Source organism: Sporosarcina sp. QA0331, from assembly GCF_055808055.1.
In genome coordinates this window covers 1-57,671 of record NZ_CM147850.1, presented here as the reverse complement: position 1 = coordinate 57,671, position 57,671 = coordinate 1, and the positions used below count along the sequence as shown (strand labels likewise).

Annotated in this window: 55 protein-coding genes, 4 pseudogenes, 1 riboswitch and 1 other annotated feature (1 of these 61 running past the window's edge); of the genes and pseudogenes, 18 read left to right on the top strand and 41 right to left on the bottom strand. The window is 41.6% G+C overall.

The window, feature by feature from the left end; translation table 11 throughout:
- From AC0L13_RS00295 to allW (AC0L13_RS00225), 15 genes and pseudogenes are all read right to left on the bottom strand, one after another.
- Positions 1-192, bottom strand: partial view of a superoxide dismutase gene (locus AC0L13_RS00295; RefSeq protein ID WP_473642800.1) — the start only. 432 nt of this gene lie to the left of the window's left edge; the window shows 192 of its 624 coding nt (coding positions 1-192); it begins with the start codon at positions 190-192; the stop codon falls past the left edge of the window.
- A gap of 177 nt (positions 193-369) precedes the next feature.
- A complete protein-coding gene (locus tag AC0L13_RS00290; RefSeq protein WP_473642798.1) occupies positions 370-1,017 on the bottom strand; it encodes a helix-turn-helix transcriptional regulator in 648 nt (215 codons plus the stop codon).
- 97 nt (positions 1,018-1,114) lie between these two features.
- Positions 1,115-1,957, bottom strand: a complete 843-nt coding sequence (locus tag AC0L13_RS00285; RefSeq protein ID WP_473642796.1) for a pirin family protein — start codon at positions 1,955-1,957, stop codon at positions 1,115-1,117.
- 114 nt (positions 1,958-2,071) lie between these two features.
- Positions 2,072-2,716, bottom strand: coding sequence for an FMN-dependent NADH-azoreductase (locus tag AC0L13_RS00280; RefSeq protein ID WP_473642794.1), 645 nt, complete (start codon positions 2,714-2,716; stop codon positions 2,072-2,074).
- Positions 2,717-2,865: 149 nt separating this feature from the next.
- Complete coding sequence (locus AC0L13_RS00275; protein ID WP_473642792.1) at positions 2,866-3,432, bottom strand: NADPH-dependent FMN reductase; 567 nt, start codon at positions 3,430-3,432, stop codon at positions 2,866-2,868.
- A gap of 14 nt (positions 3,433-3,446) precedes the next feature.
- Complete coding sequence (locus AC0L13_RS00270; protein WP_473642790.1) at positions 3,447-4,505, bottom strand: LLM class flavin-dependent oxidoreductase; 1,059 nt, start codon at positions 4,503-4,505, stop codon at positions 3,447-3,449.
- 2 nt (positions 4,506-4,507) lie between these two features.
- Positions 4,508-5,452, bottom strand: coding sequence for a ring-cleaving dioxygenase (locus AC0L13_RS00265; RefSeq protein WP_473642788.1), 945 nt, complete (start codon positions 5,450-5,452; stop codon positions 4,508-4,510).
- 53 nt (positions 5,453-5,505) lie between these two features.
- On the bottom strand, positions 5,506-5,949 hold the full coding sequence (locus AC0L13_RS00260; protein ID WP_473642786.1) for a MarR family winged helix-turn-helix transcriptional regulator: 444 nt from the start codon (positions 5,947-5,949) through the stop codon (positions 5,506-5,508).
- 172 nt (positions 5,950-6,121) lie between these two features.
- A complete protein-coding gene (gene wrbA, locus AC0L13_RS00255; protein ID WP_473642783.1) occupies positions 6,122-6,733 on the bottom strand; it encodes an NAD(P)H:quinone oxidoreductase in 612 nt (203 codons plus the stop codon).
- Between the two features lie 135 nt (positions 6,734-6,868).
- Positions 6,869-6,982 (bottom strand): annotated as a pseudogene (locus tag AC0L13_RS00250) ((S)-ureidoglycine aminohydrolase); the annotation flags it as partial.
- A gap of 56 nt (positions 6,983-7,038) precedes the next feature.
- The gene (allD, locus tag AC0L13_RS00245) at positions 7,039-8,088 is read right to left on the bottom strand and encodes an ureidoglycolate dehydrogenase (RefSeq protein ID WP_473642781.1); all 1,050 of its coding nucleotides are present in this window, start codon (positions 8,086-8,088) and stop codon (positions 7,039-7,041) included.
- A gap of 66 nt (positions 8,089-8,154) precedes the next feature.
- Positions 8,155-9,387: an allantoate deiminase gene (allC, locus tag AC0L13_RS00240; RefSeq protein ID WP_473642779.1), complete on the bottom strand. Its 1,233-nt coding sequence runs from the start codon at positions 9,385-9,387 to the stop codon at positions 8,155-8,157.
- A 31-nt stretch (positions 9,388-9,418) separates the two neighbouring features.
- Positions 9,419-10,675: an MFS transporter gene (locus AC0L13_RS00235; protein WP_473642777.1), complete on the bottom strand. Its 1,257-nt coding sequence runs from the start codon at positions 10,673-10,675 to the stop codon at positions 9,419-9,421.
- A gap of 125 nt (positions 10,676-10,800) precedes the next feature.
- Complete coding sequence (locus AC0L13_RS00230) at positions 10,801-12,132, bottom strand: allantoinase (RefSeq protein ID WP_473642775.1); 1,332 nt, start codon at positions 12,130-12,132, stop codon at positions 10,801-10,803.
- Between the two features lie 80 nt (positions 12,133-12,212).
- Entirely contained in the window at positions 12,213-13,667 is a 1,455-nt protein-coding gene (gene allW / locus AC0L13_RS00225; protein WP_473642773.1) for an allantoin permease, read from the bottom strand.
- A 357-nt stretch (positions 13,668-14,024) separates the two neighbouring features.
- On the opposite strand from allW (AC0L13_RS00225), the gene AC0L13_RS00220 reads away from it, so the two are divergent.
- Positions 14,025-14,345 carry a winged helix-turn-helix transcriptional regulator gene (locus AC0L13_RS00220; protein ID WP_473642771.1) on the top strand — a complete coding sequence of 107 codons (321 nt, stop codon included), beginning with the start codon at positions 14,025-14,027 and terminating at the stop codon, positions 14,343-14,345.
- 86 nt (positions 14,346-14,431) lie between these two features.
- On the opposite strand, the gene cdaS is transcribed toward AC0L13_RS00220, so the two are convergent.
- The 5 genes from cdaS to allW (AC0L13_RS00195) form a co-directional block, all read right to left on the bottom strand.
- The gene (cdaS, locus tag AC0L13_RS00215; protein ID WP_473642768.1) at positions 14,432-15,064 is read right to left on the bottom strand and encodes a sporulation-specific diadenylate cyclase CdaS; all 633 of its coding nucleotides are present in this window, start codon (positions 15,062-15,064) and stop codon (positions 14,432-14,434) included.
- A 162-nt stretch (positions 15,065-15,226) separates the two neighbouring features.
- Positions 15,227-16,465 carry an allantoate deiminase gene (gene allC, locus AC0L13_RS00210; protein ID WP_473642767.1) on the bottom strand — a complete coding sequence of 413 codons (1,239 nt, stop codon included), beginning with the start codon at positions 16,463-16,465 and terminating at the stop codon, positions 15,227-15,229.
- Between the two features lie 36 nt (positions 16,466-16,501).
- Complete coding sequence (locus tag AC0L13_RS00205) at positions 16,502-17,770, bottom strand: MFS transporter (protein ID WP_473642765.1); 1,269 nt, start codon at positions 17,768-17,770, stop codon at positions 16,502-16,504.
- Between the two features lie 63 nt (positions 17,771-17,833).
- Entirely contained in the window at positions 17,834-19,165 is a 1,332-nt protein-coding gene (locus AC0L13_RS00200; protein ID WP_473642763.1) for an allantoinase, read from the bottom strand.
- Positions 19,166-19,195: 30 nt separating this feature from the next.
- Entirely contained in the window at positions 19,196-20,572 is a 1,377-nt protein-coding gene (gene allW / locus AC0L13_RS00195; protein WP_473646777.1) for an allantoin permease, read from the bottom strand.
- Positions 20,573-20,929: 357 nt separating this feature from the next.
- Here allW (AC0L13_RS00195) and AC0L13_RS00190 point away from each other — a divergent pair, with 357 nt between their 5' ends.
- On the top strand, positions 20,930-21,313 hold the full coding sequence (locus tag AC0L13_RS00190; RefSeq protein WP_473642761.1) for a RidA family protein: 384 nt from the start codon (positions 20,930-20,932) through the stop codon (positions 21,311-21,313).
- Between the two features lie 82 nt (positions 21,314-21,395).
- Here the strand turns inward: AC0L13_RS00190 and AC0L13_RS00185 are convergent, their stop codons facing one another.
- On the bottom strand, positions 21,396-22,679 hold the full coding sequence (locus AC0L13_RS00185; RefSeq protein ID WP_473642759.1) for a diguanylate cyclase domain-containing protein: 1,284 nt from the start codon (positions 22,677-22,679) through the stop codon (positions 21,396-21,398).
- Between the two features lie 283 nt (positions 22,680-22,962).
- On the opposite strand from AC0L13_RS00185, the gene AC0L13_RS00180 reads away from it, so the two are divergent.
- Both AC0L13_RS00180 and AC0L13_RS00175 read left to right on the top strand, forming a co-directional pair.
- Positions 22,963-23,946 (top strand): ring-cleaving dioxygenase, encoded by a 984-nt coding sequence (locus tag AC0L13_RS00180; protein ID WP_473642757.1) that lies wholly within the window; start codon positions 22,963-22,965, stop codon positions 23,944-23,946.
- 19 nt (positions 23,947-23,965) lie between these two features.
- A complete protein-coding gene (locus AC0L13_RS00175) occupies positions 23,966-24,559 on the top strand; it encodes an NADPH-dependent FMN reductase (protein ID WP_473642755.1) in 594 nt (197 codons plus the stop codon).
- Between the two features lie 67 nt (positions 24,560-24,626).
- Here the strand turns inward: AC0L13_RS00175 and AC0L13_RS00170 are convergent, their stop codons facing one another.
- The 4 genes from AC0L13_RS00170 to AC0L13_RS00155 all read right to left on the bottom strand — a co-directional run bounded on the left by AC0L13_RS00170 (position 24,627) and on the right by AC0L13_RS00155 (position 28,288).
- Positions 24,627-25,433 (bottom strand): YitT family protein, encoded by an 807-nt coding sequence (locus AC0L13_RS00170; protein WP_473642753.1) that lies wholly within the window; start codon positions 25,431-25,433, stop codon positions 24,627-24,629.
- 71 nt (positions 25,434-25,504) lie between these two features.
- Positions 25,505-25,758, bottom strand: a binding site (T-box leader).
- Between the two features lie 138 nt (positions 25,759-25,896).
- Positions 25,897-26,046, bottom strand: coding sequence for a 50S ribosomal protein L33 (gene rpmG, locus AC0L13_RS00165; protein WP_473642751.1), 150 nt, complete (start codon positions 26,044-26,046; stop codon positions 25,897-25,899).
- 15 nt (positions 26,047-26,061) lie between these two features.
- Entirely contained in the window at positions 26,062-27,165 is a 1,104-nt protein-coding gene (locus AC0L13_RS00160) for a GTP-binding protein (protein WP_473642749.1), read from the bottom strand.
- A 25-nt stretch (positions 27,166-27,190) separates the two neighbouring features.
- The gene (locus AC0L13_RS00155) at positions 27,191-28,288 is read right to left on the bottom strand and encodes a metal ABC transporter solute-binding protein, Zn/Mn family (RefSeq protein WP_473642747.1); all 1,098 of its coding nucleotides are present in this window, start codon (positions 28,286-28,288) and stop codon (positions 27,191-27,193) included.
- A 420-nt stretch (positions 28,289-28,708) separates the two neighbouring features.
- On the opposite strand from AC0L13_RS00155, the gene helD reads away from it, so the two are divergent.
- From helD to AC0L13_RS00140, 3 genes are all read left to right on the top strand, one after another.
- Positions 28,709-31,045, top strand: a complete 2,337-nt coding sequence (gene helD, locus AC0L13_RS00150) for an RNA polymerase recycling motor HelD (RefSeq protein WP_473642745.1) — start codon at positions 28,709-28,711, stop codon at positions 31,043-31,045.
- Positions 31,046-31,201: 156 nt separating this feature from the next.
- Positions 31,202-31,933, top strand: a complete 732-nt coding sequence (locus AC0L13_RS00145; protein ID WP_473642743.1) for an ABC transporter ATP-binding protein — start codon at positions 31,202-31,204, stop codon at positions 31,931-31,933.
- On the top strand, positions 31,930-32,676 hold the full coding sequence (locus AC0L13_RS00140) for an ABC transporter permease (RefSeq protein ID WP_473642741.1): 747 nt from the start codon (positions 31,930-31,932) through the stop codon (positions 32,674-32,676). Before AC0L13_RS00145 ends, AC0L13_RS00140 begins: the two co-directional genes overlap by 4 nt.
- An 82-nt stretch (positions 32,677-32,758) precedes the next feature.
- On the opposite strand, the gene AC0L13_RS00135 is transcribed toward AC0L13_RS00140, so the two are convergent.
- Together AC0L13_RS00135 and AC0L13_RS00130 are read right to left on the bottom strand one after the other, a co-directional pair.
- A complete protein-coding gene (locus AC0L13_RS00135; protein WP_473642739.1) occupies positions 32,759-33,607 on the bottom strand; it encodes a hypothetical protein in 849 nt (282 codons plus the stop codon).
- A 223-nt stretch (positions 33,608-33,830) separates the two neighbouring features.
- The gene (locus AC0L13_RS00130; protein ID WP_473642737.1) at positions 33,831-34,709 is read right to left on the bottom strand and encodes an AraC family transcriptional regulator; all 879 of its coding nucleotides are present in this window, start codon (positions 34,707-34,709) and stop codon (positions 33,831-33,833) included.
- 108 nt (positions 34,710-34,817) lie between these two features.
- Here AC0L13_RS00130 and AC0L13_RS00125 point away from each other — a divergent pair, with 108 nt between their 5' ends.
- Entirely contained in the window at positions 34,818-35,723 is a 906-nt protein-coding gene (locus tag AC0L13_RS00125) for an EamA family transporter (protein WP_473642735.1), read from the top strand.
- Positions 35,724-35,779: 56 nt separating this feature from the next.
- On the opposite strand, the gene AC0L13_RS00120 is transcribed toward AC0L13_RS00125, so the two are convergent.
- Positions 35,780-36,757 (bottom strand): DMT family transporter, encoded by a 978-nt coding sequence (locus AC0L13_RS00120; protein ID WP_473642733.1) that lies wholly within the window; start codon positions 36,755-36,757, stop codon positions 35,780-35,782.
- A gap of 138 nt (positions 36,758-36,895) precedes the next feature.
- Between AC0L13_RS00120 and AC0L13_RS00115 the strand changes: the two genes are divergently transcribed.
- Positions 36,896-37,774 (top strand): LysR family transcriptional regulator, encoded by an 879-nt coding sequence (locus AC0L13_RS00115; RefSeq protein WP_473642731.1) that lies wholly within the window; start codon positions 36,896-36,898, stop codon positions 37,772-37,774.
- A 55-nt stretch (positions 37,775-37,829) separates the two neighbouring features.
- Here AC0L13_RS00115 and AC0L13_RS00110 read toward each other — a convergent pair whose 3' ends face one another.
- From AC0L13_RS00110 to AC0L13_RS00100, 3 genes are all read right to left on the bottom strand, one after another.
- Positions 37,830-38,246 (bottom strand): DoxX family protein, encoded by a 417-nt coding sequence (locus tag AC0L13_RS00110; RefSeq protein ID WP_473642730.1) that lies wholly within the window; start codon positions 38,244-38,246, stop codon positions 37,830-37,832.
- A gap of 67 nt (positions 38,247-38,313) precedes the next feature.
- On the bottom strand, positions 38,314-38,913 hold the full coding sequence (locus AC0L13_RS00105) for an NADPH-dependent FMN reductase (protein WP_473646775.1): 600 nt from the start codon (positions 38,911-38,913) through the stop codon (positions 38,314-38,316).
- Between the two features lie 43 nt (positions 38,914-38,956).
- Positions 38,957-40,003, bottom strand: a complete 1,047-nt coding sequence (locus AC0L13_RS00100) for an LLM class flavin-dependent oxidoreductase (protein WP_473642728.1) — start codon at positions 40,001-40,003, stop codon at positions 38,957-38,959.
- 167 nt (positions 40,004-40,170) lie between these two features.
- On the opposite strand from AC0L13_RS00100, the gene AC0L13_RS00095 reads away from it, so the two are divergent.
- The 3 genes and pseudogenes from AC0L13_RS00095 to AC0L13_RS00085 all read left to right on the top strand — a co-directional run.
- Entirely contained in the window at positions 40,171-40,479 is a 309-nt protein-coding gene (locus tag AC0L13_RS00095; RefSeq protein ID WP_473642727.1) for a winged helix-turn-helix transcriptional regulator, read from the top strand.
- 256 nt (positions 40,480-40,735) lie between these two features.
- Positions 40,736-41,206, top strand: coding sequence for an inner membrane protein YiaA (yiaA, locus tag AC0L13_RS00090; RefSeq protein WP_473642725.1), 471 nt, complete (start codon positions 40,736-40,738; stop codon positions 41,204-41,206).
- A gap of 174 nt (positions 41,207-41,380) precedes the next feature.
- Positions 41,381-41,527: pseudogene (locus AC0L13_RS00085) on the top strand (NAD(P)-binding protein); the annotation flags it as partial.
- A gap of 128 nt (positions 41,528-41,655) precedes the next feature.
- On the opposite strand, the gene AC0L13_RS00080 reads toward AC0L13_RS00085, so the two are convergent.
- Positions 41,656-41,949: an RNA polymerase alpha subunit C-terminal domain-containing protein gene (locus AC0L13_RS00080; protein WP_473642723.1), complete on the bottom strand. Its 294-nt coding sequence runs from the start codon at positions 41,947-41,949 to the stop codon at positions 41,656-41,658.
- Positions 41,950-42,164: 215 nt separating this feature from the next.
- On the opposite strand from AC0L13_RS00080, the pseudogene AC0L13_RS00075 reads away from it, so the two are divergent.
- Positions 42,165-42,683: pseudogene (locus AC0L13_RS00075) on the top strand (MBL fold metallo-hydrolase); the annotation flags it as partial.
- 218 nt (positions 42,684-42,901) lie between these two features.
- Entirely contained in the window at positions 42,902-43,624 is a 723-nt protein-coding gene (locus AC0L13_RS00070; RefSeq protein WP_473642721.1) for a hypothetical protein, read from the top strand.
- A gap of 341 nt (positions 43,625-43,965) precedes the next feature.
- On the opposite strand, the gene AC0L13_RS00065 is transcribed toward AC0L13_RS00070, so the two are convergent.
- The 3 genes from AC0L13_RS00065 to pnuC form a co-directional block, all read right to left on the bottom strand.
- Positions 43,966-44,883: an NUDIX hydrolase gene (locus AC0L13_RS00065; RefSeq protein WP_473642719.1), complete on the bottom strand. Its 918-nt coding sequence runs from the start codon at positions 44,881-44,883 to the stop codon at positions 43,966-43,968.
- 97 nt (positions 44,884-44,980) lie between these two features.
- Positions 44,981-46,042 carry a multifunctional transcriptional regulator/nicotinamide-nucleotide adenylyltransferase/ribosylnicotinamide kinase NadR gene (gene nadR / locus AC0L13_RS00060; protein WP_473642717.1) on the bottom strand — a complete coding sequence of 354 codons (1,062 nt, stop codon included), beginning with the start codon at positions 46,040-46,042 and terminating at the stop codon, positions 44,981-44,983.
- 28 nt (positions 46,043-46,070) lie between these two features.
- Positions 46,071-46,778: a nicotinamide riboside transporter PnuC gene (pnuC, locus tag AC0L13_RS00055; RefSeq protein ID WP_473642715.1), complete on the bottom strand. Its 708-nt coding sequence runs from the start codon at positions 46,776-46,778 to the stop codon at positions 46,071-46,073.
- A 386-nt stretch (positions 46,779-47,164) separates the two neighbouring features.
- Here pnuC and AC0L13_RS00050 point away from each other — a divergent pair.
- Positions 47,165-47,575, top strand: a pseudogene (locus AC0L13_RS00050) (PAS domain-containing protein); the annotation flags it as partial.
- 33 nt (positions 47,576-47,608) lie between these two features.
- Positions 47,609-48,004 (top strand): methyl-accepting chemotaxis protein, encoded by a 396-nt coding sequence (locus AC0L13_RS00045; protein WP_473646771.1) that lies wholly within the window; start codon positions 47,609-47,611, stop codon positions 48,002-48,004.
- Positions 48,005-48,148: 144 nt separating this feature from the next.
- Here AC0L13_RS00045 and AC0L13_RS00040 read toward each other — a convergent pair whose 3' ends face one another.
- From AC0L13_RS00040 to AC0L13_RS00015, 6 genes are all read right to left on the bottom strand, one after another.
- Positions 48,149-48,829: an SGNH/GDSL hydrolase family protein gene (locus AC0L13_RS00040; RefSeq protein ID WP_473642712.1), complete on the bottom strand. Its 681-nt coding sequence runs from the start codon at positions 48,827-48,829 to the stop codon at positions 48,149-48,151.
- Between the two features lie 66 nt (positions 48,830-48,895).
- Positions 48,896-50,293: a DUF1565 domain-containing protein gene (locus tag AC0L13_RS00035; protein WP_473642710.1), complete on the bottom strand. Its 1,398-nt coding sequence runs from the start codon at positions 50,291-50,293 to the stop codon at positions 48,896-48,898.
- A 166-nt stretch (positions 50,294-50,459) separates the two neighbouring features.
- Positions 50,460-51,641, bottom strand: coding sequence for a spr1629 family repressor/antitoxin (locus tag AC0L13_RS00030; protein ID WP_473642708.1), 1,182 nt, complete (start codon positions 51,639-51,641; stop codon positions 50,460-50,462).
- Between the two features lie 22 nt (positions 51,642-51,663).
- Positions 51,664-52,428 (bottom strand): spr1630 family ClpXP-sensitive toxin, encoded by a 765-nt coding sequence (locus tag AC0L13_RS00025; RefSeq protein WP_473642706.1) that lies wholly within the window; start codon positions 52,426-52,428, stop codon positions 51,664-51,666.
- A 301-nt stretch (positions 52,429-52,729) separates the two neighbouring features.
- Complete coding sequence (locus tag AC0L13_RS00020) at positions 52,730-53,839, bottom strand: 5-methyltetrahydropteroyltriglutamate--homocysteine S-methyltransferase (protein ID WP_473642704.1); 1,110 nt, start codon at positions 53,837-53,839, stop codon at positions 52,730-52,732.
- A gap of 89 nt (positions 53,840-53,928) precedes the next feature.
- A riboswitch (SAM riboswitch) is annotated at positions 53,929-54,028 on the bottom strand.
- An 86-nt stretch (positions 54,029-54,114) separates the two neighbouring features.
- Positions 54,115-56,796, bottom strand: coding sequence for a DEAD/DEAH box helicase family protein (locus AC0L13_RS00015; protein WP_473642702.1), 2,682 nt, complete (start codon positions 56,794-56,796; stop codon positions 54,115-54,117).
- Positions 56,797-57,027: 231 nt separating this feature from the next.
- Here AC0L13_RS00015 and AC0L13_RS00010 point away from each other — a divergent pair, with 231 nt between their 5' ends.
- On the top strand, positions 57,028-57,186 hold the full coding sequence (locus tag AC0L13_RS00010) for a hypothetical protein (RefSeq protein WP_473642700.1): 159 nt from the start codon (positions 57,028-57,030) through the stop codon (positions 57,184-57,186).
- Between the two features lie 59 nt (positions 57,187-57,245).
- Positions 57,246-57,368 carry a hypothetical protein gene (locus AC0L13_RS00005; protein ID WP_473642698.1) on the top strand — a complete coding sequence of 41 codons (123 nt, stop codon included), beginning with the start codon at positions 57,246-57,248 and terminating at the stop codon, positions 57,366-57,368.
- The last annotated feature ends 303 nt before the right edge of the window (positions 57,369-57,671 follow it).

Here is a 57,671-nt window from a genome sequence, read left to right as displayed (position 1 = left end):
CGTATCCAAATTTGTCAGCAGGTCTTCCAATGTCTTGTTGCGTAACGCTTCATGTCCTTCAAGTGCAGCATTGAGATTATTTACATAGGTTTGATGATGTTTACCATGATGAATCTCCATCGTGCGTTGATCAATAACCGGTTCCAATGCATCAAAAGCATAAGGTAGTGCTGGTAGAGTAAAACTAGTCATTACTATTCCCCCGTTTCTTCATTTTCTTTTTATACTTTATAAACCATTTAGTATAAAAAGTTTCCAAAGTAATGATAGACCAAGTAATCAGCCGAAGTCAAAGGAGTTGTCTCCAACACACTTCCCTTTTATGCGGAAAGTTTTTATGGCCAAAATTGTTTGCAACTCGGTCCTATTTTAATCAGTCTTTCGATCTTCATTGAAATTGATGAGAAAATGACAATGGTTATCGCCATCAGCTTTGCAACTTGTTCGTTTTACACTTTTCGTATTTAATATTTCTTTGAACATATTTGTCTCGCAATTACAAGCTTGCTTAAAGTTTTTAGACACCTCAAAGATTGGGCAATTATGTTCGATTAACTCAAACTCATTGTCGCCTATTTTAATGACATCAGCCATATACCCTTTTTCAATTTGAATATCCTTCAACATCTCAACCATCTCTTCATTTGAAAAGTTGGATTGCATGTACGATGAGTATTTACTCGCCAGCCGTTCACTTCTCTTTTCAAAAAGGTGATTAATGATTTCATCCCCTTGAATCTCCTGCAGGTCATTCAGGAAATCAACAGTAAGGTTGTCGTAATTTTTAGGAAATAACACATCTGCCTGGGGTGTCAATGAAAAAACTTGAACTGGTCTACCAACAGGTTGCCTCATTTCAGATACATGAATGAAAGAGTCTCTTTCAAGAGCATTAAGATGTTTTCTGACTGCCATCTCTGTAATTTGTAATCCTTCAGCCAATTGATTGACAGTCATTTCCGTTTCTTTTTTTAATAAATTCAATAATTTTTCTTTTGTTGTTAAACGAGTATTCATCGTTTTTTCCACCTCCGTTGCCAGTAGCTTATCATAGCATGAATACTTCACAAATTACAAGATATCCTTGATATGACTGGGTGGAGGTTGGTTCACATCACTCAAATTTGCCCTCTCTATAATCTTTGTAAGCCTGTATAATCTCCTCATCCGTGTTCATCACAAACGGACCACGAGCGACGACTTTTTCCCCGATTGGTTGTCCCGCGTATAAAAGGACACGCATTTTTTCTGTTGCATGAATGGCCACTTCAGTTTGTTGTTCATCCCCCGTGCGCTCAAGCCAAAGTACTTGCCCTTGTTTCCCTTCCGTCCTGTCCTTACCAAACGTTCCTTTTCCATCAACAATATAGAGGAATCCATTATAACTTCCTGGCAGATCTTGAGTAACCGACACACCTGCATCCACACTAAATTCAACCATCGTTACAGGGACATGATTTTTCGTATTCGCCGATACGCCCATCGAAGATCCAGAAAACACCCGTATTGTTGCCCCTTCCTCAAGTCGAACAGGCATACCCTGTGCACGCATATTTTGATAACGAGGTTCCGTCATCTTTTTGTCGCTCGGAAGATTAACCCACAGCTGCAGAGAGTGAACCGTTTCACCGGCAACTGGATCCTCAGTATGAATAATGCCTTTACCAGCTGTCATCCACTGAACGTCGCCTGGCACTAATACACCTTCACCTGCTTTATTGTCCACATGTTCTAGCTTCCCATCAATCACATACGTAACTGTTTCAATGCCACGGTGCGGGTGCATGCCAAAAGTGCCACGGACAAAATAATCTTCAGCCATCAACAAAAATGGGTCTACATCCTCCCAATTATTCGGTTCAATAACCAATCCCGCTTTGTGTCCTGGCGATCTCTCCTCGACAAGTACATCCCTAACACTTCTAATTCCTCTCGACACGATATGATCGTTACTCATTTTTTAGTTCCTCCCTATAATGATATTGTTCTTTGAAAGTAGAGCCAATCGATGATTTACGATTAGCTCTTTCTGAAGCCCGGCATAGGCTATATTCATATAGAACGTTTTACATTACGCGTAAACAGTCATTTCTAGTAAACGTTGAGCAGAAGCTTTTACTTCCTCCATGCCTGTTTCAATAATTTCTTGTGCTTTATGAGGAATCGCATTGTGACCTTCGATAATTACTTCATCAAGGATTTGCATTCCGAATACCCCACCGAATACATTTCGCATATAGCTGACAGCCATTTCCAAAGGTGCTGCTTCCGGGGTTGAGTAAACGCCGCCCCGGGCACTTAAAAAGATTGCCTTTTTGTTCGTCATTAAACTGATCAAGTTACCTTCAGCATCATATTTAAATGTAAAACCAGCAGCATATACATAGTCGATGAATGTTTGTAATTTAGCTGGGATTGTTAAGTTCCATAACGGAAATGCAATTACAACTACATCTGCAGCTGAGATGGCATCCATTGCTTTTTGTTTTGCCGCTAATAGGCGTGATTCAACGTCTGTTAAATCTTCACCGTTTTGAACCTTACCAAAAGCGTTAAAGAGCTCTTGACCAAAATAAGGTGTATCTTCTTCAAAAAGATCATAAGTAATTACGTTTACATCCTTACCTTCTAATTCAGCCATAAACGTTTCATACATTTTACTTGACACCGCTTCTGTCGCGGGGCGATTATTCGCTTTCACTACTAAAATATTCATGCTTGAAAAAACTCTCCTCTTATATCTATTTACTGTACTGCATCTTCTATAATAAATTACTAATGATCTTTTTGTAGGTACGTACTTACATGTGGCATAGTAACCAAAAGTACACTGACAACTATGGTTATTTGTTTTTGTTATTATCCTTAAAAATCATATTCTTCATCTTTTTTCTTACGAATTGTTTCGAATGCTTCCACTGTCAATACGGTATCTTCAACCAGTCGGTCTAAACGGAAATGGATATCATCATTCACAATTTCTTTACGCAAGAAATCTTTTTCCTCAATAAAAACATACGTCGGAACGATATGGGCTTTCATATAAGCTAAGATTGGCTTTAATTGTTGCTCTATCATTAAATAATGCTTTGCTGTTCCGGCTGTCACAACACTACTTACGACTTTATCCCGGAAAGCGTTGACCGGAAGCAAGTCGAAGATGTTTTTCAGCGTTGCCGGAATGGATGCTTGGAATGTTGGTGTTCCAAGAATTATTGCATCTGCAGCCATGATTGTCTCAGTTACGTATTTTGTATCTCCATCATATTCAAAGTAATTGCGACCATCGCTAAATTCCAATGAATAATCGGCTAAGTCGAGCAGTGTCACTTCATGTTGCGGATATTTATGTTCAAGTATGTCGATCACTTTTGTCATTGCTGTTTTTGTTTTCGAGCCAACGATCGATCCTGCTAATGCTACAATTTTCATGCTGTTCTCTCCCCTCATGATTTGGCAGTATATTTTTTAATTGCCGGGATGATGTCATTCCCGATAATGTCGATGTTTTTCATGATCTTTTCGAACGGCACTCCGCCAAAATCGATCTGAGCCATGAACCGTTGCATTCCGTAGAGTTCATATTGGTAAAGCATTTTTTCAATAATTTCCTGGGTGCTGCCGACCATTAACGCATCGCGTGTATCAGGTGCTTGTGCGAATTGCTGTTTTGGATAGCCGCCCCCACGAATTGCTTGGAACCCCCCATTGATATGTGGGTACATGCCTTGCAATGCCTCTTTTGTTGTATCTGCTACATAGAACAGACTTGTTGTTGCAATGGGTAATGTTGTTGGATCAAAGCCACTTCGTTCAGCCGCTTCACGATATGCATCGACTGACGGCTTGAAATTGACTGCCGGCCCGCCTAACGTAGTGAGCATCATCGGAATCCCCATATAGCCTGCTTTAATGGCACTTGCAGGTGGTCCTCCGACAGCTCTCCAAATAGGAAGTGAGCCATTTTTAGGTTGCGGCAGGATTTGGGCATTTTGCAACGGGGCACGGAATTCACCTTGCCAAGTCACGTTTTCTTCCTCATTTATTTTCATAAGAAGCTCTAATTTCTCTTCGAATATTTCTTCATAATCCTGTAGATCGACTCCAAGCAATTGATAGGCCCCCACCCGTGAGCCTCGACCGGCAACGATTTCTGCACGACCGCCCGAAATCAAATCGATTGTCGCGAAGTCCTCATACACGCGTACAGGGTCCGAAACGCTTAACACTGTAGCGGAGCTTGTAATTTTTATCTTGCTTGTCGCCTGTGCGATAGCCCCAAGTACGACAGTGTGGGCTTGAGTTGTAAAGTATGTTTGATGACTTTCCCCGACACCGAAAACATCAATTCCCGCTTGTTCGGCCAATTTGCTTGCTTCAATCAATTCATTGATGCGCTGTTCGGCGGAAACACGCTCTCCTGTCAGCGGATTGGGAATGTGGTCGCCTAGTGAATAAAGCCCAAATTCCATGCCTTTCGAAGGTTCAATGCGATATTTTTCCATAATTACTCCTCCTCAATTGGTTGTAGTTTTTCTTCAATTTCCTTACGACGTTCTTCTAAAAATGGTGGCAAATCTAATTTTTCACCAAGCGTTTCAATATCACCATCGATTGTAAACCCTGGTCCATCTGTCGCGATTTCAAATAGAATTCCGTTTGACTCACGGAAATATAAGCTTTTAAAGTAGAAGCGGTCCACAATGCCGGATGACTGGAAGCCACGCTCACGCACTTTTTCATCCCAGTACACCAACTCTTTTTCATTTTTCACACGTATTGCCAAATGATGAATACTGCCACGTCCCGGCTTTTCGGATGGACCGTCTAAATATTTCACAACAATTTCCCCGAATACTTCTCCTTTAACCGATTGGAAAATTGCCTCTTCTTCCGTGCGTGACACCTCCGTGTAACCGAACATTTCTGTAAGTGTATTTGCAAGTTTATCGATTCTGCGGACGGTTATTTCCACTGAACCCATGCCTTGAATTTGATGTTCTTCCGGCACAGGTGATTTCCGCCAAGTTTCCCAGTGGCCAATTTTTTCGCCGTTAGATACAAGAAGCACCATGCGCAAGCCTTCTGCATCTTCAAAGTGCAAAGCGGGTCGGTTTGCGTAAGTTGTAATGTCTCCGTGCTGTACACCCAATTGCTCAAAACGTGCCTTCCAATACGTTAAGCTTGCTTCTGAAGGGACGAGCAGTCCGATTCGTGTGATAGCATTTGTCCCTCGGTGGGTCCTGCCTACAACCGGAATTTCAAAAAATGATAGTTCCGTACCCGCGCTCCCTGTTCTGTCGCCATAAAATAAGTGATACATGGATGGAGAGTCCTGATTGACTGTCATTTTTACGCGACGTAAACCAAGTACTACTTTATAAAAATGATTGTTTTGACTTGCATTCTTCGTGATCATCGAAATATGGTGATGTCCCGGGATTGTATACATAAATTGTTCCTCCTCTTTTTTCATTTGATTAGTCAAGTGATTAGGCAAAAAAATTACCTATTCGGCAACTTCTTTTTTTCACTGTTTTTTTGCACACGCGACATGAGTGTATATAATATTTTCATTTCTTCTTCCGATAAACATTCCTCAAAGAACGAAGACTGGAACGCAAGCTGGGCTTCAAATGCATTGTCCAGTTTTTGACGACCTTTATCCGTTAACGAAATTGTTTTCGTCTTCCATTCCTGCTTACGTACAATGAGTCTTTCTTTTTCCAGGCGAGCGAGCATGCGTGAAATACCGCCTTGTGTCACGGTCACTTTTTCTGCTAATTCACTTTGTGTTAACGGTTCATATGTCGAAACTTGCATTAACACATCAAATTGCGCAGTCGTCAAATCATATTGTTTTAAAAACTCATTTGAAAGTAGATTGCTTTGATGAGTGAATCGAGTGAGCCGCAGCCAAATTAATGATCCACGAGTATTCTTTTGCATATTGTTCATCACTCCCTTTCGTTACAATCACTTTACCACTCAATTGAGGTAAATGCAAGCGGAATATCTTGAAGTAGAGATTTCAATGAACTTTGTCGCCTATCTCAGTCCAATACTTATTCTTAAAAATTGAGAGGGCTGTCCAGACTTAGACAACCCCCTCAATTTAATCTTATTCGTTTCCTTTTTTAACCCATTCCGCAACTGTCACCGTGCGTTTCGCTTGGTGCTTAACAGCTGCTTGCACATCCTCAATCATTTTACCGTCCTGGCCGACTGTTACGCTAGTTCCGTAAGGGTTTCCGCCTGCTCCAAATAGAACCGGATCAGTGTAACCGGGAGTTGCGATAATAGCACCCCAGTGCATCATAGAAGTATATAAGGATAGCAATGTAGCTTCCTGACCTCCGTGCGGATTTTGCGCAGACGTCATGGCACTCACTACTTTATTAACTGTCTTCCCACTCGCCCAAAGGCCGCCTTGTATGTCCAGGAATTGCTTCATTTGTGATGGCATATTACCAAATCGGGTTGGAACACTAAAGATGATTGCATCTGCCCATTCAAGATCCTCTGAAGTCGCTACTGGAACGTCTTTTGTCGCTTCAACAGTTGACTTCCAAGCCTCGTTTCCCTCTATGACTGATTGTGGAGCCAGCTCTTGAACTTTTAATACTTTAACTTCAGCACCTGCTTCTTTTGCACCCGCTTCAGCCCATTTTGCTAATTGATAGTTCGTACCGCCCATACTATAAAAAACTACAGCTACTTTTACATTTGTCATTTTTTTCGTCTCCTTTGTTTTTCCAAATAATCTAGCTAAAAAGCTCATCGATGCACCTTCTTCTTTAGGAATTTCAGAACTGTGCTGTTCTACTTATTCCCCAAAAGGAAACATTTTATTCTTACATTAAACTCAGCAATTTTCGAATCCCGGAATTACGTTATTCACTAATCCTTCTGGCGTGATTAATGCAAATTTACCTGGCTCAATAATTGACCTGCTTGATAATATATCTTTCGGATAACCCATTTTCAAAACGCTCATCTTTTATTTATTTGTTGAAGACTACATCGATCCCTGGAGAATTATTTTGCAAACGGATCTTTGTTTTCATACTTATTGAAGTGCACTACATCCGACTCTAAATAACGATACACGTCGTCAACAATCTCGATCCCTTCCACTTTAGATTGCTGTTCGGCAATCGTCGTGTTTTGACCAGGATAATACACCCGTTCAAATCCTGGCGCCGGTTTACTATTACTCAAATCGCTCATCGTTTTAGAAATATTTTCTCTGAATGTCTCGATGTCAGAGAAGAACGCCGGGTTGATAACAATATGAAGTTGACCTAAATTACGCCCTTCACTTAAATCATGGTACATCGAGGAGACTTTGTTCCCAAATGGCAATCCGAGTAGAATACCCGACAAAACGTCAACCATCATCATTAGGCCATAGCCTTTCGGTCCAGCGATCGGGAGTAACGCATTCACTTTGAATGGATCTGTTGTCGGTTCACCATTCTTATCGACCGCCCAAGTGTCTGGAATGGATTCATTCTTCGAACGTGCATGAAGAATTTTCCCCCACGCTTGGACTGTCGTCGCCATGTCAAAAATGATCATATCGTCGCCTTTACCGGGAGCGGCAAATGCAATCGGATTTGTTCCGTAGTACGGCTCCACGCCGCCGAAAGGAACGACCATCGGATCCGATTGAACAACAGAAAGACCGATTAACCCTTCTTTGGCAGCCTGTTGGACATAGTATGAAAGAGCCCCACTGTGACTAATCTTTCTTACACCAACAACAGCAATCCCATTCTCTTTCGCCATCTCAATCGCATGATCCATCGCTTTTTTAGCTGCTACATGGCCGACACCATTATCGCCATCGAATACTGCTGTGCTCGGTCCCGTCTTCTCGAATGTGAAATTAGGATTTGTCGTGATTCCACCTTTCGCGATTCGTTCTGCGTAATAATCCACCCTCATCGCACCATGAGAATGAATACCCCGAAGGTCTGCATGCACTAATACATCGGCCACCCCTTCCGCATGTTCTTCTGAAAGACCGGCTTTATGCAATTTCGCTGTAATTAATTTTTTCAATTCTTTTTCCGTTGTTTTCATATCTTCATCTCCTAATTTTTTCTTCTTCGTTATGTTCAATCGATTCGTGCTAGTTCCCGGTCGTTTTTACTCTTCGTATGCCAATGCGTATAGAGAGTTAATCAATGCTTTGACCCCGACTGCCAATTCCTCCGGGCTCGTATATTCCAACGGATTGTGGCTGATGCCCCCGCGGCTTGGCACGAAAATCATCGCTGTCGGTACAACTGGCGCAATGATCTGGGAATCATGGCCTGCACCACTATGCATCATTTTATAATTATATCCATTTTCTTCCGATTGTTTTTCAATGGCTGCAACAATTTGTTGATCCATTGGAATCGGATCCTCGTCCATCCACATCTCAATGGTCGTCTCGACACCGGACTCGGTGGCAATATTATTAATAATAGTTGTAAGTTCCTCCGTGAATTTCACGAGGACCTCTTTTTCTGTATGCCGAACATCCAATGTGAATAACGCATGTCCCGGAACAACGTTGACGATGCTCGGTTTGACTTCGATTTTCCCTACCGTTGCTACAAGAGGATCGCCATATTCTATTGCTTTTGTTATGATGTTTTGAATCATTTGGCTTGCGGCAAATAAAGCATCCTTACGATATCCCATCGGCGTGGTGCCTGCATGGTTCGCCACACCTTCTACATCAACTGTAAATCGTCTTTGTCCGACAATACTATGGACAACCCCGATGCCTTTCCCTTCGTTCTCCAATACATTCCCCTGCTCGATATGAATTTCAACAAAGCCTTTCACATCATTACGCATCGGTTCCGACTCATCCCTAAAATCAAACCCTGCTTCTCTCATCGCGTCTACGAAAGAAACGCCATCGAAATCTTCAATGTTCTCAACGTCCTCTTTCTTCGCGATGCCGACAAGGTTTTTCGAACCCCAGAAAGCGTACGGAAACCGGCTTCCTTCTTCTTCGGCAAATGACACGACTTCAAGATTACGGAGTGGTTGACCATACTTCTCTTTTAAATAGCGAAGAGCCAAAATACCAGCTAGAATTCCGAATGCGCCATCCAATTTTCCGCCGTTTTTAACGGTGTCAACATGTGATCCTGTCAAAATTGTTTCATCGCTATATTTTGTTCCTCTTAAACGTCCGAATAAATTTCCGACATCATCGTAATTTGTTTGCAGACCATCATCCTGCATTAATGTTTCTAACGCTTTTTGAGCCTCCACCCACTCATTTGTATAAAGTAATCGAGTAACGCCACCTTCTGGATCTTCACCATATTTACCTAGCCAATCCACTAGGTGAGCTACTTCATGTGTTAAATTTTCCATATTTATCTTCCCTTTCGATTTTTATTTCTGCTTATGCACTCGTCGCTTTTACTTTCGGCCCTTCTTTGAAGAACATCATAAGGAAGAAGCCGACAGCGAGCACGATGACCGCCGAGTAAAATCCTGCCGTCATGCTCCCTGTTTTATCCGCAAGAAAACCGACAAACCAAGGGGCGATAACCGACGAAATCATCCCTATGAAATTATAAAGGCTGAAGGCAATTCCATAGGACGATTGGCGGACGTTTTCCGAAACTGATGCGATGAGCAGCGGATCTAGCGCAATCTTGCCGAATAGTCCATATACGACCAATGCTGTAATGAGCAATGCAGTGCTATGAACATACACAGTGGCCCATAGTGCAACTGCCGCAATTGGAATCAGCACGAAAGCGAAAGGCTTCTTACGACCCAAGCGATCCGAAATAGCACTTGCGACAAGCGCTCCCGGAATTGAAGCCAATGGGACTAACGCAGCGATCAAACCAACTTGGCTGCCATGGAAACCTCTCTCTGTTTCCAAAAACTTCGGCAACCATGTAACAACGACCGTAAAGCCGTAAATGGAACAGAACAGGACGAGGAAAGTGATCAAAAGATTTCGGTTTTTAAGTAAAGAGATGACCGAAACCTTTTCTTCGTTCTTCTGTGATGCTTGTAACTGTTCACTTTCTTTCAATAAGGTATCCGGATTTTTCTCCTTAACCAATACGCCAATGAGAATCCCGACAAGAACCGTTAGCACACCGAAGATATAAAACGGCACGCTCCAGCTCATTCCCATATCGAGAACTAAAATACTCGACAAGATAAAACCAAAGGCGATCCCGATTCCTGATCCACTGTTAATGATTGCACTACCAACAGTTCGATGCTTTGCCGGAATCGCTTCAGATGATAGGGCAAATTGCGGGCCATAATACGTCGCTGAGGAAAATCCTGCCAGTGCACGGGCAACCAAAAAGCCTGTGAAACCGGCCATGATACCACTAATTCCTGTCAACAGCCCGTATAATATAAACCCGATGACAAGCAACTTTTTCCTGCCGAATTTATCACTGAAAGACCCAGCCGGAATTTGCGCAATTGTGTACGTCAGAAAGAAGATACTATTGACGAGCCCAAGCTGTGTATTGTTAAGGTTATATTCCAATCCGATATTGTCCAAAATCGGATTCAAAAAATATTTATTAGCATTTATAAACATCCATCCTAAGGTGAATGCAAAAACTACTTTCCACCAATATGGAATCGTAAATTTTTTATTTTTTTGTACTTGATGTGCCATAAAAGCAAATCCCCTTCCCTTTAATTGTTAATGCCTATGCCTAGCATATCCTCAAAGGCATCCCTCCCTATAATGTCTATCAAGTTCATTGGAAATGGGCTGCGATTCCGCAGCCCGATCATGTTTTAGTAGTCGAAGATCTCTCCGTTTTCAAACACTAAGTTGCCGCCGACAATTGTCGTCTTCACTTTCCCTTTAAATGTCATGCCGACATAAGGCGAATGCTTATGACGATAAAACAGATCTTCCTCGTTCAGCTCAAAGCTTTCATTTAAGTTAATAAGCGTCAAGTCGGCATCATAGTCAACCGCAATTGTCCCTTTCGTCGTCAGGCCGAATAATTTTGCCGGGTTTGTTGCCGTTAACTCAACAATTTTTTCTAACGGGAGATTCCGCTTGAAATAGCCTTCCGTCAACATAATATTCAACGTAGACTGAGCTCCCGAAATACCTCCCCATCCTTCGAAGAAGTTGTCGGTAATTTGCTTCATGGAAGCTGGCGCAGGTGAATGGTCAGATGCGATGACGTTAATTTCACCGTTCGCTACAGCTGCCCATAAGTCTTCCAACTCATCTTCATCTCGCAATGGAGGGGCACATTTTGCCATCGCTCCTTTTTCCGCCAAGTCTTTTACGGTCAATGATAAATAATGTGGGCATGTTTCAACCGTTACATCTACGCCTCTTTGTTTAGCATCGTTAATCACTTGAACCACTTTTCGGCTGCTTGCATGGACGATATGAAGTTTACAGCCAGTTGCTTCCGCATACGAAATGATTCTACGGACCGCTTCAATTTCGGAAATGATCGGGCGTGATTCAACATAATCTCTTGCTGTTGTTTTGCCTTGGATTTGTTTTTCGTGTGCAAGCTGATCTGTAATAACCGTACTCTCAGCATGAACAGCCAAAATGGAACCTAAAGATGCAATTTCTTTCATCCCTTTATAGATTGTTTCGTCATCCACGTTTTTGAAATCGGCAATTCCACTCGGCGACATGAACGCCTTAAATCCAATTACGCCACTTTCGTGAAGATCTTTTAAATCATTAATATTTTCCGGTACGAGTCCACCCCAGAAATATGGATTTACAACAGATTTTTCCTCGGCAGCAGCGCTTTTTAGTGCTAAATTGGCTTTGTTGATGGTCGGTGGCGTACTATTCAGCGGCATGTCGAAAAATGATGTCGCTCCTCCGGCAGCTAAACTTCTGCTCCCTGTCTCCAACCCTTCCCACTCTGTTCTGCCAGGTTCGTTAAAATGAACATGCGTGTCGATTAAACCCGGAAGAATGTGAAGTCCTTCTGCATCGATTATCTTTTTCGCTGCCGCCTCGATTGGTTTACCGACAGAGACCTCTTTGATTTTCCCATCCTTGATGGCGAGATCACCTCGATTAATTGAATCCTCCGTAACGATTGTCCCGTTCTTTATAAGTAAATCGTAAGTTGCCATCATGCATTCCTCCAATAGTAATTTTTAATCAGCTATATCTTTTTTCATGGACAAAGGAACTACTTCTGATGCTGCTTTGATCAAATCTGTTTGCCCATCTTTACCGTCTTGACACTTTTAGTTCTACGCATCTCCAATAGGCTATAAATGAGTATCGCTGAAACGATTCCTACGATCCACGACATATCATAAAGCGGCTTGAAGAACGGAACAAAATTACCGATCAAGGAAATGACGCCGGCAAGCGTCGATGTAACAAGTGCATTTATATTAAAGCCATTCCGATAGTTATACTTCGCGCTATTGGAATACAACTCTTTCAAGTCAATCTTCATTTTTGAAACGATAAAGTAATGGGCTAGCAAAACACCCGTAATTGGGGCCAATAAGCCGCCGATAATATTTAAAAATGTGAATATGCTTGTCGCATTCTCCATCAGCTTCCACGGCATGACAAGAATCCCGCTTATAGCCGCTATCATTGCTCCCGACTTAAATGTAAGTCTTTTCGGGAAAAGCGCCGCCAATTGGTAACCGGCTGGAACAATATTACCTGTCACATTCACCGATAATGTTGTTAACGAAAGTGTAAGCACGGATATCCCTATTGCAAATGGACTATCAAATCGGGCGACAACATCAAGCACATTCCAAATGGGTGTACCAAAGGCAATTTCAGAGCCTACAATGATCGAAATGCTTGCGATGGCAAACAATAAATAGGTTACAACTAAACCTACTGTTTGTCCGACCGCCTGAGCCTTCGTCGAGCGAGCTAATCTTGTAAAGTCAGATACGTTTACAATCGGAGCTGCCCAAGCAGCAATGATTGCCGTAATCGCTGCCAAAAAGACGACTACCGGATTTCCGCTGGCACCTGTACTCGTATATGCAAGTATCGGACCAACACCTCCAGCTAATTTAATTGCCCAGATCGCCATACCACCGAAAACAATGTAGACAAGCGGCGATAGGATATTTGTAAACTTCCCAAGGAACTTCATTCCTCCAAAAATCAAGGCTACATTAAATGACCAGAACAGCAAAAACGAAATTAATGAGGATAATGACAACCCCAATAGGTTCCAATCCCCACCTAATGTCGTGAAATTCGGCCAAAGCTTCGCGATGAGAATATACAACGCTTGGCTTCCTGCGAATGTTTGAAATCCGAACCACATGATTGCTGCAATAACACCTCTTAATACGCCTGGAATCATCGCACCTTTCGTTCCGTAAGAGAAACGCAGCAACATAGCAAAAGGCAAACCATATTTAGATCCGGCATGACCGTTGAGAACCATGACGATTGCCAATAAAATTGACGCACTCATAATTGCGGCAAAAACTTGTCCGACAGACATTCCTAAAGCAAAAAGTCCTCCTATGGCAATATAGTTAGGGATATTATGCACGGAACCCATCCAAACGGACGCAAAGTTTCCGGCATTCCAACTTCTGCCCTCTGACTTCGTCGGTAAAATATCTTCATTGAACCCCGATTTTATTAATTTCTCTCGATTGATTTGCTCCAATCGAATCCCTCCTTAATGATGTCGAAACAGCATGTCAATCAGAATGCCATTCTATATAAAGCGACAGGTTACTTTTAGTAACAAGCAAACTTCATTACCACATAATATACCCCTGGTTACTTTTCGTCAACAAGAATGTGTCTATTTTGTTAAAATTACTATAAACGCATTTTTAACAATTTATCTAATGCCGTTACAAATGAACACTAAATAAATGGAATTAAATCCATGTACAACAGACATAAATTGGGTTATACTAAAGAATATAAATAGAGAAAACATCGAAAAACGACTTGGATAATTAGTTATTATAAGTAATAAGGTAATAAAAAATTAAATAACGAAGGGGTGAGAAATTTGGAGGAAACAGAACAACAACCACCTTTATGCGATAAAGTAGAACATTCTTATCAATTAATCGGCAAGAAGTGGATAGGTCTTATTGTCCACTCACTACTCGACGAACCGAAACGGTTTAGTGAGATTCACGCATATATTCCCGATTTGAGTAAGCGCGTGCTTAACGAACGGATAAAAGAGCTTGAGGAAAGCGGGATTGTTCTTCGAAATGTCATTACAGACCGTCCTGTACGAGTCGAATATTCCTTAACAAGAAAAGGGAATGAACTCGGAAAAGCCCTTAAGGCTGTAGAGGCATGGGCCGAAAAATGGCTATGAGTATCAAAAGAAAGAAGGGAACATGTCGAAATGACATGTTCCCTTCTTTCTTTTGCCACAGTCCAGAAAACAGGACTGGTGTGTATTTAATTTAAATGGAATCCGGAGCCGAAAGTACTGACAGGATAAAGGCTTCCGTTCATAGCAAATGATACTTTGCCCGTCTCCTCAGATACTACGAGTACAAGAGCATCGCTTTTTTCAGATAAACCTAAAGCAGCTCGGTGGCGCGTGCCAAGTTTTTTATCTCCTGTATACTTGCCTGACAACGGAAGGACATTTGCTGCGGATACAATTAGATTACGATTGATTAAAACCGCTCCATCATGAAGCGGGCTCCCTGGATAAAAAATTGATTCTAATAGCGAATGGCTCACTTCCGCTTGTATCGGGATGCCCGTTTTGATCAAAGATTCAAGCGGATTTTCTCTTTGAATGACGATTAAGCCGCCATGTTTCCGCTTCGACAAGTTTTGTACGCAAACTGACAATTCCGGGTATTTGTCTGTAAAGGGGGACAAATAACAATTTAAATAAAATGTGGCGGCTTTCATTTCGATATTCAAAAAATCTTCTTTCACTTTCTCAAAATCACTAAGCAGACAATCATTTTCGTTATCTATAGCTATTAAATTGTTCTGTAAGGCTGTTATGACTTCATGGATATCCGCTTTTAACGTTTGTTTCATTGGTGAAAAATCGCAATTCACTCGATTCAATAGGATGCAGCCCCTTTTCGATCTTGTGTCAGCCATTGCTTTGTCCTTAGGTTTGTCTCAAATCATTATATTTATTCATATTTGTTCATATCAAAAGAGGGTGCAGAAAAATCAATGACTTTTCTGCACCTCTCCGGATATTGCCAACTATTTTATGATGATTTACTCCATATATGCCAATGCATACAAGGAGCTCATTAGCGCTTGAACTCCGACTGCCAATTGTTCAGGGCTTGTATACTCCAAAGGATTATGACTGATTCCTTCGCGGCTTGGCACGAATATCATCGCTGTCGGCACGACTGGCGCAATGATTTGTGAATCATGGCCAGCACCGCTATGCATCACCTTATAGTTGAATCCATTTTCTTTCGCTTGTTTTTCAATGGTTTCAACGATTTGTTTATCCATAGGAATCGGATCCTCATCCATCCACATATCAATCGTCGTCTCTACACCTGAATCACCAGCGATCCTCTTGACAATCGTTGTTAATTCTTCCGTAAACTTTACAAGGACTTCTTTTTCCGTATGCCGAACGTCAAAAGTAAATAAAGCTTCTCCTGGAACAACGTTTACGGTGTTCGGTTTGACCTCGATTTTACCGACTGTCGCAACGAGCGGATCACCATATTCTTTTGCTCTGTTAATGACATTATTGATCATTTGGCTGGCGGCATATAATGCATCTTTACGATACCCCATCGGCGTAGTCCCCGCATGGTTTGCGACACCTTTCACATCGATCGTAAAACGCCTTTGTCCGACAATGCTATGAACAATCCCAATGTCTTTTCCTTCCTTTTCCAACACATTACCTTGTTCAATATGGATTTCCACAAAACCTTTCAAATCATTACGGAACGGTTTTGATTCGTCCCTAAAATTAAAACCAGCTTCCCTCATCGCCTCTACAAAAGGTACGTCGTTGAAGTCCGTTATGTTTTCAACGTCCTCTTTCTTCGCGATGCCGACAAAGTTTTTCGAACCCCAAAATGCATAAGGGAATCGGCTTCCTTCTTCCTCTGCAAATGACACAACTTCAAGATTTCGGAGAGGCTTGCCATATTTCTCCTTCAATAGACGTATCGCTAAAATGCCCGCCAAAACTCCGAGTGCACCGTCCAATTTGCCGCCATTTTTAACGGTGTCCACATGGGAACCGGTTAAAATTGTTTCGTCTTTATACGAACTGCCCTCTAATCGGCCAAATAAGTTTCCAATATCATCGTAACGGGTAGTCAATCCATCATCTTGCATGAGTTTATCCAGAGCTTTTTGCCCTTCCACCCATTCTTTTGTATAAAGCAACCGGGTAACCCCGCCTTCAGGATCCTTTCCGTATTCCGCCAGCCACTCTTCAAGATGAGCAATTTCACGTGTTACATCTGTCACATTCATCTACCCCTTTTACATTTGAATTTGAATTAATAGTGTTTATACACCTTGAGCTTTTACTTTGGGACTTTCTTTAAAGAACATTATGAGGACGAGTCCAACAATGAGAACAATGACCGCCGAATAGAACCCTGCAGCCATGCTGCCTGTTTTATCAGCAAGAAAGCCGACAAACCAAGGGGCGATAACCGACGAAATCATGCCGACAAAATTATATAAACTGAAGGCTACCCCATACGTGGATTGTCGGACGTTTTCAGAAACGGAAGCAATCAGTAATGGATCTAGGGCAATTTTGCCGAATAGCCCATAAATTAATAATGCCGTAATTAGCAATGCTGTACTATGTACATAGACCGTTGCCCATAAAGCGACCGCCGCAACCGGAATAAGTATGAATGCGAAAGGTTTCTTCCGACCTAAGCGGTCTGAAATATAACTTGCAACAAGGGCTCCTGGAATGGAGGCCAATGGAACTAAGGCAGCTATTAATCCAACTTGACTGCCGTGGAAGCCTCTTTCGGTTTCCAAAAACTTCGGCAACCATGTAACAACGACTGTAAAGCCGTAAATGGAACAGAATAAGACGAGGAAAGTAATGAGCAGATTTCGGTTTTTAAGTAAAGAGATCACAGATACTTTCTCTTCCTTGACGTCAATTTTTTCTAGATGCTCTTTTTCTTTCACTGTATCCGGATTTTTTTCTTTCACCAACGCTGCAATGAGGAATCCGACAAGAACGGTCAGCACACCGAAAATATAAAAGGGAACCGTCCATTTCATCCCCATATCCAAAACTAAAGTACTCGACAAAATGAATCCGAAGGCAATCCCTATTCCTGACCCACTGTTAATGATGGCACTTCCGACAGTTCGATGTTTTTCCGGAATCGCTTCGGACGATAGGGCAAATTGCGGTCCATAGTAGGTTGCCGAGGCAAGTCCTGCAACTGCACGAGCTACTAAAAAGCCTGTGAAACCGGCCATTAAGCCACTGATACCTGTTAATAGCCCATATAAGATAAACCCGATGACAAGCAATTTCTTTCTTCCAAATTTATCACTGAACGCTCCAGCTGGTATTTGTGCAATCGTATATGTCAGAAAGAATATACTGTTGACGAGGCCCAGCTGGGAGTTGTTCAGGTTATATTCCAATCCGATATTATCCAAAATAGGATTCAAAAAATATTTGTTGGCATTGATGAACATCCATCCTAATGTGAAAGCAAAGACTACTTTCCACCAATAGGGAATCATAAGTTTCTTTTTCTTTTGCAATTGAGGCTGTGCTTCCTTTGAAGTCATACTAACAATTCCCCTTCCCCTTTATAGTTAACAGATATTAAAAAACAATATCCCACCAATTTTTTATTTTTGTATTGGTTGTCCGTTTTCGAACACGACTTCTCCACCTACAATTGTCGTCTTCACATTTCCTTTGAATGTCCTTCCGATATAAGGCGAATGTTGGTGGCGGTAAAACAGATCTTCTTTCTTCAATTCAAAGCTTTCATTCAGATCGACAATTGTCAAATCAGCATCATAATCGGTTGCAATCGTTCCTTTTGTTTTCAATCCGAATATTTTTGCCGGGTTTTTCGCCGTCAATTCAACGATTTTCTCCAATGGAACATTCCGTTTGAAATGCCCTTCCGTCAAAAGTATATTCAACATGGACTGGGCGCCTGAAATCCCTCCCCATCCATCGAAAATATTATCGCTGATCACCTTCATGGATGCAGGCGCCGGTGAATGGTCTGAACCGATAGTGTCAATTTCTCCGTTCGCAACCGCCGTCCATAAATCTTCCACTTCGTCTTCATCTCTCAACGGAGGGGCACATTTTGCGATAACTCCTTGTTCCTCCAGATCTTTTACAGTCAATGACAAATAATGCGGGCATGTTTCCACCGTTATATCGACGCCTCTTTGTTTCGCATCATTGATCACCTCTACGACTTTTCGGCTGCTTGCGTGCACGATATGAAGTTTACAGCCCGTCAATTCTGCATAAGAAAGAATTCTTCGGACCGCTTCAATTTCCGAAATGACTGGACGGGATTCGACATAGTCTCTCGCCGTTACTTTGCCTTGACCGATTCTTTCTTCCGCAAGCTGTTCACACATGACCGTGCTTTCAGCATGAACGGCTAAAAGGGATCCCAAGGATGCGATTTCCCTCATTCCTTTATAGATCGTTTCATCATCGACATTATGGAAGTCGTCGATTCCGCTCGGCGACATGAATGCCTTGAATCCGATGACGCCATTTTCATGAAGCTCTCGCAAATTAGCTATGTTTTCCGGGACAAGCCCACCCCAGTAATATGGATTCACAATGGATTTTTCCTCTGCCAATGCACGTTTCATTTCTAAATTGGCTTTATTGATCGTCGGAGGGGTACTATTCAGCGGCATATCAAAAAACGAGGTTGCCCCGCCGGCAGCTAAGCTTCTGCTCCCCGTCTCTAATCCTTCCCATTCCGTTCTGCCCGGCTCGTTAAAGTGGACATGTGAATCGATTACCCCAGGAAAGATATGAAGACCTTCAGCATTTATCTCCCGTGCCGCCGTCGCTTCAAGCGGCTTTCCGACAGACACTTCCATGATCTTCCCGTTCTTGACGGCGATATCCCCTTTTTCTGTTGAATCTGCTGTCACAATTGTTCCGTTTTTAATGATCAAATCATAATTTTCCATTGTAAATCCCTCCATATTTTTTCATTCAACTCAATGGGCCTTATTTGTTCTTCGCTTTTCCAGCAAGCTGTAAAGAATAAAGGCCGAAATAATACCGACAAACCAGGACATATCATATAGCGGCTTAAAGAACGGGAGGAAATTACCGATCAGGCAAAGCGCACCCGCAATAACTAGCGTTATGATCGCATTTTGATTAAATCCATTCTTATAGTTGTATTTTCCGTTCTCGGAATACAATTCACTTAAATTTAGTTCTGTTTTCGAAACTTCAAAATAATGGGCGAGCATAACACCTGTAATAGGCGCCAGTAATCCACTAATGATATTCAAAAATGTAAAGATGCTCGTCGCGTTCTCCATCAACTTCCAAGGTAGAACAAGGATCCCGATGACAGCAGCGATCGTTGCACCTGATTTAAAAGTGAGCTTTTTAGGGAATAGCGACGCTAATTGGTAACCGGCAGGAACAATATTACCTGTCACGTTAACCGATAGTGTCGTTAAGCAAAGCGTAAGGACAGATATCGCAATGGCAAACGTACTGTCAAATCGGGCAACTACGTCAAGTACATTCCAAATAGGTGTACCAAAGGCAATTTCGGAGCCGACGATGATTGAAATACTTGCAATCGCAAATAATAAATAGGTCACAACTAATCCAGCTGTTTGACCGATTGCCTGACTCTTCGTAGAGCTAGCCAATCTTGTGAAGTCTGAAACACTAACCATCGGAGCTGCCCAAGCAGCGATGATCGCAGTCATTGCAGCTATAAAGACGACTACCGGATTTCCACTCACTCCACTACTTGTATAAGCTAGGATCGGGCCAATCCCTCCCGCCAGCTTAATCGCCCAAATCGCCATACCGCCAAAAACGATATAAACAAGAGGCGAGAGGATATTTGTAAACTTCCCTAAAAAATTCATTCCCCCATAAATTAAAGCAACGTTAAACAACCAAAATATAAGGAATGATATTAATGCTGGCAGTGATAACCCTAAAAGGTTCCAATCCCCACCTAATGTGAGAAACGGCGGCCAAAGTTTCGCGATGAGAATGGACAAGGCTTGGCTTCCTGCATAAGTTTGAAATCCAAACCACATGATTGCAGCAATGACTCCCCTTAATATGCCAGGGACCATCGCTCCCCTCGTTCCGAAAGATGAGCGGATCAGCATAGCAAAGGGCAGCCCGTACTTAGATCCAGCCCGGCCATTTAACACCATAACCGCCGATATAATAATGGACGCAATCATAATGGCAGTGAAAACCTGTCCAACAGACAACCCTAAAGCAAAAAGACCGCCAACGGCAATATAGTTCGGAATGTTATGCACTGAACCCATCCATACAGTCGCATAATTACCGATGCTCCACTTGCGTTCGTCCGGCTTCGTCGGCAGATATCGTCATTGAAGCCTTCTTTTTTTAGTTGCTCTCGATTGAGTTCCTGTTCCACCAATCGGATCTACCCCCTGATTAGGTTGAATTAGACATTTAATCGTCCCACAAAGGCAATAGCGCATTTGTATGGTAGACTAAACCGATCTTATTATCCATCGCTGCGGGTAACTGGTTTTCCTGTTCATTATGTGTCTCATCCTTCTTCTATATCCATTAACCTTTGCATCGCAAACATACATAAGCGATATGCATAAACAATGAGAAGTTCGTATGATGATGAAACACTCAAGTTCTAGCCAATGGGTGTTTATTGCGCTATGATGGTATTTCAGCTAATGAAGTAAGGAGGAGTTATGATGGCAAGAAAAGCTTATGAAGTAAAAGGCTCAACAGCATCAGGTCCGTATTCAGCTGCAGTGGATGCAGGTGATCTCGTTTATTTATCCGGACAAACCGCAATGAATTCCGCTTCTGCGGATAATATAGCAGGTGACATCGGGACACAAACAAAGCTGTGCTTTGATCACTTATTTGAGGCGCTGGAAGCAGCGAATCTTACACCTGATGATGTTGTAAAAGTAAATGTTTATTTGACTGATATGAATAATTTTTCCGCAATGAATGAAGTATACGCAACGAAGTTTTCTAAACCGTTCCCTGCAAGGACTTGTGTTGCAGTGTTAGCACTGCCACTCGGAGCAGACGTTGAAATCGAAGCGATTGCGAAAAGACCTAACTAAAACAGCACAATAAAAAGCGTCCCAAAAAGTCATTGAAAATGATCTTTCTGGGACGCCTTTCATTTTTAATTGAATAACCGATTTACGAAAACTCACGATAAAACTCAAATCGATTTCTTTTTTCTTTCGCCTTATAAAGTGCCTGATCGGCGTTTTGGATTAACATCGCTGAGTTGTTTCCATCATCCGGATACATCGCAATGCCAATACTTGACGATGAATGAATTTCATTTTCTTTTATCACATAAGGCTCGTTTACATTCGCATGCATTCTCCGGACAATCGACTCTACCTTTTCCTTAGTATTGTTTCTTAGCAAGACAAGAAACTCATCTCCGCCGACTCTGCCGACTACATCCAGATGACGAACATTACTCTCCAGTCTTTTCGCAAATTGAATAAGCAGTTCGTCACCGACACCATGGCCAAGCGAATCGTTAATATCCTTGAATTTATCCAAATCGATATACAATACGGCAAGCGTCTCCCCTGACTCTTGAGCATGTTCAATTGCTTGATTTACAGTTTCAATGAAGGAATTTCGATTGACAACCCCTGTCATCGGGTCATAAGTAGCCATGTAGGTCAGCTGATCTTCATAATATTTCCGAACTGTTACGTCCCGCAAAATTGCCTGTATGACCTTTTCTCCGTTATGTGTAACGGGAATCGCGATGATTTCCACCCATATTGTTGTACCGTTAACGCGTATTAGTTTCTCAATCATTGGCTCTGACTTTATCATTTCCGGCTCATCAATAGCATCAACGAAACTCCTTCTATTTGCACCTGTTTCGATAAAATCATCGATTGATTTTCCGATAATTTGTTGGAGACTATTCGCGCCCAATAGTTCAATGGCCGCCGGATTTGCAAAGGATAACTTATCATCATTTTGAACTATAATTGCGTCCGGCGAATATTCCACTAATGTACGGTAACAACTTTCCGCCATTCCAAGTCTATGTTTGATAGCCTTTTCTTCAGTAATATCCTTATACATTGCTACGGCTAAAATATGATCCTCGTTAATCGCACGGTAGGATGCTAAGACATCCTTTATTTTTCCGTCCTTATGCTTTCTTTGCGTTTCATAATTGGCGATGCTTCGACCGCCTCTCAGTTCATTAAGTTGCGTTTGATGATCTTCCAAGCTAAAGTCTTCCATAAAAAAAGGAGGTCTTGCACGCCCTTCTATCTCTTCCAATCGCCAGCCTAACATATCCGTCAAAGCTGGATTAGCTTGGATGATCGCACCGTCATCACGTATAATAAATATCGCATCATTTGTGTTTTCCCAAATCAATTGGTATTCATGCAACGTTGGTTTTAGTTCCCTGTTTCCCAGTGCATTAGTAGTATTCAATTCCTACCTCTCCTTAAACCGTAAATGAACTGCATTCAAACACCTTTAATTCGAGATAAATTTATCGATTTCGCTTACATTTGTCAAGGTTTGGGCAATACCATTCGCATTTCAAAATGAAAATGTTGACGTAACATGAAGTAGCATGCTATGATTACCTCGAATTAAAGATAAATTAATTCAAACAGTAATTAATGAACCCAAAACAATGTTAGTTGAAGAACTAACAAAATTTTTTAACTATATATCTTGATTTCGAGATAAATTGAGGAGGAGAACATACATGAACCAATTAAAAGGCATTCACCACGTAACAGCCATTACGAGCAGCGCAGAGAAAATCTATGACTTCTTCACGTACACATTAGGGTTGCGCCTCGTAAAGAAAACGGTAAACCAAGACGATATTCAAACATATCATCTATTTTTTGCAGATGACGCGGGTAATCCGGGTACAGACATGACATTTTTTGATTTTCCCGGGATTCAAAAAGGAGTACACGGAACAAACGAAATTTCAAAAACTTCTTTCCGTGTACCGAGCGATGCTGCGTTAGCGTATTGGGTAAAACGTTTCGACAAATTTGAAGTGAAGCATAAGGGCATCCAAGAGCAATTTGGTAAAAAGGTTTTGTCATTTGTGGACTTTGATGACCAACAGTACCAGCTCATTTCTGACGAGCTCAATGAAGGGGTCGAATCAGGAACGCCTTGGCAAAACGGACCGATTCCTTTGGAGTTCGCCATTACAGGACTCGGACCTATCCATATCCGGACTTCCTTCTTCGATCATGTGAAAGATATGTTGGAGAAAGTATTTATAATGAAGGAAATCGCTCAAGAAGAGTCATTCCATTTATTCGAAATGGGCGAGGGTGGAAACGGTGCTCAAGTTGTTGTGGAATATAACACGGTTCTTCCTCAAGCAATGCAAGGATTCGGCACTGTCCATCATTCGGCATTCCGTGTAGAGGACCGCAAAGAAATCGATGCATGGCAACAGCGTTTGCAAAGCTTCCAATTGCCCAACTCGGGCTTTATCGACCGTTATTTCTTCGGCTCGTTGTATACAAGAATCGCCCCTTCGATTCTGTTCGAATTGGCGACGGATGGTCCTGGATTCATGGGGGATGAGCCGTATGAAACGCTTGGCGAAAAACTGTCCCTGCCGCCATTCTTTGAAAACAAACGCGAGACAATCGAAAGTCTTGTACGACCAATCGACACTGTTCGCAGTACAAAAAACATTGAAAAAGAATACTTGTGAGGAGGTGAAACATTAAAAGATGGGACTTTTCGACAAACTATTTGGATCTAAACAACAGGAGGAACAACCAATGACAAAATTAAACATCGGTATTATTTTAGGATCAACTCGTGATGGACGTGTAAGCCCTCAAGTAGGAGCTTGGGTAAAAGAATTGGCAGATCAACGCGGAGACGCTAACTATACAGTAATTGATATCGCAGATTACAAATTGCCATTGCTAGGCGAGCCAGGAAGCGATGCTTCAGGCGCAGCTGCATGGTCAGAAATCGTTGGAAAACAAGATGGATTCGTATTCATCGTTCAAGAATACAACCATTCCATTACTGGAGCGCTTAAAAACGCTTTAGACTTCCTACGTGAAGAATGGAACAACAAAGCAGCTGGTATCGTATCTTACGGTTCAGTAGGCGGTGCTCGTGCAGCTGAACATTTACGCGGCATCCTTGGTGAACTTTCCGTAGCGGACGTTCGTGTTCACCCGGCTCTATCCCTATTCACTGATTTCGAAAACATGACTGACTTCAAACCAGCGGAAGTACAAGCTACTTCCGTAAACCAAATGCTAGACCAAGTTATTCCTTGGGCGACAGCATTGAAAACAATTCGATAATCATTGTTACCATCGATCCAACATGTGCGTTGAACTATGCACATGTTGGTTTTTAATTTACCTAAGACTAATTCTTCGCAAAAACGCCGTCGACTTCAACCGTCTCGAATATATTGATAAATGCGGTCTCATCATAGCTGCGGACTATCTTTTTCACCTGCAACATTTCATAACGTGTCACTACTGTCATTAAAATATGTTTCTTTTCTTGGGTGTAACCGCCATACCCTTCCGTGATCGTAATGCCCCGATAGATGGACTTCAATAACTCTTCCCGGATCGCCTCTCCTTGCGAAGTGACAATTTGCATCGTTAACTTAATATGGTTTGTATGAATGCTATCAATCATCTTGCCTGTCAAATAGATGGACAAAAGCGTGTATAAAGCAATATTCCAGTCGAAAGCGGCACCTGAAATAAGTACGATGATGCCATTCATACCCGTTAGAAGAAGACCGATACTGATATTACTCGTTCTGGAAAGAATGATCGCAATAATATCCAAGCCGCCCGAAGTTCCGGAGAATTTTAAGATCAGTCCGACTCCAATGCCTCCAATGACACCTCCAAAGATCGTCGACAACAAAATATTGTCTGTCACTGCAACTACTGGCAACAAATATAAGAATATAGAAAGCGACACAACACAAATCAGTGTATTAACCGTAATCACCTTTCCAAGTTTAATGTATCCTAAAATGAGTAAAGGCAGATTCAGCAAGAGGTTCATCAAACCGATATTAAACGGTGTAATTAATCCAATCAAAATAGCGATTCCACTAATTCCACTGCTCAAAATTCCATATGGGACGAGAAAGCAATTAAAGGCAAATGCAACAATCAATGAACCTGCGACGACAATTAGATTCTTCACAACAATTGAACCTCCTAAAGTAAAAATGATGAAACTCACCATTATTTTCACCACAAAAAAACCCGCCCCTAAACAGGGACGAGTTTGTGCTCGCGTTACCACCCATATTCCGCAAGTTTCAGATAAAATCGAAACAATACGGCTCTCCATCAACGTACAATCATACGTGTTCCCTGTAACGGAGGAAATCCGGCAAAGCTTACTGTTTTCAGCATTGCATCTCGGAGAATGACTTTCGAAATAGATCTGTCCATCGACTTCCACCTAGCGTCGACTCTCTAAAGAACAGGATTCTTCTCTTACTGTTTCTCGTCACCGATTTTCATTTTATACAATCCAACTTTACAGAGGGTGATTGACAAAGTCAATAAGCATTGATTATTTCATAACTTTTCGACCATTCATTTTTACTCTACTCATCTCAAAATGGTAATCATTACGATTTAAAAAACAGCAAAAAAATTTACTTCGTTTCTCGATGAAGAGTCACTCTTCTCAAGCGTGGACAATACTTCTTTAATTCGATGCGCTCCGGGTTGTGGCGTTTGTTTTTTGTCGTAATATAATTGCGATCTCCCGTTTCCGTACAGGCAAGTGTAATTGTTACCCTCATCTTTACTTTCCCCCGTTACAAGTTTGGCAGTGGATCTGCAAACTGGGACCAATCTTGTTTGCGTTCCTGTTCTGTAAGCAAGCATTTGTCCAAGCTTTCTATAATTTCTTGCCGATCCATATCTATTCCTATGAAGACAAGCTCATTCATCTGTTCCCCGAATTCCTCATCCCACAATCCCGCTACTTCCAACATGACAGATGGACCTGCCTGGGAAAGCAAAATCACATTGTCATTGCGTGTAGCCAACCAAAGAAATCCTTTTGCGCGAACGATTTCTGCCGGCCACTCTGTAAGCCACTCTCGCAGGCGTTCCGGATGAAATGGATTTTTACCTCTGTAAACAAACGATGCAATTCCATACTCCTCTGTCTCGGGGACATGCTCCTCGTTCAACTCCTTGATCCACCCGGCACTTTGACTGGCTGTCTCAAAATCAAACAATCCCGTGTCCAACACTTCTTGTAACGATACTTGGGAACGCACTGTCTCAATGATCTTCGCATCAGGATTTAACGCTTGCAGCATACCTTTTAACACGCCCACGTTTTCTGTAGATAATAAATCCGTCTTGTTCAGCAACAGTACATTAGCAAATTCAATCTGGTCAATAAGCAAATCAGCAATCTCTCGTTCATCGAATTCCGAAACAGCTTCCCGTCGATCCAGCAAAGTATCGCCCGAAGTAAAGTCATTCCAAAAAGCATTCGCATCTACAACGGTCACCATTGTATCCAATCGACAAAGCCTTGATAAGTCAATGCCAAGCGCTTCGTCTACATAAGTAAACGTCTGCGCTACCGGAATCGGCTCACTAATTCCCGAGGATTCGATTACAATGTAGTCAATATCCCCAAGAGCCGCCAATTTTTCTACTTCATACATTAGATCTTCCCGAAGTGTACAGCAAATACAGCCGTTTTGCAGTTCCACCAATTTTTCTTCTGTGCGTGAAAAGCCACCTTGTTTTATTAAAGAAGCATCAATATTCACTTCACTCATGTCATTGACAATGACAGCAACTTTCAAGTCATCCCGGTTGTGTAGAATATGGTTCAATAACGTTGTCTTCCCTGCACCTAAATAACCGCTTAGTACTGTGACAGGTATTTTTCTCATCCTTCACTCCTCCTTTTTGCAGAAATTATTCGTTGCTCAATGCTTTCTCCAACGTTTCGATATTGCGCTCCATTAACGATAAGTAATCTTCATTGTTTTTCAAATCATCCGGAGTTAAGACACCCAAGTTATGAAGCATCAATGATTCTGCTCCGATTTCTTTTCTGATGACATTCGTTAGTTGAGAAGAAACGTTTTGTTCAAATAACACATACTTAATATCATTTTCTTTTGCATATTCAACGAGAGATGCCAGCTGCTTTTGTGAAGGTTCACTTTGTGAATTCAGTCCAGCCACTGCAACTTGCTCTAATCCATACGTATTAGCGATATAGCCAAAAGCTGCATGCGAGACAAAAAATGTTTTCGTGGGTGCATGGACTGCCATCTCTTTAAATTTTTGATCCAACTCTACTAAGTCTTTTTTCAAGCTTTCAAAGTTTTGTTCGAAGACATCCTTTTTCTCAGGCATAGCTTCAATAAGTGAATCTTTAATCGTCGTTGCTAGCTCAATGCTCAATAAAGGAGAAATCCATACATGCGGGTCGTGCTCCCCGTGGTCATGTTCGTGTTCCTCATGATTATGATTATGTGTATCTTCACCCGCTTCTTCATGATCATGCGACTCAGCATTTTCCCCATCGTGTTCATGATCATGCCCCTCATAGTCTTCCTCTTCATGGCTATGGTCATGTCCTTCATGATCTTCACTGTCATGGTCGTGGTCATGCCCTTCGCCTAACGACTCTTTCGAAATACTGTCCGCTACCGCTATCATTTTGACATGCTCACCTTTCATTGTTTTTTCGGCATTTTCCACGAATCCTTCGAGCCCAAGCCCGACATAAAAGAATAAGTCCGAGTCAGCAAGCGTCATCATATCTTTTTGAGTTGGCTCAAATGTATGCTCATCGGCTCCTGGGGGATAAATAGATTGAACTTGAACCGCTTCCCCGCCAATTCGCTCCGTGAAGTATTGAAGCGGATAAACAGTCGTATATACAGATAAAACTTCATCACCGCCTCCCGTTTTTTCCTTCACATGTGCAGGCTTGCTGTTGCCGCATGCAGTGAGAAATACTAAGAAAATCACTGACAATGCGGAAAGAAACTTTTTGTTCATTTCATAAATCCTCCTTTTGATCACTAAATCGTAATGATTACGTTTTAGTTGTTTGTTTATCTTACAAGAAAGATTTCGATGATGCAACTGTTTTTTTACAACTCCAATTGGCTATCATCATTTCCTTTTGTTTTTCGGTACGTGTTACACGTTGAATCAAACAAATTAATTTTCACAACAAAAAGCCCCTTTCCAATTCTTCTTGGAAAGAGGCTGTTAATTTTCATTTCATTATAGAAAAAGGCTTACATTAGTATGCATACGCCCAATTCACCTATTGAACAATGTACAATCTTATGGTAAATTTATAAAGATAGACACTTTATAATTAAAGTGGATATATTATACCCACCTTAATTATATAACATAATCTATTCATCAGTCAACCCTTTTACTTATTTTTTTAAAGGAGTGTTAGCTATGAAGTCAACTTTTCAGCAGGAGCAGCAACGAGTGGACAGTGTGTTGGAGGTCATTACGCAACGGATTCAAAAACTGGAGGAAGATACAACTCGGCAACGGAATGAAGTCGTGAATATCCGTAAGCACTTCTGGGATGAAGTCAAAGTCAATGTCGATACATTTGACGACTATCTTGAAACGATCATCGGCTTGAGACAAGAAGCGCAAGCACTCGCCGTTAGCCAAACGACTCACCGCCATTCATCCAAACGATTGTCCACATTGCGCCGAATGAAAGAAGCTCCTTACTTTGGCCGAATTGATTTCATTGAAGATGGTGTTTTAACAGAAGAACAAATTTATATTGGAATTGCTACGCTATCTGATGACAGCGGTGAAGATTTCCTTATATACGACTGGCGAGCGCCAATTTCTAGTGTCTACTATGATTATCAGCCTGGAGATGCTTCATATGTTACCCCCAGCGGCGTCATCCAAGGAAGATTGGAGAAAAAGTGGCAGTATTTGATTCGCGGCGGTGTTCTCCAATCGATGTTCGACACGAGCCTCACGATTGGAGACGAAATTTTACAGCAAGTGCTAGGCAAAGGTACTGATAAACATATGCACAGCATTGTCGCTACTATACAACAAGAGCAAAACCGGATTATCCGCCACGACCAAGGAAAACTTCTCATCGTACATGGTGCTGCAGGGAGCGGAAAGACGTCAGCCGCCCTTCAAAGGATCGCTTATTTGCTATACAAATATCGCGATAGCCTGAATGCAGACCAAATTATTCTATTTTCACCGAACACATTGTTCAATAGTTATGTGTCCAATGTTTTGCCGGAGCTCGGTGAAGAAAATATGCAGCAAGTCACCTTCCAAGAATACTTGAATCATCGGTTGAGCAAGAACTATCAAGTCGAAAACCCATACGATCAGTTGGAATATGTGTTAACCGCAACGAATTCCCCTTCCTATCAATCAAGAGTTGCAAGCATCCGATTTAAAGCATCACCATTTTTCTTCAATGCGATCGAATCATATAGGGAGTCATTAGAGATTTCCGGCATGCAATTCAAAGACTTGATTTTCAGAGGTAGACCAATTGTATCCAAAGAGCAAATAGCGGAACGGTTTTATCGAAAAGACACATCACTCCGTTTTCATAACCGACTTGAAAAGTTGAAAGATTGGCTGATGAATAAACTAAAAGAGGCGCAAAACGTTGAACGGCATCAACCATGGGTGCTGGAGCGAATCGAGCTGCTTAGCGACGAGGAATACAATAAAGCGCATGCGTACTTAGCGAAAAAGCGCGGTTTTAAAAGAGATTCAGTCGCTGATTATGAGGTGGACACAAAAGAACTGGCTCAATTGATCGTACAACAGAGATTGAGGCCGTTGCAAAGACGAGTTCGGGCATTTGAGTTCATCGATATGAAATGCATCTATAAGCAGCTGTTTGCCGACCCTTTGGCAATAAGCCAATGGATGAACAGGGACACACCTCCGGAATGGTCAGCCATCTGCCAAGCAACGCTGAACATGTTGGATGAAGATCAGCTTCACTACGAAGATGCTACTCCCTTTTTACTGTTGAACGAGCTCATTAAGGGCTTTCAGGCGAATCGTACGATTAAACATATCGTCGTTGACGAAGCGCAGGATTATTCCCCTTTCCAATTCGAGTTTTTGAGACGTTTGTTTCCATCTGCGAAGATGACCGTGTTAGGGGATTTCAATCAAGCGATCTTCGCCCATGCAAGCGAAACAGTCGATTTCCACGTACTCGCGAATCTATTCGGGCCTGCTGAAACAGAAGTGATCAATATGACTAGAAGCTACCGATCTACAAAACCGATTATTGAATTCACTCGGAAATTAGTGCCGAACAGTGATCAAATTATCCCGTTTGATCGTGACGGTGAGCTGCCTGAGCTGCAGCAGGTGGATGACAATGCAGAACTGCATCGTAGCATCAACGAAAAAGTCACCCATTTTCAAAGCGCCGGTTACAACACTATTGCAATCATATGTAAATCAGCCGAGGAGAGCAGAAGTGCATATGAAGCACTATCTACGGTCGAAGACATAAAACTGTTGCGAAAAGGTTCCATGGAGTATGAACAAGGAGTTGTTGTCGTACCGGCGTATTTGGCAAAAGGCATCGAGTTTGACGCAGTCATCATTTACGATGCATCCGAGCATGTTTATGGAGACGAGAGCCTTCGTAGAATTTTTTATACCGCGTGTACGAGGGCAATGCATGATTTGCAATTGTATAGCGTCGGGGAGCCTACCCCGCTGTTAGAAACCGTTCCGCGGGATTGTTTCATCTTAGTATAATTAAGACATTGGTTTCTTTTTCAGACTACCTCCGTCCTTATGTCGGCCGTCGATGCTTTACCTGCCGATATAAGGACGAATTTTTTTAGGCGATTACTACTGCATCAAAAAATCAGTTATAATTTTCTAGTGGAATATAAACTAGGAGCGGATTGTATGACCAATTTAGATGAACCTGCCCTTCAGTTTCGAAACGTCGATTATAGTATTAATGGCGTTCCGATTTTACATGGCATTACAGGTTCTTTTCCAAAGGGAACTATCACAACACTTGTCGGTCCTTCCGGCTCTGGAAAGTCGACATTGCTGAAACTTTGCAACGGCTTGTTAACTCCTACTTCAGGAGACATATATATAGATGCCAAACATATTTCTACATACGATCCAATAGCGTTGCGCCGCCACGTCGGTATCGCCTTACAAAGCGCTCCGATGGTGAAAGGCACCGTTTTTCAAAACTTAGCACTGCCTTTTGAACTTCAAGGCAAGGAGCTTGCCGAGGAAGATGCCATCGAAATATTGGAAGATGTCGGCTTGGTGAGCGATGTATTACACCGAAAGACGAATGACTTATCAGGAGGGCAGCGGCAAAAAGTTTCAATCGCTCGCACATTGCTTAACCGGTCGGAAATCTTATTGCTGGATGAAATCACATCCGCTCTAGATAGGAATTCGTTGCATGACATCGAGCAACTGATCGTCAATATCAACCGTAAACACGGTTCGACAATCGTATGGATCACCCACAATTTAGAACAAGCCATGTCGATCGGCCATTTCACATGGGTGCTAATCGATGGCAAACTTATCGAAACCGGTGACAGCGATTTATTAAAATCACCGACTCATGCATTGGTGAAGCAATTTGTACAGGGGGATCGTCGATGAGTTACACAACTTTGGCTATCGCACTCATTTTTATCGCCATCCCTTTATTGTTGTCAAAGACGCTTCGTCTAGGGTTGGAAACAGATACAATTATCGCAACGATCCGTTCCATCCTCCAATTGCTTGCAGTCGGCTATATACTGAAATTCGTTTTCGACTCGGATGATGTCGTGTACATCATCCTCATGGTGACGTTAATGATTGGAGCAGCGACACAAAATGTGCGCAAAAAAGGGAAGGCAATTAGTGGAATTACGTGGAAAGTCGCTGTAACGTTAGTGGCTGTTGAACTGTTGACGCAAAGTATTTTACTAGGCTTCCGAATTGTACCGCCTACCGCACAATATATCATTTCGATAAGCGGCATGATTATTGGCAATTCTATGGTGCTCTCCATTCTATTCCTCAATCGCTTTACGGCGGAAGTTGAGGCGCATCGCAATGAAACAGAATTGATCCTCTCGCTCGGCGGCACACCGAAACAAGCGATTCAAAGACAACTGATCTCATCGATCAAAGCAAGTATGATTCCAACGATCGAGAGTCAAAAAACAATCGGCCTCGTGCAATTGCCCGGCATGATGAGTGGACAAATCATCGCCGGTGCCGACCCGATGCAGGCCGTCCAATTTCAACTGTTGATCATCTTCCTGCTGCTAACGACAGCCGCAGTAACAAGCATCTTACTCGGCTTTTTATCGTATCGAAGCCTTTTCAATCAACGCATGCAGCTTCTCCAATAATTTACACCATACGCCGGCATGATATAAGGCTCAGTCTCCAACTTATATCATGCCGGCTTTTGTATTCTGTTCATGAGAGAAATCATTTTTCCTTATTTCGACGCTCGCTCAACTGTCTTTTGTTCTCTGCCACAAGGCGATCAAAATACGAGAGTTCAGCTTTTTCCTGAACAAGTGGTTTTGTCGTAAGCTGTTCCTTCTCAATTTTTCTCTCAATCGATTCGCTTGATTCCGGCTTTTGCGGAGTTTCAATCGTTTGAATGGGAGCTTCAACCGTCTGAATGAAAGTTTGCTTATCTCGAAGCGGCTGTAAAGGTTCCAGTGTCCGCTTCGGCTGGTCTCCCATAACCATTTCCAGCTTGTCAAACCATTTTCGGGCTTCTCTCTGAAAAGCCTCATATTCAGGTGAATTCTTAGCTAAAGGGAGATATGGTTGATTATAGAAATTGACTTGGAAAAAAGAATGCTTTGCATGATCCATTTTAAGAAGGAGAGCTAGCGACGTTACTTTGTCGACAGGCTTCTTATTCGGATCTGTAGAGATGGCACCCATTGTTCCTTTGGGAATATCATCCACCGTTCCATGTGATGAAAGGATGAACCCATCTTCCACTATTGCAACGCCATCAAGATCCTTAGTCGCAAAATTCAGCAGCCGATAGGGCATGCCAAGAAAAGGTTTCTGCAAAACCTCCCCCTCTTTATCTTCCGCAAACCATATGTATAGGCGCTGTTTGTCATAGTCGACCGCGACTCTTGTCAACAAATCAGTGGACGTTAGGGATGGCATCTTATCAAAGTCTGCTAGATCTTTATTCAGAGAAAGCAAAACTTCCTTCTGTTTTTCTTTTTGACGTCCCTCAACTATTTGCGAGTGTCCTAATACCATAATTCCAATGAAAAATACAATAATTGATAGAACAATGCCCATAAAGGCAAAGCCATTAAAGATAGAATAAATAAGGAACCCAATCGCAGCTACAGGAGTTAGACAGCCAAGACCCGTTAAAAATCGTGTAGAATTTGTTGGAATGACGTTTACCTCCTTTCGATTTTATCCCCGTTCAATTAACCCGGATACTGTCTTTACGAGCCGTCCTGCCAAAGGTTTCAAATTCCCTTCAATCCCTGTCATCGTTGCAAACAAATTGGATTCAATCGACTGTTTCTTTTTTGTATGCAAACGGCGTCATGTTCATCGTTTCTTTAAACTTCTCAATGAAATAGCTTGGACTCGTGAAACCTACTTGATAGGCGACGTCCGTGACATTCCACTGCTCCTGCCGAAGAAGGAGCAAGCTTTGTTGAATTCGATAGTGTATGACATATTTTAGAGGAGTCGTTTGTAACATCCTATTAAAATATCGACAGCATTCCGAACGGCTCAATTGGCCTGCCCTTGCGATGTCATCTAACATGATTTTCTCAACATAATGTTTATGAATCCAATTTAACATTTCCTTCATGCGATGGTTCTTAACCATTTCCGCTTGATCGTATTGCAATTGAAAACCGTTCATGATCAAGCTTTTCCACAGCGCAGTCAGTTGCAAAGCAATTTCGATTTCATAATGAGATGATCGTTGCTGAATGCATTCATTAATTTTCATGATTGCCTGTAACACATTCTTCCCCCAATATTCCTTTGCATCTATATATAAATAAGGCAAATTTGTCGCTTGGATATAGGGAGCTACATAAGTTGTAAATAGTTCTTGCGGTAGAACGAAATGGGGCGACACATTTATACAAGTATAAGTGCAGCTTGCAACATCGTGGGCCTCTGCCTTGTGCAAAGAGCCACTATTGATAAATAAACCGTCTCCTTCACTGACGACTATTCTTTCATCATTAACTTGAAAGCTCGCTTCTCCTTTTACCATGCGAATGAATTGAATTTCTTCGTGCCAATGGAGCGGAATATAACCATTCGCGTGTCGGCCAATCGTAGTATTGTAACAAGCGATCGGCAGCTCGACCGTCCGATGTTGGGTCAACTCTTTCTGATTTGGGTCCACCACTATTTTTTTCATCGTCCGCCACCTCAATATAGTGATACTTTTTTATTCAATATAAGTATTTATTGAGCAATTTATCATTTATTATAATACCATTATTACATTTAAATTGGAGAATCAGCTATGAATAAAACAAATCGAAGTAAAGGGTTATTTCTCGTTATAACAGGGGCAACCTTTTGGGGTGTCGGCGGGACCGTTGCACAAAAGCTCTTTCAACAATATGCAATCGATGTCAATTGGCTTGTGACAACACGCTTGCTCATAGCAGGCTTTTTACTATTAACGGTTCAATTTCTATTGAAAGATCGATCACAAATCATTGTCGTTTGGAAACAAAAAAGTACAGCGATTCCATTACTTATCTTTGGATTGCTTGGCATGCTTGCCGTCCAATACACATATATGGCATCCATTCAACATGGCAATGCCGCTGTAGCAACACTTTTACAATATCTTGCGCCTGTCCTCATTATTATTTACATGATAGTACGCAAACAAACGGTGCTATCTAGGCAAGATATCATTACGGTTGCACTGGCGTTAGGCGGTTGCTTTTTCTTGTTAACGAATGGCTCGTTCTCTGAACTGTCCGTTCCTACGCCCGCCATCATTTGGGGCGTTCTATCTGCAGTTGCGCTAGCATTTTATACGTTATATGCAGTCCCCCTCCTCTCCCGATACGATTCACTCGTCATCGTTGGGTGGGCGATGCTGATCGGCGGCTTTGCACTAAGCTTCATCCATCCCCCTTGGCAAATGGATTTCACCAGCTTGCCCATTGGTGCCTATTTGAATTTAGGGTTTGTCATTATCTTCGGGACGATGATTGCATTTTATTTCTATATAGAAAGCCTGCAAAGCCTTTCGCCTAAAGAAACTAGCCTTCTTGGTAGTTTAGAGCCTTTAGCTGCGGTGCTAACGACGGTCTTTTGGTTACAAGAGCCATTTGGATTTTTTCAGTGGATCGGCACTGCTTGTATCATCGGCATGATTTTATTATTAGCGCTTACTAAAAAAACACCATAAACGGAAAAGGGTTGTCCTGAAAGTAAGTTTTCACTAACTTCTGGACAACCCTTTTATTATGCTTCTGTTTCTTGTAATGTACCTTTTAATTTCGCTTTCGGTTCCTTATTCTTCTGCTGCAATCTTAGGTAAATATTATTTGAAAGCAGCGATATGATAATGAAAATGGTGCCAATATAATCAAAGGCTGTGATGCTTGCACCTTGGAAAACTTGAATGACCAACGTCGTTACTGGTACGAAGTTCAGAAATAATAACCCATTTAACGGCGTGATGACACTTACACCATAATTCCACCCCACCAAGGCAATGACACCTGGGAAGATTACCATGAAAGCGATATGGGGGCTAGTTATGACGAGTGTTTCAACGGTCGGAACAGAGACAGATCCTGCCATCGTTGCTACGAAAACAACAATCGCCGCGGTAGCTGTGCCAAGCAGACAGCTGAGCGTGGAATAGCGCAGGGCAGACCATCCATCACTGCTGAATCGGCTACCTCCCATCGTATAGACAACCCATCCAATTACCGCTATTAAAATCAATAAAGACGGGACAATTGAATTTGACGCTGTGAAGAAGGCACCTATATTGCCTTTCGTTACGACTAACGAGGCACCGACAAATCCAATGAACACACAAAACAACGTAAATGCATGAGGTCGTTGCCTTATGAACACCCACGCTATGATAATAGAAATCATGGGCATTAACGATTCCATAATGGAAGCTATCATTGTACCTGGATTGCCCAACAAGTCCTGTCCCCAGAAAATGAGCAAATTATAAACCGTAAAGGCCATCGTTCCAAAAAACCAGAGATGCCAACCTTTCCCTTCAAAGCGAAAAGCTTGCTTCCCTTCCTTCCATAATAGCCATATCAGTAAAATGATCGTTACAAAGCCATAACGGAATAGCGTAAAATAAAATGGGTCTATATGATGAAACGCATGATTCGCCACCGGGAACATAGCGCCCCAGGATATGGCGGAAATTAAACATAAAATAGCGGCAACCAATACTCTGTTATTCAATCTTAGATGTCTCCTTCAATTACCTTCTATATATTCATTAAATCACACGTACGATATCTCTCAAAATGAACATTATTGATGTTACCTATCTCAAATAGTGATACCATGGATAGAAAGCAATGGGAAAGGAGCCATTAGATGGAGTTCAAAGATTTAGAGATTTTTCAAATGGTTGCCCAAAAAGGAACGATTACCGAAGCCGCTAAAGAATTAAGTTACGTACAATCCAATATCACTTCAAGAATCAAAAAACTCGAGACGGAAATGAATACACCTCTATTTAACCGTCATAACCGCGGAATGACTCTGACACCTGAAGGAAAAAAACTGCTTGTCTACTGCGATAAAATTCTGTCGCTAACAAATGAAATGAAAAAAGTCGTTCAAAGTAAAACGGAACCGGCGGGTAAACTTGAAATCGGAACCGTTGAAACCGTCATTAAATTGCCGGTCATCTTATCTTCTTATAATAAAAAGTATAAAAACGTAGACTTATCGCTTCTTACAGGCGTTACCGAGCAACTTCGAAATGATGTTCTGCATCACCGATTGGACGGCGCTTTCGTGACGGAAATCGACCAACATCCCGAGCTTGTTTCCCATGACGTTTTCCAAGAGGAACTTGTCCTACTATCGGACAATACAAAAACGTCAATTGAACAGCTGATAGAGGAACCGATTCTTTGCTTTAGTCAAGGATGCGGCTACCGGGCAAGACTGTCAAAATGGTATAGAGATCAAAACATCATCCCACAAAAAATAATGGAGTTTGGGACTTTGGAAACAATATTAGGGAGTGTCACGATGGGACTTGGTATAACAATTGTACCGAAATCAGCTGTTTCCCATTTAGAAGAAAAAGGACTTGTCCACTGTCACCACTTGCCTGGTCAGTACAGCAAAGTCAATACCGTATTCATTAGACGAAAAGACGCCTACTTAACGTCAACACTTGAAAAGTTCATCGAAACGTTTGAACAAGTCGAAGGTGTACTAGCTTATCCGCTCGCATATTGAAAAAAAGCCTAATTTCCCTATTACATAAGAGAAATTAGGCTCTGTTCACTTGTATTTATGCACTAATCTTATCGTTAGTAGATCCGAAAAGCTTGTTGTCCAAAGCAAATAATTGGCTCCCACTGATCAATAATACAACCGCAATTGACAATAAAGCTACATCCAGTTCATAACCCGCCGCTTCAGCTCCCATGAAGCCTATAGACAATTTTGATGTAAAGATGGCTCCAATCATTACGATTGCAATCAATGCTGAGAATAGTCTCGTTCCCACTCCTACAATCAACGCAATTCCTCCAAGCAGCTCAATGAAAGCTACTACATAACCGAGAAAACCTAGAATGCCAATGCTTTCAAACCAACCTGCTACATTTCCAAGACCCATTTGAAATTTTGCAATGCCATGCACTAAGAATGTTATCCCTAACACTACTCGAAGAATCAATAGACTCCATTCATACTTCTTAACCATTATTCATACTCCTCTATCTGTTTAAATTTTATAAGAATGTCGGATTAATAGTCCAACCATCTCTTTTTTATCTTAAATTTTTCAATGCTCCGCTCCATGCTACAACTTCATCAAGCATCACGTTTACATTATCGAGGTGTAATGCTTGTGGCTTAAAGTCTGTTCCACTTTCAAAATCGGTAAATAATGAAAGCGTTGGATGTGTGCGGACGTCAGCAATTTTTAATTCCCCACAGATTCCACGCAAATGTTCCGCGGCACGCGCCCCTCCTGTCGATCCATAACTGACGATGCCTGCAGCCTTGTTATTCCATGGTTCACGAGCAAAATCTAGGGCGTTTTTTAATGCACCTGTAATGCTGTGGTTGTATTCTTGAACAATAAACACGAATCCATCTACATTAGTCAACTTTTCATTCCAAGCTGCAATCCCAGGTTCCGTGCCATCAGTGGTGCCTAAAAATGGCAAGTTAAAGTCCGCGATATCAATAATTTCATAATTTGCATCACGGCGTTTGTCGGCAATACCCTTCACCCATTCTCCGACTTGTGGACTTACGCGCCCTTCGCGAGTGCTTCCTAAGATGATGCCAATAGTTAATTTTTCATTTGTCATTGTATTTTCCTCCTTCGATGAATTTCCAAATAATTTATCTAAAAAACCTATCTCACCCGTGCTTTCTCTACTTTTTTTGATTGTTCTGCAGCACTTAATCTGTACTTGTTGCTTTCCTGACGATTGGAGCAACCTCCGTAGCTAACAATTCGATACTCTTAGCTACTTTCTCGAACGGCAAGCCACCAATATCAATCTGCGCCATAAACCGCTGATGTCCAAAAAGCTCATATTGACGTAGAATTTTCTCAACGATCTGTTGCGGGCTTCCTACGAACAAAGCGGTGTCTGGAGCCGTAAGCTGCTCAAATTCCGTACTCGACATCCTTCCGGAGATCATTCCCCGCTGACGGTTTACCGCCGACCAATAACTGGAATAATACGGATAGAATTCTTCTTTGGCTTGTTGAGTCGTTTTTGAAAGATACCCATGACCCGTTACACCGACTTTGAGATCTTCCAAACGATGCCCGGCCTCGATTCCCGATTGACGGTATAAATCCACTAATGGCTTGAACCGTCCAAGTTCTCCCCCTAGAATCGCCAACGCCATCCCGACGCCCAGTTTGCCGGCTCGGACAGCACTATTTGGAGTTCCTCCAACACCAATCCAAATAGGCAATTCTTTCTGTAAAGGACGAGGTGCAATTTCAGCATTCCTCAGCGGCGAACGAAAGCGGCCATCCCAAGTCATCCTCTCGTTTTTGTTCAGCTTTAAAAACAAATCGATGTTTTCCGAGAACAACGCATCATAATCATTTGTGTCATACCCGAATAGAGGAAATGATTCAACAAACGCACCACGACCTGCGATTATTTCTGCACGTCCATCCGATAGCAAATCCAATGTAGCAAAGTCTTCAAACAGACGAACTGGGTCAACCGTACTTAAAACGGTGGTCGCACTTGTCAGTTTGATCCGTTTAGTTACTTGGGCGATGGAAGCTAATACGACAGGAGGCGAGGAGATGGCATAGTCCAATCGGTGATGTTCACCTACCCCGAAAATATCCAGTCCAGCCTCGTCAGCAAGTTTTGCCGACTCTATAATTTCCTTCATTCTCTGACCCGCAGTACTAGTTTTACCAGTAATCGGATCAGCCATTATATCCGCAAGTGTATAGATTCCGATTTCAATCAATTTATCCACCTCCTATGAACACCAACGACGAACAAATCATTAGTCACTTACTTTATGTAAGTTACTATACAACCATTGTTTAGTATAATCAAGTAACTAATTTACAAAAAACAATTCAATTATTTATTATTCATCGTTATACTAGTAGTAGTAGGGAGCTGATAAAATTGGAAAAGTCGATTTGTCCGAGGTTTGAAAAGGCGATGGGTTTACTAAGCCAAAGGTGGACAGGTTTAATTATTTACCAGCTATTATCCGGTCCACAGCGTTTTTGTAATATCGAATCGTCGATTGGCGTAAGCGGAAGAGTCCTATCGGAAAGGTTGAAGGATTTGGAAAGCGAAGGAATTGTGAAGCGCGAGGTTTTTCCTGAGACACCTGTTCGGATTGAATACACGTTAACTGATAAAGGAAAGTCTCTAGCGCCGCTTATGAAAGAAATAGAAAAGTGGTCACAAAATTGGTTAGAAGCTTAGCAGCAGTCGGAGCTGATTTGTAAATAATAAATGTCCTCAGTTGAATTCATTTGACTGAGGACATTTTTAGTACCAAAAATTCATATTTTAACTTATCAGTTTCGTCTAGTTCTTACTCTCGACTGAATAAAAAAGGAACGGCTATCCCCTCTATACAATGAACAAAATATTAGTAAAAAAGACGGTTATATGGAAAAATTTGTTGCCGAATTAATTCCATTTGGATATGATAATCAAAAGGGAAGGTGAATTTTCAATGAAAAATGAAATTGAAGATTTATTTGATAAGGAAAAACAAAATGAACCGAAGTTGAAAGTGGAAAGGAAGGCCGGGGAACCGACCGCGGCTTTCAAAGGGGCCTCCTGGGCAGCACTATTAATAGGAGTCTCTGCTTATTTAATTGGACTATTTAACGCAGCAATGGAGCTGAATGAAAAAGGATATTACTTTGCAATATTAATATTTGGACTTTATTCTTCCGTCTCTTTGCAAAAAGCGGTAAGGGATAAAGATGAAGGTATTCCAGTAACAAATATTTATTATGGCATTAGCTGGCTTGCACTTCTTATAGCTATTTTATTGATGGGTATCGGCTTGTACAATGCAGGTAGTATAGTTTTAAGTGAAAAAGGGTTTTATGGCATGGCTTTTGTTCTAAGTATTTTTGCAGCTATCACAGTTCAGAAAAACATTAGGGATACGCAGAAAGCAAGAGAGATAGACTGAACGTTTTTAAAATAGACTTAACCCCGTTCTAGATATAGAGCGGGGTTTTATTTATGCGAGCATAAAGATGTAGTAACACCAATCTCATTTGAATAAGATATCAGTACTGATGACGAAAAGGAGGAATGTTTTGCAATCATACAATTACGTCTTCCCCAATTACCAGAACAACAGATGCTTTCAATAATCAAAAACCGAATACGGAAAACGTAACCCCCAAAAAAATCATCGTAATTGGTGCAGGGATGGCTGGCATCATCTTTATTGAAAGAAGCTGGGCACGATGTAACGATCCTAGAAGCTTCCGAAAGGATCGGCGGCAACGCTTCATGGTTGGATCCAGTGGGCAATAGAGTCCGGAATAAGGGTAGCGAATGAAGTTAATGAAGTAAAATGAAATCATGACGGAGAAAACCCGACTGAGCTTATACCTACCCAGTCGGGATTTTTTACTTTTTAAATGATAACCCGTTTTTCTTCAAGGCTTCTCTAAGTTTCGGTAGAGAAGCCGGGCCCATACCGTGAAATTGCAATATCTCTTTTTCACTGTATGCCGCTAGCTGTTGCAAAGTAGTGATCCCGTTGTTTTCCAACGCCCTTCTTGCCGGTGCTGAAAGTAATGATAGGAATCCACTTTCAGGTTTACGTTCTTGCTCACAGGTTGGGCATGTCGGGCAGTCGCTGCTTTTATAATAGCTATGCCCTTTGCTACAAGTCCGTAGATTTTTCTGTGAAGTTGTCATTGGCATATCTCCTCTTTAAACAAACAGCAATGTTCAAACTATACTAACACCTTACAGGAAATGTAATTAAGATAAAACTATTTAGACGCGGCCATCAATGTAAATCTCTAACATTCCATAATGCTTCCCCCTAGGTTTGCTCTTCACTTTCCTTGAAGTAGGAGTCTTCTATCGGATAATGATAAACTATTAGTAAGGTCTAAGACGTGGAAAATAAAGTGCACGAGTTGCTATGGTGGGGGCATATGAGCATTGGATCTGTAGAATTTCATTTCGTGCCTGCCCAGCATTGGACAAAACGGAGTCATACCGATATGAATGCATCACATTGGGGAGGTTGGGTCATCCAACCGGATTCATTGTCAGCTGGGAAGCATACATCTCATTCCATCTATTTTGCCGGGGATAGCGGGTATTTCCAAGGATTCCGAGAAATTGGTGAGAAGTTCCCTAATATTTCGTATGCGCTTATGCCAATTGGTGCTTATGAGCCTGAATGGTTTATGGGGACACAGCACGTCACTCCAGAGGAAGCGATTCAAGCCTTCATTGACGCCGGAGCGGAGATATTCATTCCCATGCATTATGGAGCATTTCGTCTTGCCGATGACACGACAGAAGAAGCGTTGAATCGCTTGCTTGCTGAATGGGAGCATTTAGAATTGAACCCAAATCAACTGCAATTGTTGAAGCATGGAGAGACGATTGTACAGGGATCCCCTTTTAGACGATAAAACGAGGGAACAGCTCATGAATAATGAAGGTACTTTTGAGGTGCCTAATCCTTATTTCCCTTCGCTTTTAACAAAAAAGAGGAGAAAATAATCCGGGGCGCTATGTTATAGATTAATTTAGAATTCAATGAAAATCTAATATTTTTCTATAAATTGTAAACAATACCTGCAATCTACCGATATATAGAAGGAAGAAGCTATAAGGACGGTGTTAGGGTATGCAAGTGTTTACTGGATTAAAGGCAAGTCCGGTCACGAAAATGTATTCACCACAGAACGTTCAGAAAGTAAATGAGAAGAACGAAGAAAAACCTGTTAAAAGAGATACAATCATGATTAGCGATGAAGCACGAGCACAGCTAGGGAATTGGAAAAAACGATTTGCCAACATGATTGAGAGCTTAATTGAAAAACGCCAAAAAGTTCAAGAGGCGAAAAGTAATTTAATTGAACGTACATTGGAGGCCGGGGAAGAACTTTCGACGGTTAAAGAGCAATTAGGAGCGTTCGATGAGCAAATTGCTGAACTCGAGGAACAAATGGCAGCCATCGAAGCACAGAAGCGAGAAAGAGAACAGCGTGAACAAGAGGAAAAGCAACAAACTGCTATTAAACCTGAGGAATCTGAAGGAATGCAATTGACTTCTCTTCTTCAATCAGCCAAATCTCTTGAACAAGTCAGTGCGTTAAAACAGGTGAAAGTACCATTAGAAAATGCGCATCGCCGGCTCAAAACAGAAATGGAGTATGACCTGGGACGCGGATCAGCTCTGGAGAGTAAGGCAAAGAAAATTGACGAACTGGCCGGACGTATACGAAGCATCGACAGCGAGATAAACAACCAAATTATAAAAGCAAACGAATCTTCTAACGAAACACATCGGAAAGTTTCTGTAGAGGAAGAGCAAGATGAGTCAGTACATGAATCTTTTGAAGAATAGTTACTATATATACAAAGTGGCTGATTGATTAAAAATGCACGAATGAACAAATGATAGTAAGCTATATAGCTCCAAGATCATATGCAATAAGGATTCATGCTTGCTTACCGAATGGGAGCGGTAAGGGTTGCATTTAAACCGACTACCATTGCTGAAACATGAGGAGACGATTGTGCAAAAACAAAAAATGAAATAATGATTCAAGCCATTCGATCCATAGTACTCACCGCTGCTTCGTTAATAATAAAAAAAGTGCTAGGCACCCAAATGCTCGAGTGCTTGGCACTTCCATTAACTCTTTTCGCTTCCGGAAATGTAATGGAAAACATCAAAGCAATCCCTTATTTCCATTGGTCATATACCCAACCTTCATTGTACTTGTACAGTTTTGATGGTCTGTATGCGCCCGTTTTGACTTCCTTTCCTGTATCCATTACCATATCTTCTACATGGCGGCGGAACTGCACTTTGTTTAGATCTCTGCCCAAAATCACCTCATACACTTGCTGCAGATCCGGCAGCGTAAATTCATCCCCCACTAAATTGAATGCGATATTTGTGTAGTTCACTTTTCCGCGCAAACGCTCCAATGAATACAAAATGATTTCAGCATGGTCAAAAGCAATCCCATCTCGCTTTGTAATCGACATCATCGTTTTAGTATTCGCTTTATCTGTCACCGTGACTTTTTCTACCGTTGCACATACTTTGATCTCCGCGGAAGTCAGCTCCAGTTCAATTTCCTCCGTTCGACTCCTCGTCCCATTTACCATTTCATCCCGAAATTCAACTGTTTTATCTTTTACGGTAAACCATCTTACATCTTCCGCATCATCTCCCGCTTGCAGGGGCGGTAATTTCTCTTGGTCGACGAGCGCTAAGTAGCTGACACTCACAATCCTCATTCGAGGGTCTCGATCTACCGTGCTCCATGTGTATAGCTGCTCAGCATAAACCCCATCTACTCCCGTTTCCTCTTTCAATTCCCGCTGCACTGCCTTATCAAGGTCCTCGTCAATCCCCATGAATCCCCCAGCCAACGCCCAGTCACCCTTATATGGATGTCCTCCGCGCCGGATGAGCAACAACTGGAGCTCTTTCTCTGCCTTTTTCCTTTTATCCGCAACCGTTTCTGTTGCCACAGTGAAGATGACCATGTCTGTTGTGATCGATGGCTTTTCATATTTATTTTTCTCTGTTTTTTTATATTGCTCGATAAATTCTGCCTCGCTAAGGTTCTGTAAGTATTGCTCTTCCAATGTATTTCCCCCTCTCTACAGCATCACTTAGTTGCATTTTATTACTATCTTTGCTTTTTTACAAGAAAAAAGAAGGGTGCATTAAACCCCTTCTCTGTTATTTAGTAATGAGCTTTGTAATCTGTTCAATCGCCCGATCCAGCCGTTCCTCATAGTTCCCGCTAATTGTTACGTAGCTAATCCCCCGGTCATCAAACATTTTCTTCAGAATCTCATTGGTCTTTTTCCGCACTTCCGGATCATTGAATGTCCGATACCCATCCGCGACCCATTTCACATCCGGCTCCAAAAATAAGTACAAATCATAATCCTGCGCCTGAATGGCACCTTCTATGAAATCCAGCTCCTGCCCAAAGTACATTTTGGCGTAATACTGAGATACGACCGCTTCGCTGTCAATGAACAATAGCTTATTAGCCTTCTTGAGCTTTTGATATTCCATATGCTTATGACCGAATACGATTTCCTTGTAATGTTCTTCGGTTAGCAATGAACTGCCGTCTCCAATTTCCTCACTAACCGTACGGCCGTATTCCTCAACATATTCCGTGCTGAACAACTGCGAAAGATTTCGTGTCAACGTGGACTTCCCACAAGATTCAACGCCGACAATAGCGATTTTCTTCGTGAAGTACGGCTTTGCTGCTTCGGGAATCATATCCCAATTCGCAAAGACCCCCTCGTTCCGTATCTTCGTCGCACTGATTGGGAAGATCTCCCGAGCCTCGTCAATAACGATATGGATGACATCCTCCCCGTAGATACGCTTGAACCAGTAATCATATTCACTTTCCGAACTGAAAATATGAGTGATCTTCTCTGGGATTGCCTCAATCATTCTCCTGCCGCCTTCTAACCATAAATACTCCATATCCTCCGAATAAGGATCTTCCACCGCGAGCACCGTTACATTCGGCATATTTTTTGTAGAGGTCATGATCCACTGTTGCCGCCTTTTGAAATCAATATAATCCAGCCCCGCTTCCTCACACAGTTTTCTATCCCGCTCTTCGTGATAACTGACGAGCACATATAGCCTATCTACTTGTGCTGCGGCTTTCGTAATTGCATATAAATGCCCTTTGTGAAAAGGAATGAATTTCCCTCCGTAATGTCCTACTGTCATCGCTTCTTTTCTTTCAGTTCCTGCCATTTTCATCTTCTCCCTTCTCCTGTTTCCCTCTTATTTATTTCGCTTGTTGCACTTTCGACAATTTCAACCAGTTCACATAACCGTACACCGAGTTCACAAGGAACGCCGTCCACATAATGACCATGTTCCAATCGTTGCCGCCTGTCTGCACCAACGTAATCACCCATAGCGTGATCGTCAGGAGATTTACCAAAATCCATATGACCCATTGCTCTGCATACCGCTGCACCATTAAAATCTGAGCAATAACCGACAGGATGACCGCCATGCTGTCGATCCTCACTTGCTGTGCAGACAATAGTGTCAATAACTCTGCATAGACGAGCGCGCCTGCTGCAAATAAGACGATCACGACTGCCCATCCTTTTAGCGTCAGCCGCTTTACATACACGTTTTCTCCTTGCGTCGAATCTTCCTTTTTCTTGTAATGCTTCATCCACAGCCAGATCCCGATAAACTGCATCGGAAAGTAAAATATCCAGTTCAGCATCGACTCCCCGTATAGCCCGTAACTATAAGCGATATAGCCATAAGTGACCGTCTGCACAATCCCGAATAAATAGTTGGAGACCTTTCCCTTCGCCACTAACACTACGCATAGCATTCCGGATATCGAGCTAACCAAGCCTAACAACGTATCTTGAAATGCAAAATAGAGATAAACCGTAATGCCCGTGAAAACTGTCACCCATACCTTTTCAAATAGCGACCAATCCGCCAAATACCCCTTCATCTTTTCCATTAGAAATCTCCTCCTTTTACTTAGTTTTAAATTGTTACTATCTATTAAACTTAGTATACGTTTGTAACTATGTTTTGTCAATTAATATTTACTGCATGAAAAAAAGCCCACCCCGCAGCGCTTTAAAACGCGTGGGGTGAGCTTCTTAGCTTAGAAATGAAGAAACTACATCAACATTTTTTTCAAAGATGAAGAATTAATAATGTAACGGGATAACACAGGGAGTTTCGACTAACTTCACATTTATACAAATAGGACAATTTTCTTCTTTAGTCATTTCGTGATATAGTCTCATAGTCGGTATAAGATCTATGATGGAATCATCTTATGAAGATTGATGTCCAACATAACTCATTATTACTTTCACCGGTAATCTGCTAAACAGTTTGGGAGGGTCTCTATTGTCATCTACTCACATTTACTCCAGTTCCCAAGTTTTAGACGAAACCGCCGTTTTATCTGCGTTGGAATCCAATTTGGGCATGATTGAATTTGATATAAACGGGGATGTTATTTGGGCTAATGAAATTTTTGCAACTACTCTAGGCTACAAAGTAAGTGAAATGAAGAATTTGCATCATGAACATTTTTGCACAAGAGAATATAGAAACAGCAAAGACTACGCTGACCTATGGGCAAATCTCCGCCGAGGAGAGAAATTTCAAGAAAAAATTCAAAGGGTCAATAAAAGCGGAAATCCTCTTTGGCTTGAGGCTACATACATACCAATCCTAGATGAAGAAGGCAAAGTAAACGCCGTCCTTAAAATTGCAACGGATATTACAGAACGTGAGCATAAATCCGAAGAAATTGTTTCGGGGCTTAACCATATGTCAATTGAATTAGGTGACATCGTCGTTTCTCGCTCCAAGGAAAACATGGAAGCCCTTGAGGCATTGAAAGAACAAACGAGACGAATTAGTGAAATCTCAAAAACCATCCGCTATATTTCTTCCCAGACGAATCTATTAGCACTAAATGCAGCGATTGAGGCAGCTAGGGCTGGTGAACATGGGCGTGGATTTGCAGTTGTAGCTGATGAGGTTCGTAAATTAGCAACGAATACAGACGTGGCGATTAAGGACGTCAATCAAAATGCGGAAAAGATAACTAGTGAAGTATCGAAAGTTAGCGAGATCACAGAAAACCTGCAAATGACCGTTGAAGAAACTCGCGTGAAAATTAATAAGGCAATGGACAACTTCAGAGAACTAAATGCTTATTAATGAAAGATGAATGTCTCCCACTTAACGCTTCAAGTTTATAGTGGGGGATATATTTATCACACTTCTGTCAGGCATTGAAAAATGTCCGCGCTCCCCCCCAATTCGAAGAGTTTATGTTTATGTCACAATCAAGCTTTTCAACTTTCAATTGTATAAAAGATAATCGATAAGCTTTGCATATTCCTCTGCAACCAATTGAGCACCCTTGCTATTTAAGTGGATACCATCTAACGTAAAATGGAGCCCTCTCTTCTTTGAAAGTCGATCAATTCGTTTAGGATCCTTATAAAACAAGGCATCTATCACAACCCTCATGACGTTCGTGTTCAGATATTCAGAACTCGAGACTTGACCGAGATGTTTCTTGAATAGAGAATGCAGATCCAAAAACTGAACTTGCGTATAGTTGCTTGAAATAGATTGTATGGCTATGGTCAAATCCTTAATTTCATCAGTTGGTTTGCTGTTCAAATCCTCTCCTACCAATGCCGGGGAAACAATTACTACTTGTTTGGAAGTATGAAGAACAATGTGTACTACTTTTTGAAATATAACTTTAAACTCATCAAGATCCTTTGAAACCGGTTGAGCTTGAACACTCAACAACTTGGAATATACATCATTCACACCGATCCAAAGAAAAATGAGATCATAATCGGAATCAATCGGAGTTTTGATTAATCGTTCATGCAAGCTTTTCACGGTTTCACCAGGTTTGCCAAGGTTATCGAATACAATATACGGATACTGCTTCTGAAGAATTTTTGCAAAAGACACCCCCGGACGCCCTTCTGTTAAACTATCTCCAACTAACCCAACTTTCATTTTCAGTCCCCCTTTTGTAATTTGCTACAGCAATTGAAATTTACTCTTCGCGAATTATTATGAATACTATTCCATATTTTTCTTTGCAGGTGAACTTTTTTTCAGTCTGAAATCATATTTGTCTTCATCTTTAAACTTCGGATCTGCGTAAATCGATTGTGTATCACTATCTGAAGCAGAAATAAACTCTGGGAAAGAAGTGTACTCTTCCTCTTTCCAAACCCAAAAGCCGGTTTTTCCTTTCTCCTTATGAAATACATTCTTCTTTAGTTTGTTTTTATGATTTGTAGAAAAATAGTTGGCGATAAATAAACGAGAAGGCCCTGCCGTCAAAATGTTTTTTTCAATTACATTATTTTTTGTATCGTGCTGCAGTAATAGTTGACCTCCATTTAACCCCTTTGTATCGTTTCGGTAAATAACATTTTGAGAAATCGTGGAATTTATAGTGCCTCCACGCTTTTCATCATACCCGCCAATTGATATTCCAGTATAAAAATTGTCATAAATGAAATTGTTAATAATGATAATTTGATCAGCATATTTACCCCCATGTTCAGAAGCTGCTTCAATTCCGATATCACATTTATAAATAATATTCTCTTCTACGGTTATATTTTTTCCACCATCTATGTAAATCCCCCCAGCGGAGTAATCCTCTCCGTAAGCTGGATTGCCGTACGAAGATATTTCGTAAACTGTATTATTTTTCACTACACCATTTCTAACAAAATCAGCCTTTTCATCATTGGAGATACCCTCATGGCCGATTAGATCAATACCGATATTATCACTACGACGAACTAGATTACTTTCCACCTTGAAGCCGTCAATATTTCCATTAAGCACAAGAGCCTCGCTTGAACCGAGTTTCAAATTTTCCACGGTATTATTAATTACTTTTATGTCTTTCATTGGCCCTGTTCCATATATAGCGATTCCATGACCATTTCCCTCTTCCGCATGGGTTTCAATTCGCCGCACATGATTATTCTCTAATGTAATATGACTGCTAGATCCAGTTACATAAATCCCCATTACCGTTTCATCTGTCAACTTTGTCTTTACATCCTGTATCGTTAATCCATTGATCGTCACATAGTTTTTATCGTTTATCCTAACTAAGGAGGAGATGCCTCCTTGACCACCCTTTGCATTCTTTCCACTTAGAACAACTTTTTCTTTTTTGTAGGCTCTAAAAATAACTGGTTTTAATTTTGTTCCACTATGTTGAACGATAAGTTTTTCATAATATGTTCCTTTTCGGATATAAACAGTCTTTCCGGCTTCAGCTTCTGATGCTGCCTTTTCAAGTGTTCGAAACGGCTTTGATTTTGTACCATCATTTTGATCATTTCCTTTTACGGAGACGTATAGAGCATTGTCCTTTTCGGGTGTATCAGTTAAGACAAAAATCACCATTATAGCAGATACTATCAAGAGGATAATAATAATTTTCTTCATTTGATCCTCCCCTTTACAATCAATCTGACGTATAAATATATTCGAGAGAAGTCTGAAGTAGAAGTTGCCGAGTGCGAAACCCTCTTCCGTTTAAAGAAAAAAGCAACCATCCTCTGCCATTGGCTGCAGAATAGTTACTCTTCTCAAAAATGATTTTTCATTTACCCTATTTATTTAAGCTAAGTACACTCGTTGTATAAACCTTTTGTTCAGTTTGACGATATTGATCAAAGAATTCCTTCTCAATACCCGTTAATCTAGTTAAAAATTCTTGATCCACTTTTAATTCATCCATCAACGTTGACACAGTATAAATTCCTTTTTCAAAAAGTAGCTGTAGTATACTTTTTAACTTCATTGGACGCCTAATAGGAATCTTATCATCAAGCGGCTCCTGCTTTTTATAGCCTCTTTTGTTAACAGACATGAAGAAATAACGATACTGTTGATATTCCATCAGACCCAATTTGTGCACTCTCATTGCAATAGCTTGCAACGAAACCTCCCACTTCTGTTTGATATCGATATAAGAGTCCGGATTTGATACTTTTGTAATTCCTTTGCAGTCGTTTCCAAATTCCTCCGGGAGCAAAAATTCAGCGGCAAAGCTATCTGCCTCGTCTTCCAAACCTCTGTAGGACCTCCTATCTAGCATGTTAAACTCGACTTTATAGTGCAATAATAAATGACCTAATTCATGGGCCAAATCAAAGTTCCTACGGGCCGCCGACTTTTTGATAGTTCCCAATATAATATAGGGTCTGTCGTCTTCTGTCCAAACACTATAAGCATCGATTGTTTCTCCAATTTCTTTTTCAACAATGAAAGCACCTGCTTTCTCAAATAAAAAAAGAAGATTTTGGTTGGAGTTTTTTGGTAATTCAATTGTTTGGCGAGCTAGGTTAGCTATGAATTTAATTTGATTTTCTCGACCAACATCTTGGTTTTGACGTATATACTCTAGCGTTTTTTTCCGCAATTGTAATAACAAATTGGGCGGATAATTTATTTTGGATTCAATTCTTTTTATAAATTCATCTAAAAATCGAATATGCATTAATTCACTTTGCGTTTTACTCAAAGTGTTGATCGTTTCAGAACGATAGGCTATATGTTGAGGCTGTATATTTTCAAAATCAGCCTTGTCCAATAAATCAGCTCTGTAAAAATACGTAGATTTCACCCTAAAGATCAACTTCAATTTATTCACAACTTCTAATTTAGGTGATGTATATCCATTTTCATATTGCCAAATAGCCTGTTCAGATACTCCTACTTTTTCTGCCAATTGCCCCCTACTCAAGTTATTCAATATCCGGATATTGGTTAAACTTTTACCAATAAACAAGAAGGCACCTCTTTTCTTAAATTCAACTTTCTTTCTCTTCCACATCCCCAAGAACAATACCGAAAGCAGAAGCATCCAATACGCCTTCAGCAGCAATTGTTTGTGTAAGAATTGACTTTAAATCATCCTCAATTTCAAAGATGTGACTCGGCTTTTGACCAATATACGGCGTTAACTCACTTATCAAGTATGCTCGATTATCAGCAGGATTAGGCATCCACAAACGGATTTCACTAATTTGATGATCTTCTCCGATGTTATAGGTAGCGATATAAAATCTATCAAATTGGGTAGCCGTACTTTTAATATCCTCAGCTTCTAGTGGAACTGGCTGAAAGTCCTCCAATAACTCTAATTGAACGGATTGATTAACAATCTGTACGGGAAATTTTTCGAAGTTTATCCCTCTATTAATATCCATTAGATTCTTCATATAAGAAGCTTGATTTCCCCTTGTACGACCTTTTGCATCTTTACCTTTGTCCACTTCGTCAATATTAAAGTATCGTACATTTTTGACGATGAACAACACCTTTTCATTCTGATGAGAGAACTGTAAGTATTGCCAAGTTAAACCGGCTTTTGCCAAAGTACTAGAAACACCATGCTCCTCACACGACAAGGCTACATAGTGGTCGATATGATTCCCCTTAACCCATGCATAAGCACCATGAACCTTTAACTCACGGGCTTTCTGACGCCGGACATCCAAGTAGTCCCTATACCCATCGATAATCCCATCAACAATGCTTTCGTTTAATTTCTCTGGTAAACAGTATTCTCTCATTCTACATACACCCCTATACGTTTTTATGAAAGATGTCTTTGTTCATTAAACAAAATATGATTTTAATCCATTATACTTAAAGCGTTCAAATTATGAAAGAGGTATTCAGGACAACATACGGGGATTTCTAAAGTTTCACTATGACTTGGATGAACTAGTGGCAAATGAGATACTCCCACTTAGAAATAAATAATTTTCGAGGCAAGTAAAACATAGAGAGATTTATTGAAACATGCAAAAAAGCGAAGGCGCCGCAGGAGTATTCCTCAAACGGTCCCTTCGCTTATCTAGCGTTCTTTACTTAACCCCAAATTCCTTTTGATAAATCCACAATAAACTTCAATTTCTCCCACTGTTCTTCCTCTGTCAACTTATTTCCGTGATGCGTTGAAGCGAATCCGCATTGTGGGCTTAAACAAATTTGTTCGAGTGGAACAAATTTCGTCGCTTCTTCGATCCGCGATTTAACCAGCTCTTTATCTTCAAGTTTCCCACTCTTAGACGTAATTACACCCAAAACGACCTTAGCCCCGTCTTTTGGAATATATTGAAGTGGTTCGAAGCCGCCTGAGCGATGATCGTCATACTCCAGAAAAAATCCGTCCACTTTTTCTTTTGCCAAAAACTGTTCTGCAATTAGATCGTAGCTGCCTTCAAATGCCCAGTTGGATCGGTAATTTCCACGGCATAAATGAGTTGTCACAAACAGGTCTTCAGGTTTTCCTTCCAACACTCCATTGACCACACGAAGCGCTAGGTCAATTAAATACTCTCTCGAATATTCGCCATCATTAAATGGAATATCTGGCGAAGAAAGGCCGGCCATATACACATCATCCAATTGCAAATAGCGAACGCCTGCGTCATAGAATGCTTTTAGCGCGTCACGATATGCTTGGATAATATCCTTTGCATAGTCTTCAATGTCCGGGTATATATTTTCATCTCTAATCCCGATGTTGAACAATTGATTTGGACTTGGAATTGTTTGTTTTGCAACCGCACGTCCGTCAACGATTTCGTTAAACTCTATGAAGTCCTTAACATGCGGGTGATCGGGATTAAAAGAAATTTTACCGATGTTACGAATATTATAGCGTTCCGTCTCTTCATCGCCGCTAAAAATATAGCCTTGTTCCGGCACATATCCTTCAATTCCGTTTAAATGCTCAAGGAAATCCGTATGCCAAAAACGACGTCTGAACTCTCCGTCTGTCACAAGCTCCAAGCCGACTTCGATTTGTTTATCAACGATTCTCGTAATTTCAGCTGTTTCTACGTCGCGAAGCTGCTCAGCTGTAATTTCACCCTCTGCAAACAACTTTCTTGCTTCATGCAGTCTTTCCGGTCTCAATAAACTGCCTACATGGTCCGCCCTGAATGGTGCCGTTTTCGTCATTGTTTTTGTCATTGCTACTTTCCCCTTTTCTTATTATTTCTTAATAAGGAAAAAACCCTTCTTATAAATAAGAAGAGTTCAGCAATAGTCGGCGTCCACTCTTCTTATCTCCAAGCTTTCGCTACTGGAATTAGCACAGTTCTATACAAGTCTGTTGCTGAGGCTTCATAGGGCCAGTCCCTCTACCTCTCTGGATAAGAAAGTCGCTTATTAAGTTATTCACCACTCTATCTATGAATGGATTGAATGTCAAGTATATTTAGATATTTTTTAGTTTTATATATTTCTTATCGCCATCCGCTAATCCGGTCCGCTTTTTTTACAAATGCTGCGGACAAGGCATTCATTCGCGCACGAAGGAGGTTTTTTCTTCCCTCGATCGTTCGTGTATAAATAAGTTCGCAATCCCCTAGGCGCTTTTCACATTCTGCGTGGAAAAATTGGGCATATTCTTTTTTCCTAGCAATTTCATAAGGAATGGCATGGACGTCTTTTCGTTTCAGCAAGCTGCCTGTACGGCGGATGATAAGGTATCTAGGATTTTCAATCGGTGCGATGAACTCTTGCAAGGCGCCCATAAACACGTTCTTCTCATGTGTCGTCCCTTCCGTAAGCCAGCATGTATAGGCACCCATCCGGTCCGCGGTCACATGGATCATGCCTTCCGAGTAAGGCGTGTGCACGGCTTTGGCATGATGGAGTGACAAGTAGATTGCCTTTCCGATTTCTGCCATGCTGGATTCGACAGAAGGATGCTTCATGTATAATCTCACAACCTTGAGAACGGATGGAAGGCCGAATGCCATCCCTACAATCAACCCTAGCCATACCCCGCCCCCTACCGGAACGTCCCGAAAGTTCATAAAAAATCGGACCGCATCAAACATCTCCCCTACAAGTGTGAACCCGGCTATGTAGGACAAGGCTTTCAATGAATGAGGCAAATAAAAAGGCCGTGGCAAAGAACGCCTTTCAGTACTAAGTTCCTCCTCCATTTCCCGTCCTTTGTCAATGGCGCGTTGCCACCTTTCAAATAAACGATCTCGTTCCGATGCTCTCTCGTAAGTCCGTTCGTTGAGCATCTTGATTATTCGTGGCGTATAGGGTGATTCTTTAAGATTCAACCTCGACAGCCCTGTCTCAATCACGTCCTCTTTCTCACTCACCCCAACAAGTGATCGGAAACGGCGGGACAGTAACGCATAATCATGCCCCGGATCTGCCACGTCACGATCCACACATACGAGATGCCAGATGGATGAGGTCTTGCTGGGATTATTTCCGTCCACCCGGATGGCTCTTCCACGCATCTGATTCGATTGCATGAACGAGCCGACATAGGAAGCGATGATTAGTGAGTTGATACAAGGCGCATCCCATCCCTCCCCGAGCAAGGCCGCTGTTCCGATTAAGACTTGAAGGTCACCTGATGAAAACACCTCTGTCAGGACGGCAACCATCTTTTGACGATTTCCGGCTGTCAGATCGGCACGGATATACGAAGCATCATGCGCTAACGCTTTCCACTCAATCTCTATTCCGTGGCGTTTTGAAACTTCCTGCGCAAGCCTTTGTTCGCTTTTCGGCAGAATGACAAGTGAACCTGTCAGAATTCCTGCTTTCACATGAAGGCCGGCATCCCGCCGGATTTTCTCAAAGATGGGCACAACGCCAATACGCCGAAGTGGCAATTCATCACCTGAACTAGCGGGCAAATCCTCAAGATGGATGTAATCGGCCAAGATGACCATTCGCAACTTCTCTTGTAGCAGCTGTTTTTCCCATTTCACAATCTCACAAATGCCCGCCAGTTTGGAGATACTATGAGTAAGCTTCCGATTCATTTTTGCCGTGGAAAGCAGCTTGACGCTTCTTCGCTCGATTGCTCCTATTTGCGATAGCTGGAGTTTAATCCGCTTTCGCAAATTGTCTGTATCCGTCACCCTTTCATCAGAAAACAAAATTCCCGTTAACAGTTCTTCAAGCCATTCGTATGTAAACGGTGGCAGTGTATGCTCGGGCATTCCCAAAATAGACATTGCCCCTTTGCAGTGTTCACTGCCCACCTGCTTAAGGAAAATTAACATGCTTGAAAAATAGGCTGGCTGATCAAGTATTTCTTTTATGTACTCCATGGAATCTATCATCCACGGGTGATTTTCGAGCAGTTCCTGTAGATATCCATCGGCAAAAAGTTCTTGGACGAATTGATCTGCCTCTTCCCGAAAGCGAAGAATCATTTTCAGCTCTTCCCCTTCAGGAGACGAGAACTGGACATAATCCTGGTGCGGACAGAGCTCTTTCTCCTTTACCAGTTCAGGAACACTTATCTCAAGATCGATAGGCCCGCATAGTTCCACATACCGCTCCCATTCCAGAGCGGACACGTCGAATGGCGGTGTAGCCGTCAAGGCGACTACATGGATATCTTGTAGAGAATTCCGGAGAGTCATCATCGACTTCCACCAAGCCGTGCGTAAATGATGCGCTTCATCCAAAATAAGTGTGCCGAAGCCGAACTCAGCAAGACTCCGTCGGATGCCGGCTTTATCCGATTTCACAGCTTCCTGATTTGTTTCAAGTTCCTGATCGTCTCCGGCTTCCTCTTCAACATCGTCGGAATTATCGGTTTCTTGATAGGCGACATGCAGCGCCTGATAGGTCGTCACCGTAATGAAACTCGGTTGCGCAATATCCATCGATAGCCATTCCGGCTGCTTCCCTTCCAAGAATAATTCAGTGAAGCGTTCTTTCCATTGCTGTTTAATCGCAAGTGTCGGCGCGACGATCAATGTCGGTTTATCAAGACGCAGCATAACTTCCAGCCCAAGAACTGTCTTCCCTGACCCGGGAGGCGCCACGAGGTGAAGATGCCTGTTCGCCAGATGACCGTCCAATTCCCGAAGAATACGAGCCTGATACGACCGCCACTTATAACAGAACGCTATTCCTTCCGGAAATCTCTTCATCTGCCAGCCTCCTTTTTCGCTCGGTTTTTACTTGGATAAAAGATAGTATACGTAAAGTATATAGATTAAGTAAGAACTCAACCACCCAAGAAACTCCTATCGCTTTCATAGTAAAACATCGTTATCCCTCTTCTAGCAAAGTACTTCTAACCCCAATCTCAACTTCATAGCAGTCCCCTCCAGTTTGTGAGATAATTACAGAACAAACGTACTCTCTTTGGAGGTGTTCCTATGAAACCCGTCATTCTAGCTGAAAAGCCATCCCAAGCGAAAGCGTATGCAGACGCTTTTTCCGTGCGGAAGCATGAAGGATTTCTTGAGATCAATCCATGTCCAATTTTCCCTGCTGGAGCATTCATCACAAGGGGGTCGGCCATCTCGTTGAATTGAAGGAACCGCATGCGTACAACCCCGCTTGGAAACGTTGGTCGCTCGGGAGTCTGCCGATCTTGCTGGAACGATATGAGTTCCAAGTGGCGAAGGGGAAGTTCAAGCAATTTCAAGTTGTAAAGAAGTTGATTCGCGGGACGGATACGGTCATTAATGCTTGTGACTCCGACTTATCTTCATAAAATCATGTGTACATAATAAACAATCTTATCCTTATTTAAATACTACATAGATATCTCGCTATTTTTTCATTTGTACATAAATAAAAAATGCGCATAATCAGATTTAACATCTAGATTTATGTGCATTTTCAAGTTTCTTTTATCTTTAATCCCCTAAATTGTTGCCCTTTAATTTGCACGACTGCTTAACCATTTCCGGTTAGGTGCCCCAAATCTTATCCTTTATGTTTTTATTAATTGTACAAGTATTTATATAAGTAGATTTAACAAAATCAAAATCGAAAAGTTCCAATACTTTCAAAC

Coding starts and splice junctions, on each gene's coding strand:
- AC0L13_RS00290 (WP_473642798.1), bottom strand. CDS start 1,017: ATGAATACTCGTTTAACAACAAAAGAAAAATTATTGAATTTATTAAAA.
- AC0L13_RS00285 (WP_473642796.1), bottom strand. CDS start 1,957: ATGAGTAACGATCATATCGTGTCGAGAGGAATTAGAAGTGTTAGGGAT.
- AC0L13_RS00280 (WP_473642794.1), bottom strand. CDS start 2,716: ATGAATATTTTAGTAGTGAAAGCGAATAATCGCCCCGCGACAGAAGCG.
- AC0L13_RS00275 (WP_473642792.1), bottom strand. CDS start 3,432: ATGAAAATTGTAGCATTAGCAGGATCGATCGTTGGCTCGAAAACAAAA.
- AC0L13_RS00270 (WP_473642790.1), bottom strand. CDS start 4,505: ATGGAAAAATATCGCATTGAACCTTCGAAAGGCATGGAATTTGGGCTT.
- AC0L13_RS00265 (WP_473642788.1), bottom strand. CDS start 5,452: ATGTATACAATCCCGGGACATCACCATATTTCGATGATCACGAAGAAT.
- AC0L13_RS00260 (WP_473642786.1), bottom strand. CDS start 5,949: ATGCAAAAGAATACTCGTGGATCATTAATTTGGCTGCGGCTCACTCGA.
- wrbA (WP_473642783.1), bottom strand. CDS start 6,733: ATGACAAATGTAAAAGTAGCTGTAGTTTTTTATAGTATGGGCGGTACG.
- allD (WP_473642781.1), bottom strand. CDS start 8,088: ATGAAAACAACGGAAAAAGAATTGAAAAAATTAATTACAGCGAAATTG.
- allC (WP_473642779.1), bottom strand. CDS start 9,387: ATGGAAAATTTAACACATGAAGTAGCTCACCTAGTGGATTGGCTAGGT.
- AC0L13_RS00235 (WP_473642777.1), bottom strand. CDS start 10,675: ATGGCACATCAAGTACAAAAAAATAAAAAATTTACGATTCCATATTGG.
- AC0L13_RS00230 (WP_473642775.1), bottom strand. CDS start 12,132: ATGGCAACTTACGATTTACTTATAAAGAACGGGACAATCGTTACGGAG.
- allC (WP_473642767.1), bottom strand. CDS start 16,465: ATGAATGTGACAGATGTAACACGTGAAATTGCTCATCTTGAAGAGTGG.
- AC0L13_RS00205 (WP_473642765.1), bottom strand. CDS start 17,770: ATGACTTCAAAGGAAGCACAGCCTCAATTGCAAAAGAAAAAGAAACTT.
- AC0L13_RS00200 (WP_473642763.1), bottom strand. CDS start 19,165: ATGGAAAATTATGATTTGATCATTAAAAACGGAACAATTGTGACAGCA.
- AC0L13_RS00190 (WP_473642761.1), top strand. CDS start 20,930: ATGGCAAGAAAAGCTTATGAAGTAAAAGGCTCAACAGCATCAGGTCCG.
- AC0L13_RS00180 (WP_473642757.1), top strand. CDS start 22,963: ATGAACCAATTAAAAGGCATTCACCACGTAACAGCCATTACGAGCAGC.
- AC0L13_RS00175 (WP_473642755.1), top strand. CDS start 23,966: ATGGGACTTTTCGACAAACTATTTGGATCTAAACAACAGGAGGAACAA.
- rpmG (WP_473642751.1), bottom strand. CDS start 26,046: ATGAGGGTAACAATTACACTTGCCTGTACGGAAACGGGAGATCGCAAT.
- AC0L13_RS00160 (WP_473642749.1), bottom strand. CDS start 27,165: ATGAGAAAAATACCTGTCACAGTACTAAGCGGTTATTTAGGTGCAGGG.
- AC0L13_RS00155 (WP_473642747.1), bottom strand. CDS start 28,288: ATGAACAAAAAGTTTCTTTCCGCATTGTCAGTGATTTTCTTAGTATTT.
- helD (WP_473642745.1), top strand. CDS start 28,709: ATGAAGTCAACTTTTCAGCAGGAGCAGCAACGAGTGGACAGTGTGTTG.
- AC0L13_RS00145 (WP_473642743.1), top strand. CDS start 31,202: ATGACCAATTTAGATGAACCTGCCCTTCAGTTTCGAAACGTCGATTAT.
- AC0L13_RS00140 (WP_473642741.1), top strand. CDS start 31,930: ATGAGTTACACAACTTTGGCTATCGCACTCATTTTTATCGCCATCCCT.
- AC0L13_RS00135 (WP_473642739.1), bottom strand. CDS start 33,607: ATGGGCATTGTTCTATCAATTATTGTATTTTTCATTGGAATTATGGTA.
- AC0L13_RS00130 (WP_473642737.1), bottom strand. CDS start 34,709: ATGAAAAAAATAGTGGTGGACCCAAATCAGAAAGAGTTGACCCAACAT.
- AC0L13_RS00125 (WP_473642735.1), top strand. CDS start 34,818: ATGAATAAAACAAATCGAAGTAAAGGGTTATTTCTCGTTATAACAGGG.
- AC0L13_RS00115 (WP_473642731.1), top strand. CDS start 36,896: ATGGAGTTCAAAGATTTAGAGATTTTTCAAATGGTTGCCCAAAAAGGA.
- AC0L13_RS00110 (WP_473642730.1), bottom strand. CDS start 38,246: ATGGTTAAGAAGTATGAATGGAGTCTATTGATTCTTCGAGTAGTGTTA.
- yiaA (WP_473642725.1), top strand. CDS start 40,736: ATGAAAAATGAAATTGAAGATTTATTTGATAAGGAAAAACAAAATGAA.
- AC0L13_RS00080 (WP_473642723.1), bottom strand. CDS start 41,949: ATGACAACTTCACAGAAAAATCTACGGACTTGTAGCAAAGGGCATAGC.
- AC0L13_RS00070 (WP_473642721.1), top strand. CDS start 42,902: ATGCAAGTGTTTACTGGATTAAAGGCAAGTCCGGTCACGAAAATGTAT.
- nadR (WP_473642717.1), bottom strand. CDS start 46,042: ATGAAAATGGCAGGAACTGAAAGAAAAGAAGCGATGACAGTAGGACAT.
- pnuC (WP_473642715.1), bottom strand. CDS start 46,778: ATGGAAAAGATGAAGGGGTATTTGGCGGATTGGTCGCTATTTGAAAAG.
- AC0L13_RS00045 (WP_473646771.1), top strand. CDS start 47,609: ATGTCAATTGAATTAGGTGACATCGTCGTTTCTCGCTCCAAGGAAAAC.
- AC0L13_RS00040 (WP_473642712.1), bottom strand. CDS start 48,829: ATGAAAGTTGGGTTAGTTGGAGATAGTTTAACAGAAGGGCGTCCGGGG.
- AC0L13_RS00035 (WP_473642710.1), bottom strand. CDS start 50,293: ATGAAGAAAATTATTATTATCCTCTTGATAGTATCTGCTATAATGGTG.
- AC0L13_RS00025 (WP_473642706.1), bottom strand. CDS start 52,428: ATGAGAGAATACTGTTTACCAGAGAAATTAAACGAAAGCATTGTTGAT.
- AC0L13_RS00020 (WP_473642704.1), bottom strand. CDS start 53,839: ATGACAAAAACAATGACGAAAACGGCACCATTCAGGGCGGACCATGTA.
- AC0L13_RS00015 (WP_473642702.1), bottom strand. CDS start 56,796: ATGAAGAGATTTCCGGAAGGAATAGCGTTCTGTTATAAGTGGCGGTCG.
- AC0L13_RS00010 (WP_473642700.1), top strand. CDS start 57,028: ATGAAACCCGTCATTCTAGCTGAAAAGCCATCCCAAGCGAAAGCGTAT.